The 48,794-nt window shown below is 44.3% G+C and carries 45 protein-coding genes and 2 riboswitches; of the genes, 40 read left to right on the top strand and 5 right to left on the bottom strand.

All coding sequences use genetic code 11. The features are described 5' to 3' along the window. Positions 1 to 337 precede the first annotated feature (337 nt). From tsaE to tsaD, 4 genes are read left to right on the top strand one after another with little or no spacing between them, the layout of a single operon-like run. Positions 338 to 793: a tRNA (adenosine(37)-N6)-threonylcarbamoyltransferase complex ATPase subunit type 1 TsaE gene (tsaE, locus tag RBB45_RS25170; RefSeq protein ID WP_094769922.1), complete on the top strand. Its 456-nt coding sequence runs from the start codon at positions 338 to 340 to the stop codon at positions 791 to 793. After that, a complete protein-coding gene (gene tsaB / locus RBB45_RS25165; RefSeq protein ID WP_009795800.1) occupies positions 790 to 1,500 on the top strand; it encodes a tRNA (adenosine(37)-N6)-threonylcarbamoyltransferase complex dimerization subunit type 1 TsaB in 711 nt (236 codons plus the stop codon). The genes tsaE and tsaB overlap by 4 nt, the downstream gene beginning before the upstream one ends. A gap of 4 nt (positions 1,501 to 1,504) precedes the next feature. Continuing rightward, positions 1,505 to 1,954 carry a ribosomal protein S18-alanine N-acetyltransferase gene (gene rimI, locus RBB45_RS25160; RefSeq protein ID WP_306010571.1) on the top strand — a complete coding sequence of 150 codons (450 nt, stop codon included), beginning with the start codon at positions 1,505 to 1,507 and terminating at the stop codon, positions 1,952 to 1,954. Then, a complete protein-coding gene (gene tsaD / locus RBB45_RS25155) occupies positions 1,947 to 2,966 on the top strand; it encodes a tRNA (adenosine(37)-N6)-threonylcarbamoyltransferase complex transferase subunit TsaD (RefSeq protein WP_306010570.1) in 1,020 nt (339 codons plus the stop codon). The genes rimI and tsaD overlap by 8 nt, the downstream gene beginning before the upstream one ends. A 300-nt stretch (positions 2,967 to 3,266) precedes the next feature. Here the strand turns inward: tsaD and RBB45_RS25150 are convergent, their stop codons facing one another. Beyond that, a complete protein-coding gene (locus RBB45_RS25150) occupies positions 3,267 to 5,186 on the bottom strand; it encodes an ABC-F family ATP-binding cassette domain-containing protein (protein WP_306010569.1) in 1,920 nt (639 codons plus the stop codon). Positions 5,187 to 5,327: 141 nt separating this feature from the next. Between RBB45_RS25150 and moaC the strand changes: the two genes are divergently transcribed. The 4 genes from moaC to tatC all read left to right on the top strand — a co-directional run bounded on the left by moaC (position 5,328) and on the right by tatC (position 7,578). Then, positions 5,328 to 5,810: a cyclic pyranopterin monophosphate synthase MoaC gene (gene moaC / locus RBB45_RS25145; RefSeq protein WP_148951026.1), complete on the top strand. Its 483-nt coding sequence runs from the start codon at positions 5,328 to 5,330 to the stop codon at positions 5,808 to 5,810. Between the two features lie 43 nt (positions 5,811 to 5,853). Continuing rightward, a complete protein-coding gene (locus RBB45_RS25140; protein WP_009795806.1) occupies positions 5,854 to 6,522 on the top strand; it encodes a redox-sensing transcriptional repressor Rex in 669 nt (222 codons plus the stop codon). A 102-nt stretch (positions 6,523 to 6,624) separates the two neighbouring features. Continuing rightward, positions 6,625 to 6,804, top strand: coding sequence for a twin-arginine translocase TatA/TatE family subunit (locus RBB45_RS25135; protein WP_009795807.1), 180 nt, complete (start codon positions 6,625 to 6,627; stop codon positions 6,802 to 6,804). Between the two features lie 18 nt (positions 6,805 to 6,822). After that, entirely contained in the window at positions 6,823 to 7,578 is a 756-nt protein-coding gene (gene tatC, locus RBB45_RS25130) for a twin-arginine translocase subunit TatC (protein ID WP_009795808.1), read from the top strand. A 21-nt stretch (positions 7,579 to 7,599) separates the two neighbouring features. Here tatC and RBB45_RS25125 read toward each other — a convergent pair whose 3' ends face one another. Beyond that, positions 7,600 to 7,812, bottom strand: a complete 213-nt coding sequence (locus RBB45_RS25125) for a YdiK family protein (RefSeq protein WP_009795809.1) — start codon at positions 7,810 to 7,812, stop codon at positions 7,600 to 7,602. Then, positions 7,813 to 8,544 carry a CPBP family intramembrane glutamic endopeptidase gene (locus RBB45_RS25120; RefSeq protein WP_009795810.1) on the bottom strand — a complete coding sequence of 244 codons (732 nt, stop codon included), beginning with the start codon at positions 8,542 to 8,544 and terminating at the stop codon, positions 7,813 to 7,815. Positions 8,545 to 8,907: 363 nt separating this feature from the next. Here RBB45_RS25120 and groES point away from each other — a divergent pair, with 363 nt between their 5' ends. Then, positions 8,908 to 9,192 (top strand): co-chaperone GroES, encoded by a 285-nt coding sequence (groES, locus tag RBB45_RS25115; RefSeq protein ID WP_101552863.1) that lies wholly within the window; start codon positions 8,908 to 8,910, stop codon positions 9,190 to 9,192. Between the two features lie 57 nt (positions 9,193 to 9,249). Continuing rightward, positions 9,250 to 10,881 (top strand): chaperonin GroEL, encoded by a 1,632-nt coding sequence (gene groL, locus RBB45_RS25110; RefSeq protein WP_009795812.1) that lies wholly within the window; start codon positions 9,250 to 9,252, stop codon positions 10,879 to 10,881. A 121-nt stretch (positions 10,882 to 11,002) separates the two neighbouring features. On the opposite strand, the gene RBB45_RS25105 is transcribed toward groL, so the two are convergent. Next, positions 11,003 to 12,187 (bottom strand): DUF4317 domain-containing protein, encoded by a 1,185-nt coding sequence (locus tag RBB45_RS25105; RefSeq protein WP_148951053.1) that lies wholly within the window; start codon positions 12,185 to 12,187, stop codon positions 11,003 to 11,005. Positions 12,188 to 12,597: 410 nt separating this feature from the next. Here RBB45_RS25105 and RBB45_RS25100 point away from each other — a divergent pair, with 410 nt between their 5' ends. The 19 genes from RBB45_RS25100 to RBB45_RS25010 all read left to right on the top strand — a co-directional run bounded on the left by RBB45_RS25100 (position 12,598) and on the right by RBB45_RS25010 (position 33,094). After that, a complete protein-coding gene (locus tag RBB45_RS25100; RefSeq protein ID WP_148951054.1) occupies positions 12,598 to 13,182 on the top strand; it encodes a histidine phosphatase family protein in 585 nt (194 codons plus the stop codon). Between the two features lie 111 nt (positions 13,183 to 13,293). After that, positions 13,294 to 13,983, top strand: coding sequence for an N-acetylmuramoyl-L-alanine amidase family protein (locus RBB45_RS25095; protein WP_306010568.1), 690 nt, complete (start codon positions 13,294 to 13,296; stop codon positions 13,981 to 13,983). A 680-nt stretch (positions 13,984 to 14,663) separates the two neighbouring features. Next, positions 14,664 to 15,455 (top strand): Flp pilus assembly protein CpaB, encoded by a 792-nt coding sequence (cpaB, locus tag RBB45_RS25090; protein ID WP_306010567.1) that lies wholly within the window; start codon positions 14,664 to 14,666, stop codon positions 15,453 to 15,455. Positions 15,456 to 15,489: 34 nt separating this feature from the next. Continuing rightward, the gene (locus RBB45_RS25085; RefSeq protein WP_009795820.1) at positions 15,490 to 16,650 is read left to right on the top strand and encodes a CpaE/TadZ family protein; all 1,161 of its coding nucleotides are present in this window, start codon (positions 15,490 to 15,492) and stop codon (positions 16,648 to 16,650) included. Positions 16,651 to 16,665: 15 nt separating this feature from the next. Continuing rightward, on the top strand, positions 16,666 to 17,991 hold the full coding sequence (locus tag RBB45_RS25080) for a TadA family conjugal transfer-associated ATPase (protein WP_009795821.1): 1,326 nt from the start codon (positions 16,666 to 16,668) through the stop codon (positions 17,989 to 17,991). A 12-nt stretch (positions 17,992 to 18,003) separates the two neighbouring features. Beyond that, a complete protein-coding gene (locus RBB45_RS25075; RefSeq protein ID WP_009795822.1) occupies positions 18,004 to 18,930 on the top strand; it encodes a type II secretion system F family protein in 927 nt (308 codons plus the stop codon). 2 nt (positions 18,931 to 18,932) lie between these two features. Further along, positions 18,933 to 19,871, top strand: a complete 939-nt coding sequence (locus RBB45_RS25070) for a type II secretion system F family protein (RefSeq protein WP_009795823.1) — start codon at positions 18,933 to 18,935, stop codon at positions 19,869 to 19,871. 100 nt (positions 19,872 to 19,971) lie between these two features. After that, positions 19,972 to 20,202: a hypothetical protein gene (locus RBB45_RS25065; RefSeq protein ID WP_009795824.1), complete on the top strand. Its 231-nt coding sequence runs from the start codon at positions 19,972 to 19,974 to the stop codon at positions 20,200 to 20,202. Between the two features lie 29 nt (positions 20,203 to 20,231). After that, the gene (locus RBB45_RS25060) at positions 20,232 to 21,602 is read left to right on the top strand and encodes a vWA domain-containing protein (protein WP_009795825.1); all 1,371 of its coding nucleotides are present in this window, start codon (positions 20,232 to 20,234) and stop codon (positions 21,600 to 21,602) included. Positions 21,603 to 21,623: 21 nt separating this feature from the next. Continuing rightward, positions 21,624 to 22,019, top strand: a complete 396-nt coding sequence (locus tag RBB45_RS25055) for a TadE/TadG family type IV pilus assembly protein (RefSeq protein WP_009795826.1) — start codon at positions 21,624 to 21,626, stop codon at positions 22,017 to 22,019. Next, positions 22,020 to 22,673: a hypothetical protein gene (locus RBB45_RS25050; protein ID WP_009795827.1), complete on the top strand. Its 654-nt coding sequence runs from the start codon at positions 22,020 to 22,022 to the stop codon at positions 22,671 to 22,673. Between the two features lie 52 nt (positions 22,674 to 22,725). Beyond that, positions 22,726 to 24,009, top strand: coding sequence for a hypothetical protein (locus RBB45_RS25045; RefSeq protein WP_148951057.1), 1,284 nt, complete (start codon positions 22,726 to 22,728; stop codon positions 24,007 to 24,009). 12 nt (positions 24,010 to 24,021) lie between these two features. After that, the gene (locus tag RBB45_RS25040; protein ID WP_009795829.1) at positions 24,022 to 24,891 is read left to right on the top strand and encodes a hypothetical protein; all 870 of its coding nucleotides are present in this window, start codon (positions 24,022 to 24,024) and stop codon (positions 24,889 to 24,891) included. After that, positions 24,872 to 25,549, top strand: coding sequence for a hypothetical protein (locus tag RBB45_RS25035; RefSeq protein ID WP_009795830.1), 678 nt, complete (start codon positions 24,872 to 24,874; stop codon positions 25,547 to 25,549). The genes RBB45_RS25040 and RBB45_RS25035 overlap by 20 nt, the downstream gene beginning before the upstream one ends. Before the next feature lie 340 nt (positions 25,550 to 25,889). Beyond that, positions 25,890 to 26,696, top strand: a complete 807-nt coding sequence (locus RBB45_RS25030) for a hypothetical protein (protein ID WP_035403440.1) — start codon at positions 25,890 to 25,892, stop codon at positions 26,694 to 26,696. Between the two features lie 129 nt (positions 26,697 to 26,825). Further along, positions 26,826 to 28,217 carry a vWA domain-containing protein gene (locus tag RBB45_RS25025; RefSeq protein WP_009795833.1) on the top strand — a complete coding sequence of 464 codons (1,392 nt, stop codon included), beginning with the start codon at positions 26,826 to 26,828 and terminating at the stop codon, positions 28,215 to 28,217. Positions 28,218 to 28,900: 683 nt separating this feature from the next. Beyond that, entirely contained in the window at positions 28,901 to 30,310 is a 1,410-nt protein-coding gene (locus RBB45_RS25020) for a VWA domain-containing protein (RefSeq protein WP_009795835.1), read from the top strand. A 147-nt stretch (positions 30,311 to 30,457) separates the two neighbouring features. Continuing rightward, positions 30,458 to 31,303: a hypothetical protein gene (locus RBB45_RS25015; RefSeq protein WP_035403442.1), complete on the top strand. Its 846-nt coding sequence runs from the start codon at positions 30,458 to 30,460 to the stop codon at positions 31,301 to 31,303. 102 nt (positions 31,304 to 31,405) lie between these two features. Then, positions 31,406 to 33,094: a hypothetical protein gene (locus tag RBB45_RS25010; protein WP_306010566.1), complete on the top strand. Its 1,689-nt coding sequence runs from the start codon at positions 31,406 to 31,408 to the stop codon at positions 33,092 to 33,094. A gap of 146 nt (positions 33,095 to 33,240) precedes the next feature. On the opposite strand, the gene RBB45_RS25005 is transcribed toward RBB45_RS25010, so the two are convergent. Next, complete coding sequence (locus tag RBB45_RS25005) at positions 33,241 to 33,540, bottom strand: hypothetical protein (RefSeq protein ID WP_009795838.1); 300 nt, start codon at positions 33,538 to 33,540, stop codon at positions 33,241 to 33,243. Positions 33,541 to 34,085: 545 nt separating this feature from the next. Here RBB45_RS25005 and RBB45_RS25000 point away from each other — a divergent pair. The 11 genes from RBB45_RS25000 to ptsG all read left to right on the top strand — a co-directional run bounded on the left by RBB45_RS25000 (position 34,086) and on the right by ptsG (position 48,477). After that, complete coding sequence (locus RBB45_RS25000; RefSeq protein WP_094769996.1) at positions 34,086 to 34,376, top strand: hypothetical protein; 291 nt, start codon at positions 34,086 to 34,088, stop codon at positions 34,374 to 34,376. 646 nt (positions 34,377 to 35,022) lie between these two features. Beyond that, positions 35,023 to 35,394 (top strand): DUF4064 domain-containing protein, encoded by a 372-nt coding sequence (locus RBB45_RS24995; RefSeq protein WP_009795842.1) that lies wholly within the window; start codon positions 35,023 to 35,025, stop codon positions 35,392 to 35,394. 16 nt (positions 35,395 to 35,410) lie between these two features. Next, positions 35,411 to 35,650 carry a hypothetical protein gene (locus RBB45_RS24990; protein WP_306010565.1) on the top strand — a complete coding sequence of 80 codons (240 nt, stop codon included), beginning with the start codon at positions 35,411 to 35,413 and terminating at the stop codon, positions 35,648 to 35,650. A gap of 81 nt (positions 35,651 to 35,731) precedes the next feature. Next, the gene (locus RBB45_RS24985; RefSeq protein ID WP_306010564.1) at positions 35,732 to 36,841 is read left to right on the top strand and encodes a vWA domain-containing protein; all 1,110 of its coding nucleotides are present in this window, start codon (positions 35,732 to 35,734) and stop codon (positions 36,839 to 36,841) included. A gap of 377 nt (positions 36,842 to 37,218) precedes the next feature. Next, the gene (locus RBB45_RS24980) at positions 37,219 to 38,172 is read left to right on the top strand and encodes an AAA family ATPase (RefSeq protein ID WP_306010563.1); all 954 of its coding nucleotides are present in this window, start codon (positions 37,219 to 37,221) and stop codon (positions 38,170 to 38,172) included. A gap of 1 nt (position 38,173) precedes the next feature. Then, positions 38,174 to 39,391, top strand: a complete 1,218-nt coding sequence (locus RBB45_RS24975) for a DUF58 domain-containing protein (protein WP_101552935.1) — start codon at positions 38,174 to 38,176, stop codon at positions 39,389 to 39,391. Continuing rightward, a complete protein-coding gene (locus RBB45_RS24970) occupies positions 39,388 to 41,589 on the top strand; it encodes a transglutaminaseTgpA domain-containing protein (RefSeq protein ID WP_306010562.1) in 2,202 nt (733 codons plus the stop codon). The genes RBB45_RS24975 and RBB45_RS24970 overlap by 4 nt, the downstream gene beginning before the upstream one ends. Positions 41,590 to 41,626: 37 nt before the next feature. After that, positions 41,627 to 41,728: riboswitch (purine riboswitch) on the top strand. Positions 41,729 to 41,998: 270 nt separating this feature from the next. Next, positions 41,999 to 43,519, top strand: a complete 1,521-nt coding sequence (gene guaA / locus RBB45_RS24965; protein WP_306010572.1) for a glutamine-hydrolyzing GMP synthase — start codon at positions 41,999 to 42,001, stop codon at positions 43,517 to 43,519. Between the two features lie 86 nt (positions 43,520 to 43,605). Next, positions 43,606 to 43,707: riboswitch (purine riboswitch) on the top strand. A 112-nt stretch (positions 43,708 to 43,819) separates the two neighbouring features. Beyond that, positions 43,820 to 45,148, top strand: a complete 1,329-nt coding sequence (locus RBB45_RS24960) for an NCS2 family permease (protein ID WP_094769991.1) — start codon at positions 43,820 to 43,822, stop codon at positions 45,146 to 45,148. A gap of 230 nt (positions 45,149 to 45,378) precedes the next feature. After that, positions 45,379 to 46,221: a glucose PTS transporter transcription antiterminator GlcT gene (gene glcT / locus RBB45_RS24955; RefSeq protein ID WP_224952375.1), complete on the top strand. Its 843-nt coding sequence runs from the start codon at positions 45,379 to 45,381 to the stop codon at positions 46,219 to 46,221. Positions 46,222 to 46,410: 189 nt separating this feature from the next. Beyond that, positions 46,411 to 48,477: a glucose-specific PTS transporter subunit IIBC gene (gene ptsG, locus RBB45_RS24950; RefSeq protein ID WP_094769990.1), complete on the top strand. Its 2,067-nt coding sequence runs from the start codon at positions 46,411 to 46,413 to the stop codon at positions 48,475 to 48,477. Positions 48,478 to 48,794 lie beyond the last annotated feature (317 nt).

The following is a 48,794-nucleotide window of genomic DNA, read 5'->3' as shown; positions in this document are numbered from 1 at the left end:
CCCGTGGTGTAGCGGTTAACATGCCTGCCTGTCACGCAGGAGATCGCGGGTTCGATTCCCGTCGGGACCGCCATTTTAATAATTTTGAAGTTTACCAGACGGAACGGAGTTTCGTTTTTTTTATGCTTAAATATGAAGACCCGGCAACCTGCCGGGTCTTATTTTAATTGCAAAAAAAGTTGGATGTACTCAATGGCATGATAAAGGCTGCATCCGGCCTTTTTGCCCAATCCCTCAAAATCATGTACACTTATATAAGATGTGTTTTATAAGGTCCTGCGCTTAATTTGTACGTTTTTCACACAACAATTACTTTACTGATAAAGGTGACTATAATATGAAGCAGTTTGAGTTTGTTTCCGGCAGCCCGGATTTGACGATGGATTTTTCAAAAAGGCTTGCAGAGCGTCTTTTGCCAGGCGATGTATTGACCCTGGAGGGCGATCTGGGAGCAGGGAAGACGACTTTTACAAAAGGCCTTGCCCAGGGTTTGGGCGTCCAGCGGAATGTAAGCAGCCCCACTTTTACCATCATCAAAGAATATATGGGCCGTATGCCGCTTTATCATATGGATGTGTACCGTGTAGAGGATTCCTTTGAGGACCTTGGGTTTGATGAGTATTTTGAGGGCAAAGGTGTTACCGTTGTCGAATGGGCCCATCTCATTGAAGACCAGCTTCCGGAAGAAAGACTTCAGATTGATATCCGGCACGGTGAGGCAGGAAGCAGGATGCTTATCCTTAAACCGTATGGCGTTAGATATGAGGAATTATGTAAGGAGATATTGGGATGAAGGTATTAGCGATAGACACATCCAATTATGTGCTGGGAATAGCCGTAATCGATGATGAGAAAGTTATAGGCGAGTATATAACCAACTTGAAAAAAAACCATTCTGTCCGAATTATGCCCGCAATTGAAACATTATTAAGGGACTGTGATTTGACCGCCGCGGATATAGAGAAAGTTGTGGTTGCACAAGGGCCTGGATCTTATACCGGTGTCCGGATCGGCGTTACAATAGCAAAGACTTTGGCCTGGTCCCTTCAGGTTCCGCTGACTGGCGTTTCAAGCCTTGCAGTGTCGGCCGCATCTGCAGGACGTTATTTTGACGGCCTTGTATCTCCTCTGACAGATGCCAGAAGGGGCCAGGTATATACCGGTCTTTATCGTTATGAAAAGGGCAATCTGGTGAATGTTGTGGAAGATCAGCTGCTATTATCTGCTGATTGGGCAGAGAGGCTGAAGCAATACGATGAACCGGTGCTGTTTACAGGAAATGATGTTCCCCTCCATAAGGAAGTAATAGCTAAAACGCTTGGAGATCAGGCAAGGTTTGCAGGGTTGACTGATTATAATCCGCGTCCTTCTGAATTGGCGCTGCTGGGAAAAGATAAAGAAAGCACCGACGTCCATACATTTGTGCCAAACTATATCCGTTTGGCAGAGGCGGAAGCAAAATGGCTGGAAAGCAAGAATAAGCCGGAAGCCGGGCAATAAGATCATGGGTTATTCACTTCGTTTTATGGCAGAGGAAGATATCGACCAGGTGCTCGTCATAGAGCACAAGTCATTTACACTCCCGTGGAGCAGGGATGCTTTTATCAATGAACTGACTAAAAATCAGTTTGCGGTATATCTTGTACTGGAGGATGATGATGCTGTTATAGGTTACTGTGGTGCCTGGATAGTCGTAGATGAGGCACATGTGACCAATATAGCTGTCCTCCCGGAGTACAGGGGAAAGAAGCTTGGAGAGGCCCTGATGAAGAAGATGATGGAAGCAGCCAAAGAGCTGGGGGCTGTCACTATGACGCTTGAAGCAAGGGTTACGAATATTGCTGCACAGTCTTTGTATCGAAAGCTGGGATTCCAAAACGGCGGCATAAGAAAAAACTATTATACAGACAATCAGGAAGATGCGATTGTAATGTGGGTGAAATTAGATGAATAAAGATACATTAATTCTAGGAATTGAGACAAGCTGTGATGAGACAGCTGTTGCAGTCATCAAAAATGGAACAGAGATACTGTCAAATGTAGTGGCATCGCAGATCGAAAGCCATAAGCGGTTTGGAGGCGTTGTTCCCGAGATAGCTTCCCGCCACCACGTTGAGCAGGTGACGCTTGTACTGGATGAAGCCCTGCAGCAGGCCGGGATTTCCATGAAGGAAATAGATGCAGTTGCCGTAACGGAAGGACCAGGTCTTGTAGGAGCGCTGCTCATCGGAGTTAATGCTGCAAAAGCCCTTGCATTTGCCCATAATAAGCCGCTGATCGGCGTTCATCATATTGCCGGCCATATTTATGCTAACCGCCTGATCACAGAGATGAAGTTTCCGCTTTTATCGCTTGTTGTATCAGGAGGGCATACAGAATTGGTGTATATGAAAGAGCATGGCCATTTCGAGGTAATTGGGGAAACGCGGGATGACGCTGCAGGTGAAGCTTATGATAAAGTTGCCCGCATTCTGGGGATGCCTTATCCCGGAGGTCCCCATATTGACCGCCTCGCTCATGAGGGAAGTCCGGCCCTCCAATTTCCGAGGGCCTGGCTGGAGGAAGGGTCTTATGACTTCAGCTTCAGCGGGCTTAAATCATCTGTCATCAATACCGTACACAATGCGGAGCAGAAAGGCATCAAAATTGCGCCTGAAGACCTGGCTGCAAGCTTTCAGGAAAGTGTCATTGATGTACTCGTAACTAAAACGGTAAAAGCAGTCAAAGAATACAATGTAAAGCAAGTGCTGCTTGCAGGTGGAGTGGCGGCCAATAAAGGGCTGCGGGCTGCACTGGAAGGAGAATTCAGCACCCTGGAATCCGAGCTGGTGATTCCTCCTCTTTCACTTTGCACAGATAATGCAGCCATGATTGCGGCTGCCGGCACTATTTTATACGAAAAGGGTATCCGGTCAGACCTTGCACTTAACGCCAATCCAGGATTAGACCTCTCTCTTCATAACTAATGATATCTAAGCCGGTTCATAACCTTTCAAAGGTGCTGAACCGGCTTTTTATGTCTTCAGCAGATGTTATCAACAGATTTAAATTTCTGAATCTATTGTTAACAGAAAGAGATGTGGATAACTGAGATAGATTCCGTTGAATCTGTGGACAATGTGGATAAAAACATCTTTAATTGTGGATAATGTGGAAAACCCTGTGGAATACAGTTAAATATACACTCTGTCTGTGAATAAAAATGTGAATAACAAAAATAAAGAACCAGGCTGTGGAAGCCTGATTCTGCAGATTAAAATGAAAGCCTATTCAGCAAGCTCTGCCCATTCTTCCATTAGCAGTTCGAGTTCTTCTTTAGCTTCGCTGTTGTCTTTAGTAATGGCTAAAACTTTTTCATGGTCCTGATAGATCTCTGGCTCGCAAAGCTGCTGTTCATAATCCTGAATGGATGATTCCAGCTGTTCGATCCGTGCTTCAATCTCTTCAAGCCTGCGCATTTTCTGCCTCTCAAGCTTCTTTGTTTCTTTATCCTGTATATATGACTGCTTATCTGTTTTTACAGGTGCAGCCTTCTCTGCTTTTGTTGTCTCCAAGGCCAGAAGCTCAGCCTGCTCCTGCTTTTTATCAACATAATAGTCATAATCCCCGAGGAATTCTGTTGCTCCGCTGTTTTCAAGCTCCAGCACTTTTGATGCTATCCGGTTGATAAAATAGCGGTCATGGGATACGAATAAAATTGTGCCTGGATAGTCTATGAGGGCATTCTCAAGTATTTCCTTGCTGTCGAGATCAAGATGGTTCGTCGGCTCATCTAGGATCAGGAAATTGGCTTTCTGCATCATCAGCTTAGCAAGGGCGAGCCGCGCTTTTTCGCCTCCGCTCAGCGCGGATACTGGCTTTAGGACATCATCTCCAGAGAAAAGGAAATTCCCCAGTACCGTGCGGATTTCTTTTTCATTATGGAGAGGATAGTCATCCCATAATTCATTCAGGACACGTTTGTTTGATTTCAGCTCAGCCTGCTCCTGGTCATAATAGCCAATCTCTACATTCGACCCGTAATCGATACTGCCGCCGATTGCCGGCAGTTTTTGAATGAGGGTCTTCAGCAGGGTAGACTTACCGACGCCATTTGGACCCACTAGTGCAACGCTGTCTCCTCGTGACATGCGGAAAGAGATATTCTCTGAAACCTTATTTCCGCTGTAACCGACCTCAAGGGAATTGACCTTCAGCACATCATTGCCGGTCTGCTTTAAAATATCAAAGCTGAAAGCAGCTGATTTCTCATCGCCGAGCGGCCTGTCCATCAGTTCCATCCTTTCAAGCTTTTTCCTCCGGCTCTGTGCCCGCTTGGTTGTCGAGGCGCGTGCCAGGTTGCGCTGGATAAAGTCCTGCAGCTTGGCCACTTCCTCCTGCTGCTTCTCATACTGGCGCATATCCCTTTCGTAATTCTCAGCTTTTTTCTCTAAATAGTAGCTGTAATTGCCAGGGAATTTGGAAATCTGCTGGCGTGTTATCTCATATACCTGTGTGACGACCTTATCAAGGAAGTAACGGTCATGGGAAACGATGAGAATGGCTCCCTCATAGCCCTGCAGATATTGCTCCAGCCAGGATAGGGTTTCAATGTCCAGATGGTTGGTGGGCTCGTCCAGAATCAGGATATCTGGCCTGGTCAGCAACAATTTGGCTAAAGCCAGCCTTGTTTTTTGGCCGCCGCTAAGGACAGATATGCTTGTATCATAACTAAAGGAATGAAAATTCAGTCCGTGCAGGATGGAGCGGATATCGGCTTCATACTGATAGCCTCCCTGTTCCTTGAACTGTACCTGCAGCAGATCATATTCCTTAAGGATCTTCTCGTAGGAGCCAGGATCATTGAATGCGCCGGGATCTGCCATTCTTTCTTCCAGCCGGCGGAGCTCAGCTTCCATCTCCCTCAGCCCCTTGAAGACCGAAAGCATTTCATCCCAGATGGAAAGGGCAGATTCAAGCCCTGTATTCTGTGCCAGATAGCCGATGGAAACATCCTTCGGTTTAATGATTTCGCCTGAATCATGGGACATATGCCCTGCTATTATTTTCAAAAGCGTTGATTTGCCCGCACCGTTCCTGCCCACAAGGGCGATCCTGTCGCGCGTTTGCACCTCAAGCTTTATATTGGATAAAATCATGTCAGCTCCAAAGTACTTTGACAGCTGATTTACCTGAAGTAAAATCATTGTTCTCACCTCTGTATTCTAAAGGTTAGTGTATCCTATTCATTCCCTCACAGCAATAAGATGAAATTTGTGAAACATCATACAATATAGCTTACATACCTATTTAAAATAGTGTATGATTCTTTAGAGAGGTGTTTATGAATGTCAGAATTCACACATTTTAATAATGAGGGCAGAGCCCGCATGGTGGATGTCAGCAGCAAGCCCGAAACTGTCCGGACTGCATCTGCTCACTCAAGTATAACGGTTAACAGTGAAATATACGAAAAAATAACCGGCAACAGCATGAAAAAAGGCGATGTTTTGGCAGTGGCCCAGGTAGCTGGCATCATGGCCGCCAAAAAGACGTGGGAAATCATTCCTATGTGCCATCCCATTCCGCTGACCGGCATCGATATTTCTTTTGGATGGGAAAAATCAGAAGAAGATTACCGGCTTAATATTTCTGCTCAGGTTAGGACAAAAGGGTCTACCGGAGTTGAAATGGAAGCGCTGACAGCTGCCAGTGCCTGTGCGCTGACGGTCTATGATATGTGCAAGGCTCTCGATAAGGGAATGATTATCGGACAAACCTATCTTGTTGAAAAGACAGGCGGAAAAAATGGGGACTTCAAAAAAGAATAGCAGACAAATACAATAGAAAATCAGCAGGGTGGGGGGAAAAGCTATGTCAAATGAAGCCATTAAAATACCGCAGGCAACGGCCAAACGACTGCCGCTGTATTATCGATTTTTAAAAAATCTCCACTCTTCAGGTAAACAGAGAGTTTCCTCGGCGGAGCTCAGTGAAGCTGTGAAGGTGGATTCTGCTACAATCAGAAGGGATTTTTCTTACTTTGGTGCGCTTGGGAAAAAAGGCTACGGCTATAATGTTAATTATCTGCTGTCTTTTTTCCGCAAGACGCTGGATCAGGACGAAGTGACAAAGGTTGCCCTTATCGGGGTAGGAAACCTTGGGACTGCTTTTTTGAACTATAACTTCCTGAAAAATAATAATACCAAGATCGAAGCGGCATTCGATGTTGATGCCGGAAAAGTAGGCACAGATATTGGCGGTGTGCCTGTTTTCCATATGGATGATTTGGAAAGAATATCTGAAGAGCACGCTATTAAAGTCGCTATTCTGACAGTGCCGGCACCGGTTGCCCAAGCCATAACGGACAGGCTTGTAAAAGGAAGCATCAAGGGCATCCTCAACTTTACACCGGCAAGGCTCACAGTTCCTTCTGCCATCAGGGTCCATCATATCGACCTGGCTGTGGAGCTGCAGTCGCTCGTCTATTTCCTGAAGCATTATCCAATGGAAGCCCTTCAGGAAGTGGAAGCAGAAGAGTAAGGTTCCGGAATGTGACAATTATAGCAAAGTTAGCATTACGGATAGAATTATACAGGCGTTAGTGGTATCATCAATATGATAGATAAAGGGAGGTGAGGCGCAATGATGAATTTAGGAATGGGAAGCCTCTTGCTTATTGTTTTTGTCGCTTTGCTGATTTTTGGACCGAAGAAACTGCCTGAGCTTGGAAAAGCTGCCGGCAATACCCTCCGTGAATTCAAATCCGCTACCAAAGGGCTTATGAATGACGAAGATGAAGAGAAGAAAAAAGAAGTTAAGTAACATAAGGATGTTATATGTATGAGTCATAAGGATATGACAATTTACGAACATATAGGCGAATTAAGAAAACGGCTTGTCATGACAGTCGTTTTCTTGTTCTGCGCGATGATTTTAAGCTTTTTCCTCGCCGAGCCCCTCATTGTGTATCTGCAGGGCGCCGATGAAGCGAAAGAGCTGACGATGAACGCATTCCGCCTGACCGATCCAGTCAAAATCTATATGCAGTTTGCTTTTATTATAGCTTTTGTCATGACATCCCCGGTCATCCTTTACCAATTCTGGGCGTTCATCAGTCCAGGTTTGTATGAGAAGGAACGGAAGGTCACACTGAGCTATATTCCTGTTTCTGTGATCTTGTTCATTGGCGGAGTGGCATTTTCATACTTTATACTTTTTCCGTTTGTTGTGGACTTTATGACCCGGATTGCGGACAGGCTTGATATCAATCAGGTGATTGGGATCAATGAGTATTTTCAGTTCCTGTTCCAGCTGACCATTCCGTTCGGGATCCTTTTTCAGCTGCCGGTTGTCATCATGTTCCTGACCAGGCTTGGCATTGTCACACCGATGTTTCTGTCAAGCATCCGTAAATATGCATATTTTGTGCTGCTTGTCATTGCGGCCTTCATTACGCCGCCTGAGCTGCTGTCGCATATGATGGTAACAGTGCCTCTTTTGCTTCTATATGAATTGAGCATTTTCATCTCCAGATTTTCATATAAAAAAGTGCTGGAGGCTGAAAGGCTGCAGGCAAAGGAAATGGAAGCCAAATAAAAAATGAGCCTGGAATAAGGCTCATTTTTTTTGGTTATTTTTAATTTGTTTGATTTTATAGTGAAAGGCAATCATCCGAAGGCCTGAACCGAAATCAAAAGTTGCCAGAAGCACGAGCAGATACGTGAAAAATCCCCATTCACCGGTTTCATTTATATTCTGGATCGCAAAGTAAGTAAACAGCACGCCCAGGAATATATAGATGAATCCGGAAAACAGCGGTGACTGCCTCATTTAAAATCCCCCAATAAAACTTTGAATTTGTTCCATTTCTTCTATCCACTTTTGTAGTTTGTCCTGATTCATTTGTATGATGACTACCAAAGTATTCATCGACACATGCGCAAAAATCGGGACAAGGATCCGCTTGGTCCGCACATACAGGAACGCGAATGTGAAGCCCATTGCAGAATAAAGGAGCACATGCTCAGGCTCGAGGTGCGCGAAAGCAAAAATCACTGAGCTGATCAGGGCCGCCAAAAAGAAGTTCATTCTTTTATGAAGGGCGCCGAAGATGACCTTCCGGAAGACGATTTCCTCCAGTATCGGGCCGATGATGCTGCTGACAATCACGACGAGCGGCAGGGTCTCGATGATCCTGATGATCTGCTGGGTGTTCTCAGAGCCCATTTCAATGCCGATCAGGTTTTCGATATTAGCTGCAAGCGACTGTGCAAACAGTGCCAGGAAGACACCGGCAATTGCCCAGGCGACGGAAGCAAGCGGAGACGAAGCACTGCGGTCAAGCGTCTCCTTTGATTTAAATTCTTTCCGCAGCAGGAATAGCACAAGGATCAGGGCAACTGTAAAGCTGAAAACAAGCCAGTAGGCGACAGACAGCGCCTGCACTTCCGCCGGGCTCCCGCCGGATATAGTTCCGATCACTGCGAAAAGCGGAACTCCAAGATAGCTCGATAACTGCATGCCTATATAAACAATCAGGATAATCCAATATTCATTCTTCAAAAGTTTATTCTCCTTTATCTAAAAACATGCCATACATACCATTCTACTAATAATGAGCATAGATCACAAATAAGAGGGCGCCGCCTTAAATATATAGAATAAAATCTAATTTCCTACATATACTTAAAGGGTTGGCCATTTTTACATGGATTTGTCAGTGTTCCATGTTCATTTTTGGCCCATACGTGTTAAGCTCTGTTTCACACAGCCTTATACATAGAAGCAGCACATTTTTAACAAAATTTTTTATGCGTCCCACTTGCAAATAAAGTGAAGATTCATTAATATAATAATTGTGTTAGCACTCATTAGATGAGAGTGCTAATAAATAACTACATAAAAGATTTGAGGAGGTTGTTTCACTTGTTAAAGCCACTAGGTGATCGTATTATTATCGAGCTTGTTGAAACGGAAGAAAAGACTGCAAGCGGCATCGTACTGCCAGACACAGCTAAAGAGAAGCCTCAGGAAGGCAAGGTTGTTGCTGTAGGTACAGGGCGCGTTCTTGAAAACGGCGAGCGTGTTGAGCTGGAAGTTGCTGCTGGCGACACGATTATCTTCTCAAAATATGCCGGTACAGAAGTGAAATACGAAGGCAAAGAATACTTAATTTTACGCGAAAACGATATTCTGGCAATTGTAGGCTAATAGCCCCCGTAAGCCGGACACTATACACACCATAAAACTTGAGGAGGTTTTTTTACAATGGCTAAAGAGATTAAGTTTAGTGAAGAAGCCCGCCGCGCCATGCTGCGTGGAGTGGATTCCCTTGCAAATGCGGTAAAAGTTACTCTTGGACCTAAAGGACGCAACGTGGTTCTTGAGAAGAAATTCGGTTCACCTCTTATCACAAATGACGGTGTTACCATCGCAAAAGAAATCGAGCTTGAAGATGCATTCGAAAACATGGGTGCCAAGCTTGTAGCTGAAGTAGCAAGCAAGACAAACGATGTTGCCGGTGACGGTACGACAACTGCAACTGTCCTTGCACAGGCTATGATCCGTGAAGGCCTTAAGAATGTAACAGCAGGCGCTAACCCAATGGGCATCCGCAAAGGAATCGAAAAAGCGGTAACTGCGGCTGTAGAAGAGCTTAAGTCCATCTCCAAGCCAATCGAAGGCAAAGAGTCCATTGCACAGGTTGCTGCAATTTCTGCTGCTGACAACGAAGTCGGACAGCTGATTGCAGAAGCAATGGAGCGCGTTGGCAACGACGGCGTCATCACAATCGAAGAATCAAAAGGCTTCACAACTGAATTGGATGTTGTAGAAGGTATGCAGTTCGACCGCGGATATGCATCTCCTTATATGGTAACTGATTCTGACAAGATGGAAGCTGTTCTTGAAAATCCATATATCCTGATCACTGACAAGAAGATCACAAGCATCCAGGAAATCCTTCCTGTTCTTGAGCAGGTTGTACAGCAAGGCAAGCCATTATTGCTTGTAGCTGAAGATGTGGAAGGCGAAGCGCTTGCTACGCTTGTAGTGAACAAACTTCGCGGCACATTCAATGCTGTTGCTGTTAAAGCTCCTGGCTTCGGCGACCGCCGTAAAGCCATGCTTGAAGATATCGCAGTCCTTACTGGCGGTGAAGTAATCACTGAAGAGCTTGGACGCGACCTTAAATCTGCCACAATCGATTCTTTAGGACGCGCTTCTAAAGTAGTGGTTTCCAAAGAAAACACAACAATCGTTGAAGGTTCTGGAGACAGCGCTCAAATCGCTGGCCGCGTGAACCAGATCCGCGTTCAGCTGGAAGAAACAACTTCCGAATTCGACCGTGAAAAGTTGCAGGAGCGCCTGGCTAAATTGGCTGGCGGTGTAGCAGTTGTCAAGGTTGGAGCTGCAACTGAAACTGAACTGAAAGAGCGCAAGCTCCGCATCGAAGACGCCCTGAACTCTACTCGCGCTGCAGTAGAAGAAGGAATCGTTTCCGGAGGCGGCGTTGCCCTTCTGAATGTATACAATAAAGTGGCTTCCCTTGAAGCAGAAGGCGACGAAGCGACTGGCATCAACATCGTTCTTCGCGCAATGGAAGAGCCTGTACGCACAATCGCCCACAACGCAGGCCTTGAAGGTTCTGTCATCGTTGACCGCCTGAAGCGCGAAGACGTAGGCACTGGCTTCAACGCTGCTACTGGCGAATGGGTAAACATGATCGAAGCCGGTATCGTTGACCCAACAAAAGTAACTCGTTCAGCCCTTCAAAACGCTGGATCTGTTGCGGCTATGTTCCTGACTACAGAAGCTGTAGTTGCTGACAAGCCGGAAGAAAATGCCGGCCCTGCAATGCCTGATATGGGCGGAATGGGCGGAATGGGCGGCATGATGTAATCAACATCATAACCCCTGAAATGAGCTTAAGCAGAAGCCCCCTGCCAGTACCGAAATGGCAGGGGGCTTCTTATGGACAAAACCCGGTTCCTTCTCATAAGGAACCGGGTTTTATTTACTCCTATTCTTCCGTACCGCCACCGCCAAATGCCTCCGGAATCATCGTAAACCCTTCAATCACTGTCTCTTCCTCCACCTCAATCATCAAATAACGTTTCCCATCCACTACAATCTGCTTCACATATCGCAGATCAGGGGGGCTGATGGAGATGTTGGCGACTTTGGTGCTGATTTTTATGGATTTTGATGTGAATTTCGGCAGGACGCTGCTGGCTTTGATTTCGTATTTGTCGTCGTCGATGATCTTTTGATAGGAGGATTCAACTTTTTCGGAATCGACATCCTCAAAGCCGCTCATTTTGAGAACGCGTTCTACGTCTTTGGAATCGAGCTTTGGCGGCTCGTCTTCTTCATTTTCCACAATCATGCGGTTAATTTCCTCATAGACCGTGGAGAGTGCAGAGGTGCTCAGCTGATCTCCTGTGACGTCCTTGATAATTTCCTCAAAAACAATTTTATCATCCTGGGCTGTCATCGTTTCTTCCCCGTTAAGCACATCCTCTATGAACAGGTGATCCGGCTCGTGGACCTTGCCTGCAGAATAGAGAACATGGTTGACATCCGCCGCGTTATCGGTGAAACATGGAAACAAGAACCCGGAGAGCGGGGCATTAAGGTTGATGATTGGATCCATGACAAAGTGGTATCTGAATTCTTTTTCGACATAATCAAAAAGCAGTTCCTTCTTAGGCTCCTGGGTGTTATTGATGCTGCAGAGAATGAAGGGATGGGAATAAACAGTATCCCGTTCGCTTTCTTCTGCTTCATCATTGCGGCGCTTCGTCGGCTTGTAATATTCCCCGCGGATGAATGTGATGACGATATCCTTTTCATATTGCCGGACTGCAAGCAGTTTTTCCACAATCTTGAGCATCTGCTCTGCCCAGCCCTCCACATCGCTGCTCAGCAGCCCTTGATGAAGAATCAGCTGGCTGCTGTTGTCCGAATCGCGCTGGAACTTCAATTCGAAGAGCTTCTCATCGAGCTGGCCGGCGAGCATCTTTTTAAAATTATGCAGAAACAGCTCCTGCTGCTCCTGATCCAGCATCTCAAAAGGCTGGCTCTGGTAATGAAAAATGTCGCTGGAATCCTTCATGATATACACATTAAAAATATCGGAGATTTTCAGCAGATCATTATTGATCTTGAACTGCTTCCGAATTTGGGCGATGTCTTTTTTGTTCATGTTTTTTAACACTCCTAAGCTGCCTTCTTGGCATATGTACTAGGATAACAAATAAAGGGTCATAGTGAAATCCTATTATGATCACTGCCTACATAACTTTTTGAAACCTTTTCCATTCCTTGTCGTCTAACGGTGGAATTTTTCCAAAGGGGAGGTGCTAATGGTTGAATTATGAGCTTCATTTATCGGCACAGCAAGATGCAGGGGAAGATATACTGAGAACATTGAACTAATGGGGCAGCCGGAGAAAGCGAAAGCGTTGCTTATATGCTTGATGGTGAAGGAACAAGTGATATGGAAATATTTATTAAAAACGAATAGTGCTGGAGTCCGTCTGGGAGACGGGCTATTTTTATTGGTTGAGGTCCTATCTGTCATTTATACTGAAATCAAAAAGGGAAAAATGGTGAATGGATATGAAAACTGAAATCTATTTTATAAGACATGCCCATTCTGAGTTTTCGCTGGCGCATGAAGAAACACGGGGATTGTCTGCGAAGGGCTGGTCTGACGCCCGCAGGGTGGCTGATCTATTGGCAGCAGAGGGAATTCAGCATATTCTCTCAAGTCCTTATATGAGAGCAATACAAACAGTCGAAGGGCTGGCAAGAAACTTAGGAAAAGAAGTGGAATTGGACCTGCGTTTGCGGGAAGGGGATTTGGCATCTAGAAGCCATCATTTTGAAAAGCCGCTGGAAGCCTTGAAATATGTGTATGATAACCCTGGCTTTAAGTATCCAGGTGGAGAATCAAACCTGGAAATCCAGGAACGGGGGATATGCGCGCTCAGAGATGCTGTTTCTAAATATGGCGGCAGGAAAATTGCTATAGGCATCCATGGCCATATCATGACCTGCCTGCTGAATTATTTTGATGAGAAATTCAATTTTGACTTCCATCAAAGCACCACCAAACCGGATATATACAAACTTACACTTGATGACCAGTTTAATATGGCTGGTTTTGAAAGGCTTTGGAGGCCGGCTTTAGTTTGAGCAAATGTCCAGGCAAACTGCTTATCTGGAATACTGTAGCAAAAGCGCCACCCGCAATGTACAGGCTGGCCAATGACCTTCCTCATAAACAGTAGGGAGGTGGTGAAAATCATGGTAAAAATATTTATTGACCCGGGACATGGGGGAGCTGACCCGGGAGGAGCGGGATCAGGGCTGCTGGAGAAGAATATTACACTGGAAATTGGGACAAGAGTGCGGTCTATCCTGCTTAATGAGTATCAGGGAGTTCTTGTGAGGATGAGCCGGAGCGGGGATCAGACGGTGACACTGAAGCAGCGTACTGATGCTGCCAACAGCTGGGGAGCAGACTTCCTGCTTTCACTCCATGTAAATGCCGGCGGCGGCACCGGGTATGAGGATTATATCTATCCGGGAATTGGGGCACCGACTTCCACCTATCAGAACATCATCCATCAAGAGATAATCAGGCAGACAAGCTTCGCCGGCCGCGGGAAAAAGCAGGCCAATTTCCATGTACTCCGCGAATCACGCATGCCGGCGCTCATCACTGAAAGCGGCTTTATCGACAATCCGGCAGATGCCGCCAAGCTCAGGAAGAGCTCTTTTCTTGAAAGCAATGCCCGGGGACATGCCAATGGAATCGCAAGGGCCTTCAATCTGCGGAAGAAAAATAAGCCAGTCTACCATCTGGTTAATGCCGGGGAAACTGTGTATGCATTAAGCAGAAGATACGGCAGCCCCATTCAGCAGATCAGAAGCTGGAACAGACTAGACAGTGCCTATACCATCTACCCCGGGCAGCGCCTGCGGGTAAAATAAAGCAGAATGATCTTAAATCATATATTATCACTTCGAGATAGATTCTATATTAATAGAAGAAACTCGGAATAAAAGAAGGTTTCCTTAAACGGGAGCCTTTTTATTTTTGCCTGGAGAAGGTGCTCCTTTCTGACTAAGAGAAGAAGCCGGCAGCGCTTTAAACAGACAAAATAATACTTAAAGAATCACAGACTTTTGGCAGACCTGAAAATATTCTTAATGAGTTAAACAATTCCATAAAGTGAAAAATTACTCTTTAAAAACTCATTATGCAGAAATTCGAACTGGTATCTCGTCGTCAAAATGCTTTCTAGATACATTTCCCTAAAAAATAATACTAAATACCCGTAAAATTTAACAATTGTAAAATAAATAACCTAAAATCTTACAATTTTAGGACGGTTATATAACTCTTCACCTGCTCGCTTGCCCAACTTTTGTCTCAAAAAAAAATCTCGATTTAAAGAGATGCTAGGAAGATAATTACAGACAAAATTCGACAAAACTGGAAGCGTGTTTGACGGAAATGTGAACGCATGATAGTTAATATATAGTATATAAAAAGAAAATTTTTGAAATTGACCTGGTTTAGAAAGGTTTAAACGAGGTAAATAGTAGGGAATTTACAGGAAAGATTTTCTTATAAAAATAAAAATTACCTATAGGAGAGAAGCCGCAGGATGTTGGAGTCGAAGAGGAGAGCTATCATATTTATTCTTGTATCAGTTTTATTAGCAGCAGCAGCGGGATTTTTCGTATTGCAGAAGGTCAGCGCGCTGAATTCAGAGCTGGGAGGGATGACAGAGGTTTATGTAGCTGCAAGTGATATACCTTCACGGACACTTATTGAGAGGGAGCAGGTAAAAACTGTTGAAATCCCTAATCGGTATGTGAACAATTCCCATGTAACCAATGTTGAAGATTTAATTAATAAGGTACTAGTTGTACCGGTAGCTGCAGAGGATGTTATTACTAAAACAATGATTAAGCCTGTATCAAATGTCAGGGACGAGAATAATAGGCTTGTGATGATTCCGCAGTCAGATAAAGTAAATTTTGATCAGCAGCTGGAAGCTTTAGATAGGGTTGACATTATCGTATCGCACAAATTTAATGACAAGCCCGTAACAGAGACATTTATGAAGGACGTTCCAGTAGCAGCGGTGCTTAAAAGCAATAAAAAGTTTAAGGGGATTGTTGTGGAGATTGCAGATAAAGACGCTCCACAAGTCATACACATGCAAAATTATGCAGATAGTATGAGGATTCTAAAAGCCAATGTAGGCAAAGAGGAGCCTGCAGAAGGGGAAGCGGCTGAGGCAGACGAAGCTCAGGCTTCAGAACAGAAGTCAGCAGAGCAGAAAGCAGCGGAGCAGAAAGCTGCTGCAGATAAGAAAGCAGCAGAGCAAAAAGCTGCAGCAGAAAAGAAAAAACAAGAAGAGCAGCAGAAAACAAACGGCACGGGAAGTTAAAGGCCAATCAACCAGTTAATATTGGAGGACGAACATGGGTGACGAAATTAAAATTCTGCTTGTAAGCGATGAAGAACAATCACTAACAAGTATCAGAGGTCTTTTCACTGATTTCAAACAGGTAGAGACAATAAACCACAATGAGGTCAGGACTGAACTGGACCGCTTGGCGCCTGACCTGGTGTTTTTGATTGAGTCTGAGGGAGAAGCTACTGTAGATACCATTGATTATATCCATGCGGCAAGCCCTATGCTTCCGATCGTATTCATTGCCTTCTCGCAGGACTTTGACTTATTAAGAAATGTTACTAGGGCAGGAGTCGTTGACTATTTTATTCTGCCGGATGAAAATACAATGCTGTATGGAAGATTGGACAGCATCATACAGATGGCTGTCCAGAGAAAGCAGCAGCTATCGGAGACAGCCTCAACAAGCCAGTCGTTTAAGAGGGGCAGGGGAAGAATCTTCTCTTTTTACAGCGGAAAAGGTGGAAGCGGCAGAACAATTATATCCAGCTCATTTGCTCAAACATTAAAGCTGGAATCTACTGCTCAGGTCATCTTGATTGATTTGAATCTCCAGTTCGGCGGAGTCGAAACTTACCTATCTATTGAATCAAACAGGTCATTGGCAGATCTGCTTCCTGTAATCGAGGAACTAAATGAAAGCCATATCCGAAATGTATCTGAAAAGGAAAGATACTCTAAACTGGAAATTCTGCTAAGCCCGCGTGATGCCGAGGTTGCGGAAAATCTGCCAGAAGGCTTTGTTTCCCGTTTATTGCGGACTTGCCGGAGAAGTTATGATTTTGTGCTTGTAGATTTGCCTACAGTCATGAATGAGCATACGTATTCTGCGTTAGAGGAGTCTGACAAAATTTACTATACTCTTAATTTAGATACACCATCAATAAGCATGCTGAAGCAGGTAGAGGGGTTATTTTTGAGGCTCGGTATTGAGACAGAAGGCAGAATGGAACTTCTTCTTAATGAAGTCGGACGAGAGAATGAAATTAAACCCGCTGATCTGAAAAATATCATTCAATATCCGATAGCCTTTAAAATCCCTCGGGATATCAAAGGGGTTCAGGCACATATCAATAAAAGCGAGCCATTCAGGAAAGAAGCTGTAGAAAAGAAACTCATCCCGTTCACAAAATCCATTAAAAAATGGGTAAGCCAAATTTTAGAGTAAAAGGGTTGATGACCTGTGTCACTATTTGAGAAAAAAACAGAAAAAAAGGCAAGCCGATCATCTTCCAGGGCACTATTGGAAAATCACTATATCTCTGAACTGGTAGACCATTATAAGACAAGGATATTAAAGGAGGCTAATCTCGAGGTCCTCACGAATTTGCCGCAGGGCGAAATGAGGCTGAGAATTGAACAGCTCATCAGCCAATATATGAGTGAGGAGAAAATTATCCTTCCTAGGCATGACAAGGAACTGCTGCTCACGAGAATCATTGATGAATCTATAGGATATGGTCCCCTGGAGCCGCTTCTGAATGATGCCACCATTACAGAGATACTTATTAACGGACCGAAAGAAATATATATTGAGAAGCTCGGCAAGCTGCAGCCTGCACCCATCTCGTTCCGGGATGACAGTCATGTCCGCCATGTGATTGACCGGATTGTTGCTCCGCTGGGCAGAAGAATTGATGACAGCTCGCCAATGGTCGATGCAAGGCTTCCGGATGGGAGCCGTGTGAATGCAGTCATTCCCCCAATCAGCTTGAATGGGCCTCTAGTTTCGATACGTAAATTCCGGAAAGACCCTTTCAAAATGTCAGATCTCTTAAAATTTGAAACTTTAAATGATGATATGTCAGTCTTCTTGGACGCCATCGTAAAGTCTAAGCTGAATGTACTGATTTCCGGCGGAACAGGAAGCGGGAAGACGACACTCCTGAATGTACTTGGAAATTCGATACCAGCTAAGGAAAGGGTCATCACTATTGAGGATTCAGCTGAGCTTCGGTTGGATAAGCCAAATGTTGTAGGAATGGAAGCAAGACCGGAAAACATGGAAGGCGAAGGGGAAATCACCATTCGTCACCTAGTGAAAAACTCTCTGAGGATGAGGCCGGATCGAATTATTGTCGGTGAGGTCCGTGGAGCTGAAGCATTTGATATGCTGCAGGCAATGAATACCGGACACGAAGGCTCCATTACTACAGTTCACGCCAATACCCCATTTGATGCCCTCAGACGGGTAGAGGGGATGGTTATTATGGCAGGAATGGATCTTCCTTCAAGCATCATCCGTGAATATATTGTCGGTGCCCTTGATATTATTGTTCAAAGCTCCAGGCTGACAGACGGCACAAGAAAGATCACCTCTATCTGCGAAATTTACCGCAATGAGAACGGTGAAATCACCATAAATGAAATCTTCACTTTTAAAAGGAATGGACTGAAGGGCAATGGCCAGGTGGATGGCTATTTTACCCCTACGGGCCATCTGCCAAAGTGCCTGGAAAGAATAAAGATCTTTGGAATCGATATTCCAGATACACTATTTACCGCATAGGAGGTGAGCCTGATGGAAAGTGCCGTCTTATTCGGGGCAGCTGTGCTGCTGTTTATTTGGGGGATGTACAACTACCTAGGGTACAGGAAAGAAAAGAAGGAAATCCAAAAGAAATATGAAGAGCTGTTCAAAACAGAAAACCAGCGAAGCAGTTTTATTGCAAAAGTTGGGGACCGGTTTGATCAAACAGATTACGCACTGGAGCTGAAAAAGAAGCTGGTTCAGGCTAATATCCCTATTTTGCCTTCCGAGTTTTATGCAATCCTCATTTTTATCGGGTTCCTGATGTCGATCTTGTTATTTGGCTTTTTTAACATACCGTTAATCATTAGTGCTGGAATATCTGCTATAGGGATGATTGCAGCATACTGGTTCATATTCTTCATCAGGAAAAATAAGTACACGGAGCAATTAAATAATCAGTTATCAGAGGCATGCAGACTGCTTGGAAATGCCACAAAATCAGGAATGACCATTACTCAGGGACTGGAAGTTGTTGCTTCAGAAATAAATTCCCCCGCAAGAGAGGAATTTAAAGTGTTAACGCAAAATCTCAGGCTGGGGCTGGATTTTGAACGTGCTCTTGCCGAGATGGAAAAAAGGATTAAAACGAGAGAATATAAGCTTTTTATTTCTGCATTGATGATCCAAAAAAGATCAGGCGGAAACTTAACGAAAGTACTTTACGAAATGGCGCAGACACTTGAGGAGCGGAAAATTTTGCGGCAAACCATTAAAACAGCAACAGCAGAGCAGCGTTTTGTCTCATATATTCTGCCTGCGATGCCTATCTTTCTATTATTCATGCTGAATAATATTATGGATGGATTTATTGACCTTATATTCACAGTTCCAGGAGCTATTTTAATGACAATCTTTATAATCGGGATGGCAGTAGCTCTTATTCTGGTAAGAGCTGTTACCAATATCAAGGTGTAGCTATGGATTCAATCATTTTGATTACTGTTATACTTTGTTGGCTGACGCTAGTCCTAGGATTAATTAACCTTTACCAGTTTGCTAAAAGAAAAGAAGTTTTAAAGCTTCATATTGATGAAATCGCCGCTTCCTCTGCGTTCGACGTTTCCAAGAAGAAGAGTGGGTCTGAAAAAGTCATTACTTTCTTAGCGAGATATGCTGACGATTTTTCTACAATTGGGGAGAGAGTAAATTTATTAAGTGAATCCGCTGAAATTCAAACTCTCCTTAGGAAAGCAGGCAATCCATTTGAGATGACAGTTGGCCGCTTTCAAGGGTTTAAGATTGTTTGTGTGATTATTGGATTCATTGCTGGATTGTTCGCGGTATTATTAGGGCTTCCTTTATCCAATATAGCGTTTGTAACACTTCCTATTTTTGGATTCTTTGTTCCTATACTCCTGGTCCGTTCAAAGGCAAAAAAACGGCAGCAGCAGTTAAGGAGTGATCTGCCAGATTTCTTGGATACCGTTAGTGTGAGCTTGCAGGCGGGCTCCAATATGGATAGTGCTTTAAAGGAAGTCATTAAATATTTTTCAGGCCCAATAAAAGAGGAGTTCTCCATATTCCTGCAGGAAATCGACTTAGGGGTCCCCAGGGAAAAAGCCTATGGAGGCCTGCTCGAAAGAAATGACAACGAAGAGTTCCAAAGTTTTATAAAATCATTAATTCAAGCCACTAGATTAGGAGTTCCAATGGCCTCGACATTAAAAAGCCAGGCAGAGGATATAAGGAAAATCAGCTTGGAGCAGGTGAAAGAAAAGGCAGCAAAAGCATCGCCTAAAGTTACAATGATCACATCATTCATCATTGCTCCATTAATCATGCTGCTGATTATCGGGCTGGTGCTGCTGAATATGATCTACGGTGAAAATAGTTTGTTACAGTTCTTCACCACTTAGTAATGCCGAAACTTGGAAGGGGTGATGCCGAAAACTATTCGTTCCGGATAAATGTGTACTAAGGATTTAATAGATAACTAAAAATTAGGAGGAATTTATAATGAAAACGATGTTAACAAAAATGAACAATTGTGTGATTGGGCTATATGCGAATGCAAAAAGCAAGGTTCAAAATGAAGCAGGTGTTTCAACAATTGAATGGGTTGGGCTGGCAGCAGTTGTTGTAGCATTAATGTTTGCAGTTGCCGGAGCGATGAGTGGACAGGGAAGCGGACTCGCAGGTGCTATCGTTGGGAAAATTTCAGATATGATCGAGTCAATTGGGAACTAATTTTGTTTTAGTAAGCTTGGAGGACATCTATGCGTAAATTATTTAGAATTCTCTTTGCTCCTCTTCTCATAGGGAGTATCATTTCCGGGTGCTCCGCAAGCGGAGGAGAAGATGATAAGCAGGTTCAAAAACAAGAAGTCAAGAAAGAGAAGGCTGATGCTGATCAGGCTGTTGGCAATGCTGACAACCCGTCAAAGCTTGAAAGTCCTCCTTTGCCCGTATCATTGGAGGAAATCTTCTCTTATCCTGAGGGTTCCTTTTCCAGTGAGGATTTAAGCATAGACACTTCAGATACAGAGGCTGCGTTGAATGCAGTTCCTGCAGTGCCAGAAGATGCTTCTGATGAAGAGATTAAAGAGCTATTTGGGTACCTGTATTCTCTGTACAAAATGGAATATCAGGATCCAAGGGCTATCATGGAATCAGCATCTGAGGTGGAAGGACCTGAATCAGAGGGCGGATCCCAGGAATCACCCGCCAGTTTTAATGTTGAGATTGTCCTGGATGCCAGCGGAAGTATGGCTAATAAACTAGGTTCCAAGACCCGGATGGAATTAGCGAAAGAATCTATAAAAGAATTTGCTTCCTCCCTCCCTGAAGAAGCAAATATCAGTTTAAGAGTATATGGGCATAAAGGAACAGGGTCAGATTCAGATAAAAAAATGTCCTGCTCATCCAATGAGCTGGTGTATCCGCCCCAGCCTTATAATGAAGGTGAACTGAACAGTGCACTGGATAAATTCAATCCAGCGGGCTGGACGCCGCTTGCGCAATCCTTGATAGAAGCCCAAAAGGATTTGGCCCAGTTTGAAGGGCAGGATAATAAGAATATGGTTTATGTGGTCAGTGATGGGATTGAAACATGCGACGGTAATCCGGTAGAGGCTGCAAAAGATCTGAAAGATTCCGGTGTAGCCCCTGTTGTCAATATCATTGGGTTCGATGTTAAGGGGAAGGATCAGCAGCAGCTGGAGGAAGTAGCAAAAGCTGCAGGAGGAACGTATCAGAATGTTACCAGCCAGCAGCAGCTGCAGAATGAGCTGAATAAGGCTGTAGAGGAATCTTTAAAATGGCGGACCTGGTATTACGAAGAACGAATGAATTCCCTGGAAGACTTCAATACTCAGAAACTGGATATCCGCTCCATTAAGAACGACTGGGTGAAGAATCATAATATTGAGAAAGCGAAAATCACCACCTCATTAAGCCAAATAAAGCAAAAGGGCAAAATAACTGATGAGCAGCTTTCACAATTAACTGACTTCAGAGATGACTATTACAAAAGCCAAAGGCAAGTAATTGATGATTTGGCAAACGTATTAATTGATGCAAAACAATCTGATATGGAAAGTATTAGGCAGCAAATAGATGAATTATATGAAAAAAATGTATCCAATTAAACAACAAGGAGGGGGCGCATTGTGAAAAAGCTAAAAAATGAACAGGGCTCGGCCACCATTGAATTCCTCGCAATGGTGCCCCTTGTTTTGTTGATATTGATGATTTTTGTTCAATTTCTGGTAGCAGGATACGCCGTCATGGTGGCTCAGTCTGCAGTGAATGAAGCAGCTAAGGTTTATTCAACCTCAGGAGATATGGGCGAAGCTAATACTGCAGCAAGCACTGTCTTATCTAACGCAGGAGGAAATCTGAATTTCAACGGAGTCGTTGAAAGCGGACGAAATGGCAATAACTTTACACTTACACTGAATGTAGATTTAAGACTGATCTTTATTCCTGAAAAATATACAGGATCACTGCCGAATATATCATTTGCCAGGTCGATCAATGGCAGGGTGATAGGGGTGATGGATTAAGTGGAACGCTTGAAAAATGAAAAAGGCAATACTACTTTATTCATGATCAGTTTTTTTGGAATTTTTGCTCTGATGTTTATGATGATTGCAAACTTTGCGAATGTACTAATTGAGAAGCAGCATGCCTCCAATAATGCGGAACAGGCGAGTCTTGTAGCATCAGGGGTTATTTTGGAAGCACTTGATACAGCGATAACTGAATACGATGAAGAGGTTGTTAGACGCCTTTTGGAGAATCCCGATTTAGATCTTGAAAAGCTGCGGAAAAAGGTTGACGATGAAATCAAAGCTTTGCCAGAGGACTACAAGAAGTATGAGAAAAACCATATTGCGATTAATAATATCCTCAAACAAGAACTGCCAGGCAATGGCCTGCTTCAAGAAAAAGTTTTGGCAGAATTGAATAACGCGGAGAGTCTAATTCCTTTTGAAGTCGGCTCAAATATTTCAGGAAATAATGGAAAGGTTGAAGAAACAACCATTTTCCTAAACAATAAAAACAGGATCGAGGTAGAAACCTCTACACGATATAAGGCAGTGAAATTCGACGAGTATTTTTCTGAAAATCAGCGTTACATCAAACAAAAGGGGCAGGGCCCGAGTTTTGATTTTGCAGAAGCAATGAGTTGGAGTCTTAATCTGTCGCCATTTTAAAAAGATTGGAGGGTAAAAAATGAAGAGTGTCAAAAGGATATTTGTTTCCCTTATGGCATTGGCAGTGATATTTTTCATGAACCCCGGATTTCTTGCTATAAATGCATATGCCTGGGAAACGTGGAACTCAAATTCCGGCTGGAATAACAATCCAACCTGGAGCAGTCCTGGCTGGGAGAGCTCTCCTGAATGGACAAATCCCGGATGGGAAACAGCTCCTGAATGGCAAACAAAGCCTGACTGGACCAAACCAGCATGGGAAACAGCTCCTGAATGGCAAACAAAGCCCGACTGGACCAAGCCTGCATGGGAGACAGCACCTGAATGGAACAATCAGCCTGAATGGAACACCAAACCTTGGGAAACTAAGCCAGAGTGGAATTCAGGTCCAGGCAATAATAACCCAAATGGGCCTTCCAGCAACCCGAATGGAAACAATCCAGGAAACAACCCAGGAAGCAATCCCAACAACCCTTCAACAGTGCCTGGCGGCAATACCAATAATCCCCCGCCTGGTCCGCCTTACAGCCAAGACTATAAAAACCCCGGATTGGAAACTCTTGACCAGCTGAATCAGACAAAAAATCCACCGTCAAACAACAGCAGCAATACTGCCGAAGATCCATTCCTGTCCATTAACTCTCCAAAGCCTTACGATGTCCTTAAATATTCTGCTAAGGATATAGTAGGAGGAACTATTAATCTGGCAGATAAAGTTGTGAGAGGGAATGATCTGGAGCTTAAGGATTATCTGGATTACAAAAAAGGTCTCGCGGTTAATGGATTTAAGACATTAACAAAGGGCGACCCTACTTTAGATGCCATCTACGATGCCCAGTCTGTTTATAAAAACTCAAAAGATCTTTATCAAAAGTACAAGACATTTGAAGAGTTTAGAAATATAAACAACCTCAAGAAAGCTGGAGATATTATAGAGGCAGCAGAAAAATTCGATGATTTATATCGGGCGGGTAAAACCTTTACGCCTGGAAACGCTATTGTTTCTGCTGTTACACTGCCTTTTGCTGTCAATGATACAGTGAATAATGTTAAGAAATTCAACAGTGCCGGTACATCTGAAGAGAAAACGGCAGCAGCCTTTGACCTGGTTGGTAATTCTGGAGAAATTATTACAGGTCTAGCCCCTGCAGTAGCGCTGATCCCAGGAGCGCAGCCGATAGCTGCGGGAATGGTGGTCGTCGGAGGGGTATTGAGTCTGGCGAGCCTTGGTCACAAAATGTATAGGAACAGAGAGAAAATTGTTAAAGACGTTAAAAAGAAATTTAATAAGGCAAAAGAAAAGGTAACAGGTTTCTTTAAGTCAGTGTTTGGATAATGAGGTGCAGAAATGATTGATGTAAAGCCATCGAAAGAACATTTGAAAAATATAAAGGAACATAAAAAGTTTCTGGAGAAGTGGGACATGTGGGATTTTGCCTACTATGACGGCAGTGAATACTATTTTCTGACTGCTTATAATTCAATAACCGGTGGCATCACCGGTTACTTGATTTTGAATGACAAAGGAGAGGAAATATCCTACAGCCAGGCTAAGGAGCCTGCCTATTACCTTATTAGTTACAATACATTGGTGCATAACACCATAAATGGCCTGGCACCGCGGATGAATAAGAATATGCAGCCTTACCAGGATATGGTGGAATTATTAAGTAATCATAAAGCAGAGATCGTTCAACAGGAGCCAGGTCTAAGTGGAGCAATAGACCAAATAATCGATTATACCCAGAAAAATATTCAGGAAGCAGCTTATGTTAGAGAGATTGTCTATACCTTGGGTGGCTATCAAAGAGAAGTAACTAGAGAAAGAGGATATTTCGATAAGGAATTCTTAAGAGTGATGGAGAATGAATTTGGACGGTACAGCGAAATCATGTACACATATGGAATTAGGGAGCGTGAAATGCAGCCTGATTATCAAAAGCTGTATCGTCTTCTGGACTCAGGAAAGATCTCAATCTCAAAGCTGAAAAGTATACTAAAGGCTGCCATTGAGACAAATGAAAAGGAACTTGAAAAATCTATGTCTACCTATGAGAGGGACCCGGACGGTGCTTCTCTGGAAATCGACCGGAATAATATAAAAGAATCCCTAAGAGTAAACAGGTCTGTCCAGGGCAAAAAAGATTTTGAAAAGATTTCAGCACCGTTAATTAGAAATCATAACTCAGGAGAGGCCAATGAAAAAAATCTTCTCTAATTCATTCAGCCTGTATGCGCAAGAATTTTATAAAATCATTCTTTTATCTTTGCTGACTTACGTGCCACTGCTTCTGGCGCATGCATTTATTGTCAACTATATTTACGAACAAACCTTATACACGGATTATCCTAACTTAATAGGTGATGTAGCCAATGGTGTATTTATGCTGATTTTCTTGACAATTGCGCAAATTCCTTTTATTAAATATACCTTGCTTGAGGATGAGGGAGAGGATAACCCGTTTAAAAAAGCTATTTCTTTCTCTCTTGAAAAGGCTATCCCCGTTTATATTTTTGCCTGCCTTTACTCACTTCTGATTTTTATTGGAGGACTTTTCTTTGTATTGCCTGGACTGGCCGTATTGCTGCTATTTTACTTTGTCCCTTACTTTTTTACTGATAGCGTGAAAAGTTTTAAAGTGGCAATCAAAAAATCAGTCAGCTTTATGAAGAAAAATTTTTTCAAGGCGTTTTTCTTAATTATACTGCTTTCCCTAACTCAATTGTTTTTTGAAAATGTTTTGATAACCCTTTTGACTTTTTATACAGATGTATATTTCACATTACTCATTGTAAAGATCCTGCTCCTTATGCTGCTGCTTCCGCTCCAAACCATCATTGTGACTAATCTATATAATGAGTGGAAGGCAGTCTAAACGATTCGTATTCAAGAAAGGAATGGGTAAAATCGTTACAAAAAAAGAAAGAAAGTGGAAATGGATCTATCTATTGATAATGTTGTTTACCTATCTTATATACATTCCCGCATTCTTATTAGATTGGCTGGTGCTGGATGGGAAGTTCCCTCTTATCCCCCTATTTATAGGAGCAGCCATTCCTTTTATGAGGAGGAATCACCTTAAGAAAATAAGATTTGAGGACTAATGATATAAGCGCAAATATATAAGACCCGGAATATTGTATCCCGGGTTTTATTTAATGGCCTTTTTATAAAAATAGTCGGGAATTTGAAGCGAAAATATAGTGAAAGGGGATATGCTGATACTCGACTACAAAAAACTGCCAGACCATATCAAAAAAGTAGCCAAAGAATATGACCCCTCCAGCAACAGGATCGACTGCCTGCCTTCAAAGTTTCACTATAACGGGCAAAAATACTACGCGATAAGCTACTATCCAACCCTTCAGGACCTCTATATCAGGGAGGATGGCTCTGTCCCTCCTTACGAAGAAGTGAAAAGAGCAACTCTCATCGTCCATGTTTATCGAACAGCAGGCTCAACTATAGTCACAACCGGAGCAGAGTGGGCGCTGTCTCCTTCAGCCAAACTGTACAGAAGATGGGAAAAGGTCCTCACATCGCTGAAGAACAAGCTTCAGGCCACTGCTCCTCCGGAAATGATGGAAAGCATAAACCGCTGCCTGGACTCTGCCAAAAGATTAAGGGAAGATCAGGCTATCATTTATAACAGCGTCGAAAAAGGAACGGACTTGCTGGTAGAGGCCAATGATACAGAGATCGTAACAGAGGAAACCCAACGGCAAGTAAGGGCCTGTGTGGTGGAAATGGTAAGGGCAGCCGTCCGGAAAAATGATGAACAGCTCAAGACAGAAAGAGACCGGAAGGAGATTCTAGCCTACTTACATACCGTATTTTTTAAAAAGCCATCACTCCTTCTGGATTATCTCTGGTTCATGAGAAATGAACCCCATATGCTGAGCAGCTATTCTGAAACAGCGAGAGACATGCCAGAACTCAGGGAAATGGTGAAGGAAGATACCCCGGTGGATGAGCTGGATAATAAGGAAGAGCTTTATAGGCTGCTGATGAATCCGAAGTGATTTTTAGAGTGTTAAAGAAGAATATCAAGTACTACTTTCAACTGAAATGGCAGTGATAAAGATTATCTTATTAAAAAAGCAAAATGCAGTGCACAAACATAAAATAGAAGGCTGATCTGGAGGTCTAAAATGAGCAATTTTATTAAAAAACTCACTATTCTATTCCTATCAATATTCATCATCACAGCATGTTCAAAAGAAAGTGGGAATAACACTGAACAAAAACAGTCAAAAGGCAATGATGCAGCGGCTATCGGGCAAGTCGACGAATCTGAAGACACTGAAAACGCTGAAGACGCTGAAGACGCTAAGGAACAAATAAATCTAGCGGAAAACAAAAAAATCCCAGCCAGTCTGGAGGAAATCATCAGCTATCCAAAAGGTCCATTTACTGCTGAAGACACACAGATTAAAGACCCAGAGGTACAGCAAGCCTTGAGCAAGGTCCCTGAGCTTCCGGAAGAGGCATCCGAAGAGGAGTTAAATGACCTGTTTGCTTACTTGTATTCTCTTTTTAGAAAAGAGTACCGTGATCCGAGAGAGGCTATTGTTTCTTTAACCGTAAGTGGGCCGGAATCAGAAGGAAGTTCCGAAGAGAAGGGAAGCTTTAATGTTGAAATCATATTGGACTCCAGCGGGAGCATGGCAAATAAAATGGGATCTCAAACACGTATGGAGCTGGCAAAAGCGTCGATAAAAAAATTTGCATCCGCACTGCCTGAAGAAGCAAATGTCGGATTAAGGGTGTATGGCCATAAAGGAACAGGTTCGGATGCCGATAAAAAAATGTCCTGTGCATCCAATGAGCTTGTTTACGCCCCTCAGCCATATATTGAGGCGGAATTAAATACAGCTTTAAATAAATTTAAGCCTGCAGGATGGACTCCGCTGGCCCAATCACTGATGGAAGCCCAGAAGGACCTGGAAGCTTATAAAGGGGAAAAGAACAAAAATATTGTTTATGTGGTGAGCGATGGAATAGAAACCTGCGATGGCAATCCGGTCGAGGCGGCAGCAAGTTTAAAAGACTCAGGAGTGGCACCAGTCGTCAATATCATCGGATTCGACGTAAACGGTAAAGACCAGCAGCAGCTGGAAGAAGTCGCACAGGCCGCTGGCGGTACATATCAAAATGTCAAAAGCCAGGAACAGCTGGATAATGAGCTGGAAAAGGCTATTGAGGAATCAGGAAAGTGGACTAAATGGTATGTAGATGAAACAGGGAAAAATGTTCAAAATAATATCCGGCAAAAAGATGAGCTTCTTTCTATATCAAACGATTGGATTTTTAATCAAACGTTTGAAGAATATAGAATAATCTCAGCTTTATCTTCTTTGGAATACGAAGGTAAAATTACTGGTGACCAAGGGTTGAAGGTATTGGAAATAAGGGATGCATACTATAGCAGCCAGAAAGAAATTTTTGACGAGCTTGAGACTGTTCTAATGGATATGATTGAACAAGGCTACGATGACAATGAAAAAAAGATCAATGAGCTGTATGACAAAAACATCAATTAATCTTGCAATATTACGGTTATGATTGGCTTCTAATAGGGTGCCTGTGATTTTAAGCAGTACACAATATCCGCAGCTCATAAGCTTTTCTTCTATTTACTTTACTGTTAGAAAAGCCTGAAGGACTGCAAAAAGAAAGCCGAGAGCACCTTGAGAGAATTAAAAAGAAGCCGATGTTATTAAGTCAGAACTCTAGAAAAGCGGTAGAGGCCAACAATGAGTAGGGCTGTAAAGTGAAGGAATATACAATCTGAAAATCTATGATTCTAGAATGAATTAGTTTAGAAAGTTAAAAGCACCGATATCATTAGAAGAAACTTATGCCTATCCAGAGGACCCAATTTCATCAATAAATACAGCAGCAATAATCCAGCGGTCCAGGAAAAGCCAAAGAATCTAGGGAAGAACAAATAAGTCTTAGGCTATAAATACCTTCATAAACTGTGAAAAATGTAACAAAAGAATTGGATGATAGCTCAAGCAGAAAACTGCATGAAAAGGTAATCCCCATGCTACAAGGGTCTTATACCAGAGAAGATGGCCAGGGGAATGCCTGATACTCCCCGCAATGAGCTAGAAAGGCATACAATCATTACTCCCGTATGAACTGTAGACTATCCAAATTTCAGTAGAATAGGAATGGTTCAATTTTGTTAATTTTAATTTTTAAGGGGTGTTTTTCCACTATGGGAAAAAAGTTTTGGAACATTTTTGTTATTTCTACAGTCATGCTCACCTTGCTGACAGCATGCAGCGATAAACAGACGGATACAAAACAAGATGATCAAAAAGAAACCTCTGCCATGAAAGAGGCTGAAGACAACAAAGACAGTACAGACAGCAAAGATGAAACCTCAATTGAAGAGATGTTAGCTTCATTGCCAGAACCAACAAAAACAACTGTTGAGCTAGCCAATGCAGAAGCAGGCATGTTTTCCGGGCAGGATTATGATGAGCTAACTCCTGAACAGCAAAAAGAACTGTTAAAACAATTAAAGGAGCTTCCTGAGCTTGGTGAGGAACCGACCGGCGAAGAGATTGAATTGTATTGGAGGAAGTTGCTGAACTTATTCCACGAAGACTATCCTAATCCGGCAGAAGTATTGGATGAACTGGAGATGGAATCGTTTGGCAGTCCGGATATTAAGGACGAGCGCTACCAGTTTAAAGAAAACCTTAATGTAGAGATTCTCCTGGATGCCAGCGGAAGCATGGCAAACCAAATCGATGGCAAAACCATGATGGATATCGCTAAGGAGTCTATTGGAGAGTTTGCCGAAGACCTCCCTGAAGGAGCAAATGTTGCCTTAAGGGTTTACGGACATAAAGGTACAGGTTCTGACCAGGACAAAGAGCTTTCCTGTAAGAGCAATGAACTCATCTATGAAATGGGTGACTACAACGGCGAAAAACTCAATAGCACTTTGCAGACTGTCAAGCCTGCTGGATGGACCCCGCTTGCCGCTGCAATAGAGGAAGCAAAAAATGATTTGCTGTCCTATAAAGGAGATACGAATACCAACATTATCTATCTGGTCAGCGATGGAGTTGAAACCTGTGATGGCAACCCTGTGGAACAGGCCAAGAGCCTTGGAGATTCTGATATTCAGCCGATAGTCAATGTGATTGGGTTTGACTTAGATGCAGAGGGGCAGAATCAGCTGAAGGAAGTAGCCAAAAGCGCAAAAGGGTTATTTAGCAATGCACGCAATCAGAGTGAGCTGAAGGAAGAACTGGATAAAGCCAAACAGATAGCGAAAAAGTGGGATGAGTGGAGAAATAACGCTATAAACGATGCTTCGAGCCAGAGATACGATTTAAAACTAAAAAACATCCCAACCTTCGGCATTGAATGGAATCAGGCAAACCGTTATGAAAACCTCAATATCCTAAAAACACTTACAGCCTTGAGAGATGAAGAACAAATTACTAGAGAAGCACATAGCCTCCTGTCAGATCTGGCTGATGAACGATTTAGCTCTGTATCGGACCTAAACGACGAAATTAGGCTCGAACTACGAAGCCTAGCCGATTCAAATTTTGAAAGTGTTAAACAGGAAATTGAAAAAAAGTACAATGAAAACCAAAATAATTAGTTAATGCGATCAATAGTATTGGTGACAGCATTTGTTGAGATAAGGACTAACAAACTATTTTAAACTATAACCTTGTAATCTCTAAAGTCTTGATTGGCTAACATGCCAATCAGGGCTTTTTATCATACACAAGCCGGAGGTGCCCCAATGATCAACGTCAAACCAACAAAACAGCACATCCAAACCATCAAGAAGCACAAGAAGTTCCTCGAAAAATGGGATATGTGGGATTTTGCCTATTTTGACGGGAAAGAGTATTACTTTTTGACGGTGTATAATACTTTATTGGGTAAAATCACAGGGTATTTGCTTTTAGACGCTTCAGGCAAGGAACCAGAGGCTGAAAAGGTTGAGGAAGCTGCTTACTATTTAATTTCCTACAATACCATGGTGCATAACACTATTGCAGGCATTGTTCCAAGGATGCATACGAATATGGAGCCTTATCAGCAAATGGTGAAGTTGCTGGGCAAGCATAAAGGAGAGCTGGTGCGGGAAGACCCCGAGTTGGAGGCTGCCATAGAGGAAATCCTTGTATTAACGAAGGTGATTATAGAAGAGTCATCGCAAATCAGGGACATTGTGTATACAGTAGGAGGCTATCAAAGGGAGATTACGAGGGAAAGAGGCTATTTTGACCTGGCCTTTCTGCGGAAAATGGAGGAAGAGTTTGAAAGGTACAGTATTATTATGTACACTTTCGGGCTGAGAGAGCGGACAATGGCCCCGGCATATAAACGTATTTATGAGTTGGTCTCCTCAGGCAAAGTGAAGGCTCCCAGGCTCAAAGGCCTCTTGAAAGCAGCAATGGAGACTAATGAGAAAGAATTAGAAAAGTCCATGTCCACCTTCGAAAGAGATCCTGATGGAAATCCACTCGAGATTGATAAGGAAAATATCCAGGAATCGCTCAGGCTGAATAGGAAGGTGCAGGGGAAGAAGGACTTCAAGGAAAAAATCGTGCCTATCATCAGGAATTATTTCAATAAGTGAAATGTGCTGCTGAGCCTTTTCTCAACAAAACGAAACCCCATCGCCCCTCATCCGTATACATACTATGCATCAAGAAATACTAACTCCTGAAAGGGGAAGCATATGGGAAGCATTTTTATATTTTCGATTATAATCGGACTGGTGGTTGCAGTTCTGCTTGTGCCGCTTCAAGGCGGGAGGAGCGGGAAAAAGGATAAGAAAGAGAAAAGCCGCTTCAGCGTTGTTGGCATGACAGTGGCGGCGGTCATTTCAATTATTGCCGCTTTCGGTTTTTACTATTTAACCAACCTGGACCGGAATTTTTCTTCCGTGTGGCTGGTTCTGATCCTGGCTTCAGGTGTCGGCGCCTTTTTGGCGGCAGGGAAGGAGCGTCTTGTTAAAAGCATTGTGTTCCTGGTATCCCTGCTGGCCGGAATTTACCTTTTGACCGCGTTCGTTTTTAACGCCGATGAAAAGTATGAGTCAGCGAAGATGGATGTAAAGACGGAAATCGAAGCTTTTGATGAAGAAAAGACACCGGCAAGCGTGCCGCCGAAATTTGCCCGCAATAAGATGAAAAAGGCATTTGGCCAGGTGCCGGATACGAGCTATTATGAGCTCGGCAGCCTGCAGATCCAGAAGGTGAACGGCGAATATGTCTACATCGCGCCAGTTGAGTTTTCCGGATTCTTCAAGTGGATGAAGGGTGACGAAACGCCGGGGTATTTTACCATCAGTGCGACGGATTCTAATGCCAATCCAAAGTTTGTGAAAGAAAAGATGACCTACACGCCTTCGTCTTATTTTAACAAGAACATAGAGCGGCACATCCGGAACAACTATCCAAAGAGGATATTCAACGGTGACGTGCAGCTGGAAGTGGATGATAACGGAAAGCCTTATTATGTCCGCACCTACGGAGAGTTTATCTCTGCCAGGAATGGCTTTGATGCAGAGGGAATCGTTGTGGTCGATCCGCAAAACGGTAAAATGAAGTCGTATAAGCTGGCAGATGCACCTGACTTCATCGATGGCGCGGTATCGCCTGAAACCGTCAGCCTGCAGAACAGCTATTACGGAAACTATGTCCAGGGCTTCTGGAACAGTGTCTTCGGAAAATCCGAAGTGAAGCTGCCTTCTGATGAAGGGACAGAGGCAAATGTAAGCCCGATTTTCGATGAAAATGGAGATATGTATTACTTCACAGATTTCACCTCGCCAAAAGAAGGGGTAGACAGCATGCTTGGCTACTCTTTGACAAATTCAAGGACGGGCGAAGCGACCTTCTACACAGGGAATCTGGAAGAGTCCTATATGGATTCGCAGGGGAACCTGCAGATCATCGATAAGAAATTCATTGAGAAAAAATGGAGCGGCGAAATGCCGATTCTGTATAACTTCTACGGAGAAGCCAGCTGGCTGACGCCGGTGCTGGATGCAAACGGATTCCTGCAGAATTACTTTATCGTATCAGCGGCAAATCCGGAAATCTCCGCCTATGCCAATACGCCAAATCAGGCGCTCAAGCTTTATAAAACAGCCCTGCAGCGCGGCGGCGGAAGCGTCAACGGCAGCTCCAAGGCAGAAGAAAAACAGATCAGCGGAACAGTCGTACGCGTCTATAAAGAAAAAACCGGCGACTACACAACCGTCTACTTCCTTCTCGAAAGTGGAAAAAGCTATATCGTCTCATCAGAAAACAGCCCGATGAGCATCTATCTAGAGGAAAACGACAAAGTAAACGTCATCTACCTCGACACAGGAGAAAGCTCTCTGCCGGTAAGGGGGATGGAGATAGAGGGGCTGCAGTAGGAGTGTCAGGCACCGCAGATGGACAATATGCAATAAATGTCTTTTTGCGGTGTCAGGCACGGTCCGTAGATAGAGAATGCCTGACAATAATAAGAAACCCTCACAAAAACCTTGCTCCATTAAGGCTTTTGTGAGGGTTTCTTTGCTTATTCGTCCGGAAACAGATCCATATTGAATAAATTGTATTCTTCTTCCGCTGGGTCTTCTTTTGGTTCTTCAACAGGATCCTGCCTGCGGGCCTCGGCTGGCCTGTGCCCATGCCGGCGCCTGTTAAGATCCTTGAACTCCATTTCCAGATACTCTGCCTGATCGTGAGAAATCTTGATGGTCACTTCATTGCCGGATTCATCGGCAGCCTTCAGCAGGACATAGCTCTCAGCTGAGTCCCTCAGCGTGACATTGCTCAATGTCAGGTTCATATCATTCAATTCATAGCGTGCTCTCATCGCAAAGCCTCCATTGCCTTTCTCGCTTACCCCATAGATGACTCTATTCTACTGGTTATGAGGGGAATTATCAAAGCAGGGAGTCACAAATGTGAGAAAATCTGTGTTTGAAACCCAAAATAGAAAGTTGAAGAAATTCCCCTTCCTTAAGTATAGTCTGGCCGTGGCAAATAAGAGATATTATTAATGATCTGCATTTATTGAACCCGAATGTACTGTACTTAAAGTTCTTACAGTTGCAGCTTCTGAACCTGGTCGGGATTTACTATATTTGGTATATTTAAAGCAGGGAGTGCGTGAACTAATAATGTTATTTGCCATGGGTGTGCTAAATACTTGGAAAAGTAATAGAATGCAAGGTCTTTGAGCAGACCTGCTGCTGTTTGGCTTTCTTTTCTTGATAGGAGCGATATTGGCAGCCATTGATATAGCTTCTTTACGGGAGAAAGGCAGGAAGCTGAATAATAAAGCACTCTGCACTGGGGCGGTCATCGCGGTACTCTTTCTCCTTTGGCGCATAGTATGAGCTTTTAGGGGGGAATTCAATGAACAAAAAAACACTTTCCCGTATTGCAACGATTTACACGGTAGTGGTACTCGGAGGCTTCATCATCTATGCCTGCACAATCCAGGAAAACTGGATGATTGATACCCAAAAGTACTTCAATCAGATTGTCACATTTGTTGTGTTAGCTTCAATCGGACTTATTCTTGCTGGCATAAGCGGGGCCTCTCTCAAGGATGAGGGGGAAAGGGTAAGTAAAAAAGCAGTATATGGCGGCATTTCAATTGCAGTTTTCTTTCTTTTGTGGCGGCTTTCAATGGGGCTGCTATAAGCTGAATAAGGTAAAGTAAGAGTTTTCCCGTGGAGAACTCTTTTTTTATGTTTAATCGGCAGGTAAGAGGGAATATAAGTTTGATTTTAAAAAAATAGAAAAATTATCCAAAAGAAACAATAAATCATAAGGGAGCTGATATTATCAAGAAAAAAACCCTTGCCAAATTCAATCTTTTCTTCTTTCTCGCCGTTAGCCTTTCTTTTGGCATATATGCCTATACAGTATCTGATAACTGGCTGATTGATTTTCAGGAGCAAAAATATAATCTGCTGTTTTTTTGCTTGCTTTTCCTCTGCTGCCTTGGTGTTGCTGTAATTGATGGGACAGCTGGGAGGTATGAGGGGGAAAGGGTAAGCGGAAAAGCGGTTTTGGCAGGGATCAGAATCGTGGCGGTGTTTGTGCTACTAATGGCAGCAGGGGTGATATTGAGAACGCTTTAGGGTGAAATAGGATTCCTGGGGAACTGGCTTGAGGCAAGAAATAATACAGCGCATATCGTGTCTTGATAGGCCTAAATCACCAATGGAAATTCAAAAAACAGGACCAAAAACCCAGGAACGAAACAGAGTGGTAAACGTAAAATTATGGAAGGCAATGATCATATACCATTATTAATCGCATCAACATAGGAGTTGGATTGAGAGTGAAAAGGACAGCGGAGTTTGTGTTAGGGCTGGTGGGCGGCATCATCGGCATTTTGTTATCGTTTATAGGGTTTGTTATTGCTTTTGTGGCAGCAGCCTCAGATGATCAGCAGGCGGCAGGCATTATCTTTATTGTCACGCTCTTATTTTTCATGATCCAGGCAGGGGCATTGATTGTCGGCTGTCTGGTAAACAGGATGAATCACAAGCTATTTGGGGGGCTGATGATCGCATTTGGCGTATTGAGCTTTCCGATTTCAATTTTTCTGATGTTCGTGCCAAGTGTTTTATATATCATCTCGGGTGCCTTAGGCTTCAGGGTTCCGCAGGAAAGGCAGGAACATTCTATAACACTTGAAAAAGAAATTTGATCAGGGAGGGTAAAGAATGCTGAAAAAATACATGCTGCTGATGCTGACCGTCTTGTTTGTACTGGCCGGCTGCTCTGGGGAAAAGAAAGTGGACAAGGCGGAACCAGCCCGGTCCGATGCCGGTTCGGCTGATCAAAAAATGGCCGGGAAGGACAATGAAGAAGAAGGCAGTGAAGTCACAGATGAAATCAGCACGGTTGTGATTCCTTCTACGGTGGAAGAGTTCCGGAATGCAGAGCCGGGCCTTTTAACATAGGACTTCAGCTATGAAAAGGAAACCGCGCTTTGGCCTGATTTCAATACGCTTTCAGGGATCAGGGAGGACTTTGAGGGTCACATGCAAAAGGTCACAAAGGAAACGAATGATCCGGATATGATGTTCAAGGCACTGCTTTATTATCTTGGCAACAGTGCCTATCAGCAGTCCATCGGCAGAATCATGGACTATGAGCCGCAATTTGATGAACCGCTCCTGCCTGAGCCGGAGCAGGCAGCACAGTCTGAAACCGGTGAAGAACAGGAAGACGGAAAGGCTCTTCTTCTCCTTGATGCCAGCTCCAGCATGCTGCTTGACGTAGACGGCAAGCAGAAAATGGAAATTGCCAAGAGTGCAGTCAGAAGCTTTGCCAAGACCATTGGCGAAGAAAATGATGTTTCCCTTTATGTGTATGGGCATGCAGGCACACAGGAGGACAAGGACAAGCAGATTTCCTGTACGACGATTGATGAGGTTTATCCGCTTCAGTCATATAACGAAGAGTCTTTCTTCAAGGCTGTTGAAGGGGTAGAGGCGAAAGGCTGGACTCCGCTGGCCGGCGCCATAAAGGCTGCAAGGGAGGCGAGCATGGACTATGAGGGTGATATTACCCTTTATATAGTCAGCGATGGAGCGGAAACCTGTGACGGAAATCCGGTGGAGGAAGCCAGGCTGTTTGCTGAAACCAATGAAAGCCGGATGGTGAACATCATCGGGTTTAATGCGGATGCGAAAGCGGAGGATCAGCTCAAGAAGGTGGCTGAGGCAGGGAAGGGCGAATATATCGGCGCCGACAATGCCGATCAGCTGAACAGCAGCATCTCCAATGAGTGGGTGCCTGGGCTGATAGATATCATCGGCGTGCAGTGGTCCTCTCCTAAAAATACATTCGCCGTATCCTTCCAGAAGCTTGATATCGATCAGATGGGCATGGGGCTTGGATATGCCATCAGGAATGAGGCCGGGCGCATCCGGGACGCCATTGCGAACCTGAAGGAAAATGAACTGATCGATGCCGCCATGGAAGAGGAGCTGCTCAAAAAGACAGAAGAGCATGAAAAGGTATTGGAAGGGCTTCAGGATGAAATTATCAATAGCAAGCATCAGGAAATTGATGATGAAGTGGAAAGGATCGACCAAAAGATCAATGACTGGGCTAAGCGGATGGAAAAGTTAAGGGAAAATCGTTAATCAAACGTTTGATTAATTGTACGTGAAAGCATGCCCTGCCTATTGCGGGCATGCTTTCATTAGTTTCTGATATTGCACAATAGTAAGCATGTAATCACCTTGGGCGGGAAGATAAATTGAAAAATAGAATTCTCTAATTCCTCACTAATCCTAAACGTTTCCGGCACTGCCGGAAATCTTTCCATTTTACATATTTTTGAAAATTACCTACAATAGATATGCTGGCCTTTCGTTAATATTTTCTCAGGTCCGTATTTTTTACAGGTTTTTAATAGAATCTGTCGAATATAAGTTATTAGTATCATAATTCAAGAGAAATTCATGTTAAGTACGCGCCTTTTGGCCTGCTTAATAGTCATAATACAGGAGGGATATAGATGCGCGATCAAATGAATCCCGCGGCTGAAAGGATTTTGCATAATATCGAGAAGGTTATGATCGGAAAGCGCAATGTCGCTGAGCTCAGCCTTGTGGCACTGCTGGCAGGCGGGCACGTTCTGCTTGAGGATGTCCCTGGTGTTGGAAAAACAATGATGGTAAGAGCGCTGGCCAAATCGGTGGGCGCCAACTTCCGCCGGATCCAGTTTACTCCCGATCTGCTTCCATCAGATGTGACAGGCGTTTCTATATATAATCCAAAAGAGATGGAATTTCAGTTTCGTCCGGGGCCGATCATGGGGCATATCATCCTTGCTGATGAAATCAACCGGACTTCACCTAAGACTCAGTCTGCCCTGCTTGAGGGGATGGAAGAGAGCAGTGTGACCATTGACGGGGTGACACACAGGCTGGAGAAGCCGTTCTTTGTCATGGCAACCCAGAACCCGATTGAATATGAAGGGACATACCCTCTGCCGGAAGCTCAGCTGGACCGTTTCCTGCTGAAAATGAAAATGGGCTATCCGGAAGTCGCCGAAGAAATGGAAGTGCTGAACCGTGCACAGAAGGTGCCGCCGATCGATGAGCTGAAACCAGTCATTGACCTTGAAGAATTGAGGGAGCTTCAGCAGCAGATCAAAGAAGTGCATGTGAATGAAACCATCAAAAGATATATAGTTGATATCTCCAACAGGACAAGGACCCATAGCAGTGTATATCTTGGAGCGAGCCCGCGCGGATCGATTGCGCTAATGAAGTCGGCCCAGGCTTTCGCTTTCATGTATGGCAGGGATTATGTCCTTCCGGATGATATCCAATACCTGGCCCCCGCTGTGCTGGCACACCGAATCATCCTGAAGAGCGAGGCCAAGTTTGAAGGCATATCTGCCGAGGAAGTTGTGGACCGCGTGATTGCAAGAGTGCCGGTCCCTGTCCAAAGGGCTGTGAAGTAAGATGAAGCAGCTGATACATCTGGGCAAAAATGTCTGGAAGCTGATCGTATTATTTCTCCTCATTCTGATCACATTTTCTTATGCAATGTTCCAGGGAGGATTTGTGAGCTGGTTCCTATTTTACAGTTTCCTTCCTTTTGCCCTGTACGGGCTTGCTTTGTCCTTTTATTCGGTCGGCACCTTCCGTGCTGAAAGGGATCTTATAAAGACTGATTATAATGCCGGTGAAAAGCTTAAGGTAAAAGTAACATTGAAGCGGGACAACTCTTTCCCGCTGTTTTTTCTCATTGCCGAGGACTGCCTGAATGAGGCGCTGTCTTTTTCCGCAAAAGCGAATAAAGCAAAATCCTTTGTGTTTCCCTGGTTCAAGCGGGAAGTTTCTTTTGAGTATGAAGTGGATGGACTGCCCCGCGGCGAGCATATCTTTGAGGCTATCCGCCTGAAAACGGGTGATCCAATTGGCTTGATTGAAAAGGAAAAGCTTGTGGAGGCGGAGGGCCGGATCATGGTTTATCCCGCTTATGAAGAGCTTATCTATAAGCCGGCAGACAACCATTATGACCAGGGAATGACTGCATCGAAGGAACGGGTCCAGAGGGATACTTCCATGGCAGTCGGAATTCGGGAATATCAGCCCGGAGACCGGTTTTCCTGGATCAACTGGAAAGCGACCGCCAGGCGGAATGACATCATGACAAAGGAATTTGAGCAGCGGAAATCTCATGATGTGTATATTATGATGGATTGCGCCCCTGACGAAAGGTTTGAGGGAATTGTATCATTTACAGCCTCGGTCATCAGAGGCATCCTCCGCAAGGGCGCCCAGACCGGCCTGATCACGATGGGAACGGAAAGGGCGGCATTTCCTGTCAGAGGCGGGGAAGGGCAGCAGCAGCAGCTCTTTTATCACCTCGCAAAAGTGAAGGATGACTGCCCGGTTTCCTTTGACCGGGTGCTGGAAACAGAGAATTTCCTTGCCCAGCAAAATGTCTCGCTTATGCTGATCACGGCTCAGCTGACGAAGCGGCTGGTGGAAAAGGCCAGCTTCTATGCTTCCCATAAAAATGCCGTCACCATTTTTCTGCTGAAAAACGAGCGTGAGGCCGCAGCCAAGGAGGAAATTGCGCTGAGGGCTTCTGCCAACGCGCGCGGGGTCAGGGTCGTGCTTGTCCATGAAGGCCAATTTTCGGAGGCTTTTTCGGAGGTGAATAGAGGATGAGGGCAGATGAGAACAGGCACACCATCACTTCTGTCATTTTATATATGTTCGGATTCCTGCTTCTGTGGGAGTGGATGCGCCCGCTTGAACAGCTGACAGATACGTCTAACATACTTGTGTTTATTTTGTTCATTGTTCTTGGCCTTGTGATGTATTATTTTCACGTGAATATGGTGGTCAGCGGCTTTGTTAAATGCCTGTATATCCTGTATTCCCTGCATTATCTTTATTATGAGGGAGCTTTTTTTTCACCGGAATGGGTGCTGCCGTTTTTCATGGAGATCAAAGAAAATCTGGCCTTTGTGTCGGCAGCCGAATGGCCGGAGCTCACAGACTTGTTCAGAAGCCTTTTGTTCTTTGTGCTGATTTGGCTGATGACCTATCTGCTTCAATATTGGCTGATCAATAGAAGGCAGATTTTTATTTTCTTTTTTATGACATTGACCTATATTACTGTGCTTGATACCTTTACTCCATACCAGGCAGACGGCGCCATTGTCCGTACTGTAATCGCCGGTTTCGGTGTGATGGGGATCCTGACATTCCACAGGCTTATGGAGCGGGAGACAATCTTAAAAAAGAGGACTTTCTCGAGAAAATGGATGGCCCCTCTTGCGGTGATGATTGTCCTGAGTGTGGCGGTCGGCCTTGCCGCTCCCAAGGCAGCGCCTATTTGGCCCGATCCAGTCCCGTATATAAAATCATATGGACAGAACAGCGGGGACGGACCAGGCGGTTCTGTTGCGAGGGTAGGCTATGGAGTCGATGATTCCAGGCTTGGCGGACCCTTTATCGGAGACAACCAGGTTGTTTTCCGTACTGAAGTGAAATCGCGCCATTACTGGAAGGTTGAGACGAAGGATGTGTATACAGGCAAAGGATGGCTTGCTTCTGAAGAAGGGGAAGAGCGCATTCCGTTCACTGAGGAAGACGAAGTGCCGATTTCCTCTTTTTCTGGAGAAGGGATGACAACCAATCCGGAAACAAGTTCAGTCTATTTGTATCAATCATCTCCGCATATTGTATACCCGCTTGGTGTTGAGAGCATACAGCCAAAAGGGGATGTGAGCTTTGAACTGGATCCGGCGATTGAAAAAGTTTATGCTGTCCAGCCGATTCCTCTGAAGGAATACAGTGTGAGCTATGAGGTGCCGAAATATAGTGTTTCTGCACTCCAGGAGTCCGGAGATGGCCAAAGTCTGGACAGCAGTTTCCTTGAGAGGTATACCCAGCTGCCTAATAATCTTCCGGCAAGGGTGAAAGAGCTGGCAGAGGAGATTACGGCCAATGAAACAAGCTGGTTTAATAAGGCTAGGGAGATAGAACGCTATTTCCGGATGTCCGGCTTTGCTTATGACCAGACAGATGTGGCTGTTCCCGGTGCCCGCGATGATTATGTAGATCAATTCTTGTTTGATACAAAAAGGGGCTATTGCGATAACTTCTCTTCCTCGATGGCTGTTCTTGTACGAAGCCTCGGTATCCCTGCCAGATGGGTGAAAGGCTATACAGAAGGAGAATATCAGGCAAGGGAAAGTGAAACAAGCAGGACCTTTGAAGTCACGAATAACAATGCTCATTCATGGGTGGAGGTTTACTTCCCTGAAATTGGCTGGGTTCCTTTTGAGCCGACACAGGGCTTTTCAAATAATATCCAGTATTCCTATGACACTCAATCGCCAGACACTGCTGAAACGGATACGGCAGAAACTGCGGCCCAGCCGGAAGAAGAGCCGGCTGCACCAGATTCCCCGGAAGAAAACAGTGATAAGGCATCATCCTTTACGCTGGCTGACCTGGGTGTAAAGGCAAAGGAATTCTTCACTGGCTCCTGGAAGGCGATGTCTCTGATCTTACTGCTTCTTGCCGTTGCGGCTGCGGCTGCTTACCTGAAAAGGTCCAAATGGCTTCCAGTCTATTTCATCTGGAAGTTCAGGCGGATGAAAAATAAGGACGGCCGCTTTGTTTCAGCGTATCTGACTCTGCTCAAACAGCTTGAACGCTATGGCCTGAAAAGGAAACAGGACCAGACGCTGAGGGAATATGCTGCATATATCGATCATTTCTTCTCTACACAGGAAATGAGCAGGATTACTGCCCAGTATGAGCGGGTTCTGTACAGAGGCAGCCAAGAAGAAGGACGCTGGGAAGAAATCAGGGAATTGTGGGAAAATTTAATTAAAAAGACAATAGCTTGACCAAAAAAATGACCTGTTGATACAATGTTCACGAGAATCATAATTTAATATGCACCTTCATATATCCTCGATAATACGGTTCGAAAGTCTCTACCAGGTCACCTTAAATGACTTGACTATGAAGGCAGGTCATTCTATATAGCGTTTTATGGCATTTATGCTTAAAAACCGGAATTCTGCCTTCAGCGTATTTGCGGAGGAGAGTTCCGGTTTTTTTTGTTTGATTTGGCTGGTGCTGGACAGGCATGCGGCAAGAGCCGGCCAAAATTAACCGGATATATGGAGCATGAGATAAGAGTTGCTGTTTCGGACTGCGGTTAAAGTAAGGGCCGGGAGAGCAGGATAAGAAAAAATAACATAACCGAGGTGGACAGATTTGACGGGGAAAACAGAACTGCAAAACCAGGAAATGATTGTCGTGCTAGACTTTGGCAGTCAGTACAATCAGCTGATAACTAGAAGGATCCGCGAGTTTGGGGTATACAGTGAGCTTCACCCCCATACAATTACAGCAGAAGAAATCAATGAAATGAATCCTAGCGGCATCATTTTCTCCGGCGGCCCGAACAGTGTATACGGCGAAAATGCCTTCGGCTGCGATGAAAGAATTTTTGAGCTGGGCTTGCCTATTTTCGGCATCTGCTACGGCATGCAGCTGATGACTATGCATTTCGGAGGCAAAGTTGAGCGCGCGAAGCACAGAGAGTATGGCAAGGCTGTCCTGACACTCGAACATGAGTCCAAGCTTTTTGCCGGACTTCCGAATGAGCAGACAGTCTGGATGAGCCACGGTGACCTTGTTACAGAAGCACCTGAAGGTTTTTCTGTTGATGGAATCAATCCTTCCTGCCCAATCGCTGCGATGAGCAATGAAGAGCGCGGGCTTTATGCGGTTCAATTCCACCCGGAAGTCCGCCATTCTGTATACGGAAACGATATACTGAAGAACTTTGTCTTTGGCGTCTGCGGGTGCAAAGGCGAATGGTCAATGGAGAACTTCATAGAAATCGAGACAGAGAAAATCCGCCAGGCTGTAGGCGATAAGAAGGTTTTATGCGCACTGAGCGGCGGGGTGGATTCTTCTGTTGTCGCTGTCCTTATCCATAAAGCGATCGGTGATCAGCTGACATGTATTTTCGTAGACCATGGCCTGCTCCGGAAAGGAGAAGCCGAAAGTGTCATGAAGACCTTCTCTGAGGGCTTCAACATGAACGTTATTAAAGTTGATGCAAAAGACCGCTTCCTTAACAAGCTGAAAGGTGTCAGCGATCCGGAACAAAAACGGAAAATCATCGGGAACGAATTTATATATGTGTTTGATGATGAAGCGGCCAAGCTGGAAGGAATTGAGTTCCTTGCACAGGGAACTTTGTATACCGATATTATTGAAAGCGGCACGGCAACTGCCCAGACAATCAAGTCCCATCATAATGTCGGGGGATTGCCGGAGGATATGCAGTTTAAGCTGATTGAGCCTTTGAATACTTTATTCAAGGATGAAGTCAGGGCATTGGGGACTGAGCTTGGTATCGCTGATGAAGTGGTATGGAGGCAGCCATTCCCTGGACCAGGTCTAGGAATCCGTGTACTCGGAGAAATTTCAGATGAAAAGCTCGAAATTGTTCGTGAATCAGACGCGATTTTACGGGACGAAATCAAGAAGGCAGGTCTTGACCGCGATATCTGGCAGTACTTTACCGTTCTTCCTGATATCCGCAGCGTAGGTGTGATGGGTGATGCCCGTACCTATGATTATACAATCGGGATCCGTGCCGTAACCTCTATTGATGGAATGACTTCAGACTGGGCAAGGGTGCCATGGGATGTGCTGGAGATCATATCCACCCGAATCGTCAATGAAGTGGATCATATCAACCGTGTTGTATATGATATTACAAGCAAGCCGCCTGCAACAATTGAATGGGAATAAAAATACGAACATTAAAAAAGCGAACATGAAAAATGTTCGCTTTTTTTTATTGACTGAAAATAGTGCTCCTGCTAAAATGAAGAAGAACTGAATATGTCGTATTACGTCGTATAATATCAGGGATATGGCCTGAAAGTTTCTACCGAGCTGCCGTAAATAGCTTGACTACGAGGTAAATGTTTATAGGGATCATTTTACTGAACTTATTATAAATTCCCCCTATAGGCAGGAACCTGTTGTCACGCTCCCGGAAACCGGCGGGCGTTTTTTATTTGGTTTTTACACTAGGGGGGGAAAAGAATGAAAAAGTATTTCCAGTTTGAAGAGCTTGGCACGAATTACCGCCGCGAAATCATTGGCGGATTAACTACCTTTTTATCAATGGCCTATATCCTGGCCGTCAACCCGCTCACATTGTCATTGCAGTCGGTTCCTGATCTTCCTGACAGCATGAGGATGGATCAGGGTGCAGTCTTCGTGGCGACAGCCCTTGCTGCTGCCATCGGGTCGATCTTGATGGGCCTGATTGCTAAATATCCGATCGGACTTGCGCCGGGGATGGGCTTAAATGCGTTTTTCGCCTATACAGTCATATTGACGATGGGAATCTCCTGGCAGCATGCACTCGGCGGAGTGCTCATTTCCGGTCTGATTTTTATACTTCTCACGCTTTCAGGCATCAGGGAAAAAATAATCAATGCCATTCCTGCTGAACTGAAGTTTGCAGTAGGAGCGGGAATCGGGCTGTTCATCGCCTTTATCGGGTTCCAGAACGCCGGAATCATTGTCAATGATGATGCTGTCCTGCTCGGGCTTGGAGATCTTTCAGACGGAAATGTCCTATTGGCCATCTTCGGTATTATTATTACGGTCATCTTAATGACAAAAAACGTCAAGGGCGGTATCTTCATCGGGATGGCAGTGACTGCTATAGCCGGTATGATTTTCGGACTGATCAATGCTCCTGAAAGTATTGTAGGGGCTGTACCAAGCCTTGAGCCTACATTCGGAGCTGCTTTTACAGCATTTGGCGATAGTTCATTCTTTTCGACAGAAATGCTTGTGGTTATTCTGACGTTCCTGTTCGTTGACTTCTTTGATACAGCAGGAACACTCGTCGCGGTCGCTAACCAGGCGGGTCTCATGAAGGGGAATATCCTTCCGCGCGCAGGCAAAGGACTGCTGGCTGACTCTTGTGCCACTGTAGCGGGAGCTATACTAGGAACTTCAACAACAACATCTTATATTGAATCATCTGCTGGCGTGGCTGCCGGAGCAAGGACAGGATTCGCTGCAATTGTGACGGCTGCGTTCTTCTTGCTTTCACTGTTCTTCTTCCCGCTGCTCGATGTAATAACAGCGCCAGTTACAGCTCCGGCTCTGATCATTGTAGGTGTCCTGATGGTCTCGTCGCTTGGGCAGATTGACTGGAAGAGATTCGAAATTGCTGTTCCAGCCTTCCTGACGATCATAGCCATGCCGCTCACATACAGCATTGCAACCGGAATCGCAATCGGCTTTATCTTCTACCCAATCACCATGATCGTAAAAGGCAAAGCTAAAGAGATCCACCCGATCATGTACTTCCTGTTTGCAGTGTTTGTCCTATACTTTATTTTCTTGAAATAATTATTTGGGGAGCCTCCTTATACTGGGGGCTCTTTTTGTTTTTTGTGTATAGGATTGTCTTATCCTTGAGGCCCATAGGAAGTGGGTCATGCAGGCGTTGCCACAGGACGTGGCGTACTTAGCCTGCGTTCCTTAGTGAACAGCCGCCTCCGCTTTTCTTTTTATTGACTTCCGATTTTGTCTTTTATAACATGAAACTACTTGATGGAGACTGAAAAGAGGAAGAGGATATGAAAACGCTTGAAGTGAAAAAGGCACTAAACAATAATGTATTGATCGGCCATCACCAGGAGCATGGCGAGGTTGTCCTCATAGGGAAGGGGATTGGCTTCAGCCATAAGAAAGGTGATTACATTGATGAAGCTTCAGTAGAAAAGCTTTTTATCCTGAAGAATGAAAAAGAGCAGGAAAACTATATCAAGCTTCTCCCGCATGTGGACAATGAACTGCTGGATGTTATTATTTCCTCTCTTGAACTGATTAAGCAGCGGACTAACTCTGAATTGAATGAGCATATCCATGTGGCGCTGACCGACCACCTGATGTTCGCTGTCAGCAGGCTGTCCATTGGCATGGAAATGCGCAATCCCTTCCTGATTGAAACGAAAGCGCTGTATCCTTTCGAGTATGATGTCGCTAGAGATGTTGTCCAGCTGATTGGAGAAAGGGCAGGGGTCCATCTGCCTGAAGGGGAAGTTGGATTCATCGCCCTCCATATCCACAGTGCCGTCATGAACCGGAATCTTTCCGAGGTTAACCAGCACTCGCAGCTTGTGACCCATCTGGTTAATATGATTGAAGAGCAGCTTGATATAAAAATCGATAAAGAAAGCATTGATTATATGAGGCTTGTCCGGCATCTAAGGTTTACAATCGAGAGGGTCCATACCGGCGAGCAGGTGGAAGAGCCAGAAAAAATTGCAGACCTCTTGAAGTCAGAGTATCCTGTGTGTTACAATCTTTCCTGGAAGCTCATTAAAGTGATGCAGCAAGCATTGCGAAAAAAGGTTTTTGATGCAGAAGCGGTGTATTTGACGATGCACCTGCAGAGGCTTCAAAAGAAAATCAAATAGATATCATAATTACGTGTTACTGATACGATCAGGCATGAGTGATTAGATAATTGAAAACAAGTTTTATGGGTAATATACACCTGTACAGCTTTTTTCGGTTATTTTTTCCTCATGCCTTTTTTGCTTTCTGCTTAATTGTGCTCAGTATTGGAAACGCTTTATGAGCTTATAAAAAAAGGAGGAATTCACATGTTTAAAAAAGCTTTTGGTGTCTTGCAAAAAGTCGGCAAGGCATTAATGCTCCCGGTAGCGCTCCTTCCGGCTGCAGGTATCCTGCTAGCCTTTGGTAATGCTCTGCAAAACCCTGCGCTGCTTGATTTAGCGCCATTCCTGGAAAATGGCGGAGTGGAAATGGTCGCTTCCGTCATGGAAAACGCCGGTAATATAGTCTTCAGTAACCTTGCCCTCTTATTTGCGGTCGGCGTTGCGGTCGGCCTTGCAGGCGGGGAAGGTGTAGCTGCCCTGGCTGCCATCATCGGTTACCTCATTATGAATGTAACGATGGGTACTGTATTGGGCATTGAAGCAAAAGACCTTGAAGGAAGTATGGAATATGCCAATGTACTGGGAATACCAACCCTCCAGACGGGTGTGTTCGGCGGTATTATTGTAGGTATTCTCGCAGCATCCATGTATAATAAGTTCTTTGAAATTGAGCTTCCGTCTTACTTAGGATTCTTTGCAGGAAAGCGCTTTGTACCTATTGCGACAGCTGCAAGTGCAGTAGTCCTTGGGCTCTTGATGATTATCATCTGGCCTCCGATCCAATCTGCACTTAATGCTTTTTCTCAAAACATGGTTCACGCGAACCTTACATTATCAGCGTTTGTGTTTGGTGTTATTGAACGCTCTCTTATTCCTTTTGGACTGCACCATATTTTCTATTCACCATTCTGGTATGAGTTCGGGCAATATACAACAAATGCAGGTGAATTGGTGCGTGGCGACCAAAGGATCTTCATGGCTGAAATTAAGGACCGTGTCCAAGATCTATCGGCAGGTACTTTCATGACTGGTAAATTCCCGTTCATGATGTTCGGTCTTCCGGCAGCTGCTTTGGCGATCTACCATGAAGCCCGTCCGGAAAGAAAAGCGATTGTCGGAGGCCTGATGGCTTCAGCAGCTTTGACTTCATTCTTGACTGGTATTACTGAGCCGCTGGAATTCTCATTCCTATTCGTTGCTCCTGTACTTTTCGGTATCCATGCAATTTTCGCCGGATTGTCCTTTATGACAATGCACCTATTAGACGTAAAAATTGGCATGACCTTCTCCGGAGGATTGATTGATTATATCCTGTTCGGTCTGATCAACCCTCAGACAAACGCATGGATTGTCATCCCGGTAGGTATTGTTTTTGCAGTTATTTACTACTTCGGCTTCCGTTTTGCGATCCGCAAGTTCAACCTTAAGACACCTGGACGCGAAGATGTAGAAGAGGAAGATGTAGCTGAAGGTGAGAATAAAGGTGGAGATCTGCCGTACCAGATCCTTGAAGCAATGGGCGGACAGGAAAACATCTCTCATCTTGATGCTTGCATCACGCGCCTGCGTGTTTCTGTAAATGATATTAAAGATGTAGATAAAAACCGCTTGAAGAAACTGGGGGCATCCGGTGTCCTTGAAGTAGGGAACAATATCCAAGCAATCTTCGGTCCTAGATCTGAAACGATTAAAGGCCAAATGAAAGATATCATGACCGGCAAAAAACCTCGTCCGGCAGAAAAGGCTCCTGAAAAGGGTGTTGAGCAGCAAATTGAGGAAGTAAACCCAGAAGCGCTTCAGACAGAGCATAAGGGTGAAGATGTTTTCGTTTCTCCTATTAAAGGAGAAATCAAGCCGATTACAGATGTACCTGATGCTGTATTCTCCGGCAAAATGATGGGCGATGGCTTCGCGATCGTTCCAAGTGAGGGTACTATCGTTTCTCCGGTTGACGGAAAGATCGTCAATCTGTTCCCAACGAAGCATGCTCTTGGCCTTCTTTCAGATTCAGGCCGCGAAATTCTGATTCATGTCGGCATCGATACAGTCAACCTGAAAGGTCAGGGCTTTGAAACACTCGTTAAAGAAAATGACAGAGTGGAAAAAGGACAGCCTCTCTTGAAGGTCGACCTGGACTTTGTAAAAGAAAATGCACCATCCATTATGACGCCGATTGTATTTACTAATTTGGCTGAAGGCGAGGCAGTTGTTATTAACAAAACTGGCAGCGTCGATCTGAAAGAAGAAGATATTATTACGATTAAGAAATAAGCTCCTATTAATATAGAAGTAAATGTAAAGCCGGCTGCGGATAGCAGCCGGCTTTTATAAATGGGATATATTTCATGTATAAAAATAATTATTCTGGTGTTGACGTGTATAGAGGAACGATGTTAATATAGGTGAGCAGTCGTTTTCGGCAAAAGCTTTCAACTTGAATCTTGAAAAAAGCTGTTGACAAACGCTGCGAGAAAATGTTATTCTAATATAGTTGCTTCAAGAGAGCGACTGAGATTGTTCTTTGAAAACTGAACGAACAAAAACGTCAACGTTAATCTTAATTTTTTATCAGAGCTAAATCTTACTCT

It is taken from the genome of Bacillus sp. MMSF_3328, assembly GCF_030733525.1.
GTDB classification, from domain to species: Bacteria; Bacillota; Bacilli; order Bacillales; family Cytobacillaceae; genus Bacillus_AB; species Bacillus_AB infantis.
The sequence above is the reverse complement of the archived record's forward strand: the minus strand, read 5'-3'. Positions and strand labels throughout refer to the sequence as shown.

Excerpts from the sequence above, each read along its gene's own strand:
- RBB45_RS25140 (WP_009795806.1), top strand. The coding sequence starts at position 5,854 with ATGTCAAATGAAGCCATTAAAATACCGCAGGCAACGGCCAAACGACTG.
- RBB45_RS25125 (WP_009795809.1), bottom strand. The coding sequence starts at position 7,812 with ATGAGGCAGTCACCGCTGTTTTCCGGATTCATCTATATATTCCTGGGC.
- RBB45_RS25015 (WP_035403442.1), top strand. The coding sequence starts at position 30,458 with ATGATCAACGTCAAACCAACAAAACAGCACATCCAAACCATCAAGAAG.
- tatC (WP_009795808.1), top strand. The coding sequence starts at position 6,823 with ATGAGTCATAAGGATATGACAATTTACGAACATATAGGCGAATTAAGA.
- RBB45_RS25010 (WP_306010566.1), top strand. The coding sequence starts at position 31,406 with ATGGGAAGCATTTTTATATTTTCGATTATAATCGGACTGGTGGTTGCA.
- RBB45_RS25100 (WP_148951054.1), top strand. The coding sequence starts at position 12,598 with ATGGATATGAAAACTGAAATCTATTTTATAAGACATGCCCATTCTGAG.
- tsaD (WP_306010570.1), top strand. The coding sequence starts at position 1,947 with ATGAATAAAGATACATTAATTCTAGGAATTGAGACAAGCTGTGATGAG.
- guaA (WP_306010572.1), top strand. The coding sequence starts at position 41,999 with ATGATTGTCGTGCTAGACTTTGGCAGTCAGTACAATCAGCTGATAACT.
- RBB45_RS25150 (WP_306010569.1), bottom strand. The coding sequence starts at position 5,186 with ATGATTTTACTTCAGGTAAATCAGCTGTCAAAGTACTTTGGAGCTGAC.
- RBB45_RS25070 (WP_009795823.1), top strand. The coding sequence starts at position 18,933 with ATGGATTCAATCATTTTGATTACTGTTATACTTTGTTGGCTGACGCTA.
- RBB45_RS24970 (WP_306010562.1), top strand. The coding sequence starts at position 39,388 with ATGAGGGCAGATGAGAACAGGCACACCATCACTTCTGTCATTTTATAT.
- glcT (WP_224952375.1), top strand. The coding sequence starts at position 45,379 with ATGAAAACGCTTGAAGTGAAAAAGGCACTAAACAATAATGTATTGATC.
- RBB45_RS25035 (WP_009795830.1), top strand. The coding sequence starts at position 24,872 with ATGAAAAAAATCTTCTCTAATTCATTCAGCCTGTATGCGCAAGAATTT.
- cpaB (WP_306010567.1), top strand. The coding sequence starts at position 14,664 with ATGTTGGAGTCGAAGAGGAGAGCTATCATATTTATTCTTGTATCAGTT.
- RBB45_RS24975 (WP_101552935.1), top strand. The coding sequence starts at position 38,174 with ATGAAGCAGCTGATACATCTGGGCAAAAATGTCTGGAAGCTGATCGTA.
- tsaE (WP_094769922.1), top strand. The coding sequence starts at position 338 with ATGAAGCAGTTTGAGTTTGTTTCCGGCAGCCCGGATTTGACGATGGAT.
- RBB45_RS25135 (WP_009795807.1), top strand. The coding sequence starts at position 6,625 with ATGATGAATTTAGGAATGGGAAGCCTCTTGCTTATTGTTTTTGTCGCT.
- RBB45_RS25025 (WP_009795833.1), top strand. The coding sequence starts at position 26,826 with ATGAGCAATTTTATTAAAAAACTCACTATTCTATTCCTATCAATATTC.
- groL (WP_009795812.1), top strand. The coding sequence starts at position 9,250 with ATGGCTAAAGAGATTAAGTTTAGTGAAGAAGCCCGCCGCGCCATGCTG.
- RBB45_RS25000 (WP_094769996.1), top strand. The coding sequence starts at position 34,086 with ATGAACAAAAAAACACTTTCCCGTATTGCAACGATTTACACGGTAGTG.
- RBB45_RS25085 (WP_009795820.1), top strand. The coding sequence starts at position 15,490 with ATGGGTGACGAAATTAAAATTCTGCTTGTAAGCGATGAAGAACAATCA.
- RBB45_RS25005 (WP_009795838.1), bottom strand. The coding sequence starts at position 33,540 with ATGAGAGCACGCTATGAATTGAATGATATGAACCTGACATTGAGCAAT.
- RBB45_RS25095 (WP_306010568.1), top strand. The coding sequence starts at position 13,294 with ATGGTAAAAATATTTATTGACCCGGGACATGGGGGAGCTGACCCGGGA.
- RBB45_RS24990 (WP_306010565.1), top strand. The coding sequence starts at position 35,411 with ATGCTGAAAAAATACATGCTGCTGATGCTGACCGTCTTGTTTGTACTG.
- ptsG (WP_094769990.1), top strand. The coding sequence starts at position 46,411 with ATGTTTAAAAAAGCTTTTGGTGTCTTGCAAAAAGTCGGCAAGGCATTA.
- RBB45_RS25045 (WP_148951057.1), top strand. The coding sequence starts at position 22,726 with ATGGCATTGGCAGTGATATTTTTCATGAACCCCGGATTTCTTGCTATA.
- RBB45_RS25020 (WP_009795835.1), top strand. The coding sequence starts at position 28,901 with ATGGGAAAAAAGTTTTGGAACATTTTTGTTATTTCTACAGTCATGCTC.
- RBB45_RS24985 (WP_306010564.1), top strand. The coding sequence starts at position 35,732 with ATGCAAAAGGTCACAAAGGAAACGAATGATCCGGATATGATGTTCAAG.
- RBB45_RS25105 (WP_148951053.1), bottom strand. The coding sequence starts at position 12,187 with ATGAACAAAAAAGACATCGCCCAAATTCGGAAGCAGTTCAAGATCAAT.
- RBB45_RS25060 (WP_009795825.1), top strand. The coding sequence starts at position 20,232 with ATGCGTAAATTATTTAGAATTCTCTTTGCTCCTCTTCTCATAGGGAGT.
- RBB45_RS25075 (WP_009795822.1), top strand. The coding sequence starts at position 18,004 with ATGGAAAGTGCCGTCTTATTCGGGGCAGCTGTGCTGCTGTTTATTTGG.
- RBB45_RS25065 (WP_009795824.1), top strand. The coding sequence starts at position 19,972 with ATGAAAACGATGTTAACAAAAATGAACAATTGTGTGATTGGGCTATAT.
- moaC (WP_148951026.1), top strand. The coding sequence starts at position 5,328 with ATGTCAGAATTCACACATTTTAATAATGAGGGCAGAGCCCGCATGGTG.
- RBB45_RS25030 (WP_035403440.1), top strand. The coding sequence starts at position 25,890 with ATGCTGATACTCGACTACAAAAAACTGCCAGACCATATCAAAAAAGTA.
- RBB45_RS25040 (WP_009795829.1), top strand. The coding sequence starts at position 24,022 with ATGATTGATGTAAAGCCATCGAAAGAACATTTGAAAAATATAAAGGAA.
- tsaB (WP_009795800.1), top strand. The coding sequence starts at position 790 with ATGAAGGTATTAGCGATAGACACATCCAATTATGTGCTGGGAATAGCC.
- RBB45_RS24960 (WP_094769991.1), top strand. The coding sequence starts at position 43,820 with ATGAAAAAGTATTTCCAGTTTGAAGAGCTTGGCACGAATTACCGCCGC.
- RBB45_RS24980 (WP_306010563.1), top strand. The coding sequence starts at position 37,219 with ATGCGCGATCAAATGAATCCCGCGGCTGAAAGGATTTTGCATAATATC.
- rimI (WP_306010571.1), top strand. The coding sequence starts at position 1,505 with ATGGGTTATTCACTTCGTTTTATGGCAGAGGAAGATATCGACCAGGTG.